Raw genomic sequence first — 57,246 nt, forward strand, 5'->3', positions numbered from 1 at the left:
TTACGTGCTTCGGTATCTTTGAGCGCATCTTTAGAGTCACTTACTGGCTCGATACCTTTAGATCTAAGGAATGCAACAATCCCCTTGTGATTCCACAGGTAGTAGGGCTTGCCTTGCTTAGCTTCAATTCTCTGGAAAAGTCCGTTGGCTACCGGTGTTGGTTCGCCGTCAGAATCGCGCAAGCCATGTTCTTTAAGAAGTTTTCCAAAAGCAACGGCTGATTTACCAAATTCAGTCCCAAGTTCGGTTAGCGTTCTCCACTCTGAGCGAAAGTTTTTCTTTGATTTTTTAGTCATTGTTTTGTCCTATTGTTGTTAGTAAATATTGCTGAAGACTTTATCCAGTTTAAGTTTAGCCTGGCAAGAAAAGAAATTTAGTAGCACGCGCTTCGCGCTAGTCGTCAACCTCTACGGCGTCATCACTAATAGGTTGAAGCTCGCTGTCTGGGTTGAGGCAGTTGCTGTCGAAGAAGAGTTTATATAGCAATTTTATTTCATTGAAAGCGACGCTCAACTCCATCCCGCAAGTGGCGTGGAGAGGGATAGTCGCCCCGTCGCTTGGGCACAGGGCATAGGGCATTGGTAGCTTCTTCCCCATGCCCCATGCCCGATTCCCCATGCCCAAAAACTCCCCAAGCGCAAGTGGCGTGGAGTTTTTCATTTGTGTGAAGTGCCTGCGCTAAGCGCATAAATTGACTTGATTCAGAACCCCGACTTCTTAAAGAAGTCGGGGTTCTTGTTTTTTAACAAATCATTTAAAGGTTCTATATTAATTGTTTGTAATAATGATTATTTTGATTTTTTAATATCCTCGAACAGCATGACAATAAATTTAAACATATGGGATGCCCCTTATGAAGGGTGTAGAGAAATATCGCATAGAAGGTGTGGTATTCTGCCCTAATTAACTGTTGACTTATAAAAAAATAAAGGTATGTCCCGATTGATTGGAAAAATCTGAAATCAAGGCAAAATAACAGTAATTTTTATTAAAATAGATATAGGTAAAAAATGTAAAATTACCAAACACTGGTTGTGACAACATCCGCTCAAACCGTACCACTTGTTAAAGAACCTGAACGCCTAGAGCGCCGACTACAAGAAATTCCGCCGGAACCGGGAGTTTATTTGATGCGAGATGGGAGCGATCGCATCATATATATAGGTAAATCGCGGAAGTTGCGATCGCGTGTTCGTTCTTATTTCCGAGACTCCCAAAGACTCAGCGAACGTATCGCCACAATGGTTAAGCAGGTGACAGAAATCGAATTCATTGTCACCGATACCGAAACCGAAGCTTTGGCGCTGGAAGCTAATCTGATCAAGCAGCACCAGCCATACTTCAACGTCCTACTTAAAGACGATAAAAAATATCCTTACGTCTGTATTACTTGGTCAGAAGATTATCCACGTATTTTTATCACTCGTAAACGTCAACTCGGTAAAGAAAAAGATAAATTCTACGGACCTTATACCGATTCTCGCCTACTGCGGGAGATATTGCGCTTGTGCAAGCGTATCTTTCCTTTGCGACAACGTCCTCAACCGTTATTTAAAGACCGTCCTTGTTTGAATTACGATTTGGGACGCTGTCCAGGTGTCTGTCAAAAGCTGATTTCACCAGAAGAATACCGCAAAATCGTCCAAAAAATAGCGATGGTTTTCCAAGGTCGAAGTCAGGAACTGATAGATATCTTAGCCGAGCAAATGCACAAATCAGCAGAAGCACTGAACTTTGAGTCAGCAGCGCGGATTCGTGACCAAATTGCTGGATTAAAGTCGCTCAATGCTGACCAAAAAGTGTCTTTACCAGATGATACAGTTTCCCGTGATGCGATCGCACTCTTCTCAGACGAACAACTCGCCTGCATTCAATTATTCCAGATTCGCGCTGGACAATTGGTAGGACGCCTTGCTTTTGTCGCAGATGCTCATGCTGAACCTGGTGCTATCTTACAACGAGTGTTGGAAGAGCATTATCAAACTGCTGACTCGGTAGAAATTCCCACAGAAATTTTGGTACAGCACGAATTACCTGATGGGGAGATACTCGCAGATGTCTTGACTGGGCGTAAGGGACGAAAAGTGACCATTTTGGCTCCCCAGCGACAAACTAAGGCAGAATTAATTGAGATGGTGGAACGTAATGCTCAATATGAATTGCAACGAATGCAAAAATTGGGCGATCGCAACCAAGAAGCGATGCAAGATTTAGCCGCCATTGTCGATTTACCCGAGTTACCCCACCGAATCGAAGGTTACGACATTTCCCATATCCAAGGGTCAAATGCAGTCGCTTCCCAAGTCGTGTTTATTGACGGTTTACCCGCCAAGCAGCACTATCGCCACTACAAAATTAAAAATCCCACAGTCACAACAGGACACTCAGACGATTTTGCCAGTCTCGCCGAAGTTATTGGGCGTCGCTTTCGCAAATATGCCGAAGATCCACAACTACCGCGAGTAGGAAATCCCGATTGGCCTGACCTTGTCATGATAGATGGTGGTAAAGGACAGTTGTCATCTGTTGTCGCAGTCTTGCAAGAAATGAATTTATTGGAAGATTTGCGAGTTGTGAGTTTGGCAAAACGGCGAGAAGAAATCTTTTTACCAGGAGAGTCCGAACCGCTAGAAACTGACGCAGAACAACCCGGAGTGCAACTTTTGCGGCGTTTGCGAGATGAGGCGCATCGGTTCGCTGTGAGTTTTCACAGACAGCAGCGCAGTGATAAATTAAAGCGATCGCGTTTAGATGAAATTTCTGGTTTGGGACACCATCGACAAAAGCAGCTTTTAGGGCATTTTCGCTCTGTTGATTATATTCGGCAAGCAACACCCGCACAAATCGCTGAAGTTCCGGGTATTGGTCCACGTTTGGCTCAAGATATCTACGATTATTTCCATCCGTCTTGAGGTACTGACGCACGTCAAGCGCACCCCTGCGACACTTGCGTGCGCGAAGCAATCGCTTTAACCCCAAACGTCTGGTTTGTAGTTTATGCAAACGAAAAGCGCTGTATTTGAGAGTTGCACAGATCAAGTAGGCGGTTGTATCCACTGACGAAAATCCACCAAGTCGTGCGGTTTTCACTTGTCTGATTTAAACGGAAAGCGCTTTTTGCTAAATTTATTTTTATAAATAATTATATAGTTATTAATAGATATTTTATTTTATGTATATTATCAAAAATATAAAATTTAACTGGAAACAGCATCTATCTTGAGATTTATAAAGTATCTACCATAAGTAGGAAATAATATGGGTATAATTAATATCACATAGTGAATGCATCAGTTCTGATGTAGCTCATTGCCTCCAAGCATCCCTACTCCTTATCACTCCTATGCTGACCGAACACCGTAAGCCCGTGTGCCTATCGCTTGTTTCCACAGACGTGCCAGTATTGTCTGTAGTCGATGCTGCCGCAACATTGTCTCAAAAGGACAGTGACCGATTCCATTTACTATTAACCGCACCGCCAAATAAAAGCTCCGAAGAGGCGATTGCCTCTGGCACTGCGCTTGGCGCAATCGCCCCCACCAGCCCCAGAACCTGGTGGTTGGAAATTTCCCCTAACCGCGTCATTATGACGATGCAGGGTAACGCTCAGTTGAATTACCGTCACATCTGGAAACAAGGCATTTCTGGCAGTAGTCGTTATTGGCTGCCAACTGAGTCATCGCCACCTAATAAACCAATAAGCTTACGTAATTTTACTAATATATTGGTGCTTGACAGACATCCGCTACCAAGGAATTTGCGGGTGGAATATGAATTGTGGGCGGAAAAAGTCCAACTGGGACGCTACATCTTAAATCTGGAAATTCAGCATTAACATCAAGGCAATGAGCAGTAGTAGCAAAAGTTACTTTTTGCTGACATCTGAACCACTAAAAACCGACGCAGAACAAGTAGGGGTGCAACTATTCTGGCGGTTACGCGATAAGGCGCATCGGTTCGTGGTGAGTTTTCACTCTTAGCAGCGCAGTGAGAAATTAGACAAGATTGCGGAATGTGAGTTTCATCTGTGTCCATCTACTTCCGCGTCCATCTGCGGTGAATTATTCATTTTTTTTGGAATAAATGCAAGAAGTCTAAGGACACTTGCTGGACGGTTTTCATGGTTTGGCTAAAGCTTATCTGCTGGGAATGATCTGCCATGCAGTTTTCGGTCAATCCAGAGCGAGATTGGCTCAAGCAGACTTTATGAGCTACCAACGGTACTATGTCTTCTTTGAATGTCAAGGTTTTAGAAAAAAGTTTTGCGGGCATTAAACCTTACGCCACACAGTTCGCATCAAGATTCTATTACAATCTGTTTACTGACAATCCTCAGCTTGAGCCGTTGTTTGCCAACACCAATATGGAAGAGCAGGACAAGAAGTTAATGATGACTTTGGTGTTGGTAATTTACAATTTACGGAACTTTGCTTATTTAAAGACTATACTGAGGGATTTAGGAGAAAGACATGTAAGATACGCCACTATCGAGGAACATTATCCGATGGTGGGTACAGCGCTGTTAAAAACCTTTGAATTTTATTTAGGAACCGACTGGACGCCAGAAGTCAAGCAAGCGTGGACAGATGCCTATGCAGAGATTGTCAATATAATGCTAGAAGGGGCGAAGCCTCCTGAAGAAGCGCTGAAATTGGAGAATGAACTTCAGCCGAGTACCAAAATAGCTATAGTAAACTCTGTGCCAACGCACCCTCCTGCTATTGCCTCTAGCCTAAATGATTCTGAGAAAACCGCTAAGTTAGAGGATGTATCGCAGCCGAAAACCAACCCAGCCAGGACAAGCTTTGCTCCAACGCAGCCTCCTGCTACTGTCTCTAGGCTTAAGGTGAAGTTATTACCAATCATTTTTGTAGTAGCTGGTTTGTTGAGTCTTGGGCTTGTGTACTACCATTCCAGCTCGACGGAAGGACAAGAGGGAGTTATGCCAATTCAAAATTCAAAATACCCTGCGGGAAGCCGCCCAGGGGGCGTCTACAAAATTCAAAATTAAGAAAGCCTAAGATAACGAGGGTTTCGGAGTGTGTATCTGTCGCATTCTTTTTTCAAATTGCTATTACGACACCAGAAGGAAAAATTGTTCGCTAAACAGAATTTGATAGGACATCTTCAGGCATTTGCTAGGCGATCGTGCAAGCGTGATCATCACGTGAGCCGCTTCTCATAGCACAGGCTGAGTGGGTCGTCGGTGTAGGGACCGAACGGGGGAATGCGGTAAAAGCCCAGTCGCTCGTAAAGCCCGATTGCTTCTCGCTGGTGAACCCCAGTTTCTAAGCGCAGCAACGTGATGTTGTGAGCATGAGCATAGTCTGCCAAATGATTGAGCATCAACTTCGCGAACCCTAATCCACGGAATTGTGGACGCACATACATCCGCTTGATCTCGCCATACTTATTGCCCACCAATTTGATGCCGCCACAACACGCCGGCGTCTTGTTTGCACACAGCAGGAAAAACGCCACGTCCTCGGCAAGCAACTTGTCAACACTGAACCCATGACGGCTTTCGGAAGGATAAAGGGGTTCAAGAAGGGCTTCCAGCTCTGTAATCAAGCTGATAGCATCGAACGTGTCAGGGCGTTCCGGAGTGATGATGGCTGACATTGGATGCGCGTAATCCTTTCTGTATGTCAAATCTGTATGTCAAATGCTTTGGACGTCTTGAACATGATAAAGCGTGTCGCCAAGCACTAGTGCCTTTAGTATACTACCAGGCAGTTGCTCATTCAACGGCGTGTGTTGGCGTTTGGGAGTTCTTCTTTATGAACTACCCCACCGTAAAAGACGGTGGGGTTTCTAAAACCCCATCCGATTGACGGTTGGATTTTTGTCTCCTCATTTGCCCAAGTTGCTTCATAGATCCAGTATTCTTACGTTTACCGGTCTTTGAAGTAGAGCTTAGACATCCGAGACTAACGAGGCTAATCCCCACCGTATAGACGGATGGGGAATTACGGCGATAAGTTAACATTTTGTTACTAAAACTAAGGATAGAGTTAGCTTTTAACTAATACTTTTTGGATACACCTACACAATAGAGCCATTAACTTATGGGTTCTGCTTGCCCAGGTTTATTCATTAGGAAAGAGTAGACTTCCAAAGGGCGAAGATTTGCCACAGAGGACATGAGTTACTTTCGCTCCATAAAGAGCAGATCACGATTGCTATTATCCAAAACTATTGAATTTTTACCTCTTTGCTACAAATATCACCTTTTAAAAAAGCTGGAATGGCTTATAGCAAAAAAACAAAGTTGATATGACTACAAATAACATAGTCTCAAAGTATTAGCGTTTGGGATCATGCAATTTCTGATAAAAGTTGAACCTCTAGAAATAATTTATATATCCTTAGTTGGATAGCATATACCCTCACAATAAAGATAATTAAGAAAATATAAATGAAAATTAACACCTAATTTTGTGTTAATTTAAGCAATAATAATTTATTGCTTGTTCAATTCTGCCAATCTCATAGATTTACAAGTTGAATTTGCGTTTTTTCAAAAAAAAATCATGAAATTCCAGGGTTTAAAAATGCAGATAGTACAAAAAATTCGCTGCCCAAACTGTGGTAGCGAAGGTGAAAGGCATTATTTATCTGATAGTCAGCTGACTCGAACGCAATGCCCAGTCTGTGACTACTTGATGATCAATTGCACGCGTACTGGCAAAGTTATTGAAGCTTATGCTCCAGGTATTCATGCACGGCGTTAATTGAGGAGGAAACGGGGACGCGGTGAGACAGCGCTGCAGGAGGGTTTCCCGACAGCAGGCGACTGCGAACCCGAAGGGTGACACGGGGAATGAATGGATAAAACTCTCCGCGTCACCGCGTCTCTCCCTGTGACTCATCTGTCTCATCTTCCGCCACTCCTTTCTCCTGCTATTTCTTGCTTGTCCGCAGTTGTCCACAAGCAGCATCCGCTTCTAAACCACGCGAGTAGCGAACACTAACCGCGATTTTTTGCTGCTGCAGGACTTTGACAAAAGCTTGAATTCGATTTTGGTTGGGGCGTTTGTAATCTGCTTCTGTGATGGGATTGTACGGAATTAAATTGACATGACTCTGGAATCCCCGCAGACGTTTTACCAACTCCAATGCGTGTTCTGGCAAATCATTCACCCCAGCAAGGAGAATGTATTCAAAGCTAACACGGCGTCCAGTAATTTCCACATACTCCCGACATTCAGCCAACAAATCTTCAATAGGATAGGGGCGGGCGCTGGGAATCAGTTGTTCTCGTAGTGTTTGGTTGGGAGCATGGAGACTGACAGCAAGAGTGACTTGTAAGTGGTGTTGAGCCAATTGGCGAATGCGATCGCGTATCCCAACAGTAGAGACAGTCAGGTTACGCTGTCCAATACCTACATCTTGATTTAAAGATTTGATAGCTCCGATAAGATGATCTGTATTCAACAACGGTTCACCCATGCCCATAAACACCACATGGCTCACCCGTTGCTGGAAATCTTCCTGAACCGTCAACACCTGATCCACAATTTCATGGCGGGCAAGATTGCGTTTGTAGCCTCCTTTACCAGTAGCGCAGAAATCACAAGCCATCGGGCAACCTACCTGGCTAGAAACGCAAACCGTTAAGCGCTTTTCTGTAGGAATACCCACAGATTCAATAATTTGACTATCTGCTAGTTGTAAAAGATATTTGACAGTACCATCGGGAGCTACAGAGCGATGGTGTATCTTTGAACGCCCGATGGGAATTTCTGCAAGTTCAGCACGCCATTGTTTGGAAAAGACAGAGATATCCGAGAGACTACGCACTCCCTTTTGATAAATCCACTCGTGCAGTTGCTTTCCCCTGTAAGCTGGTTGTCCCTGATCATGCACCCAAGCCGTTAACTCCTCTACACTTGCCCCTAAAAGCGGTGGAATAGAGATGTTTGGTTGTTGTGGAGTATGAGTTTTAGGGGAGGGGAGTACAGAGACAGACTTAGCAGACATGGTAGTTAAGAAATTCGCCTTGGATCTTTATGGTAGGCGATCGCTGTTCCTATTGCTTGGGTTTATAATTGCGGTTTTCACCACTGGAACACTGAAGAGTCTACTTAAAACTTGTTAGACAGCTTTCTACGAGATTCCAATAGCACCTCTGGGTAATCAGATGAACCTCTGTCAAGTAAAGGTTCACGCTGGTTTTTGAGATATTTATTGAAGAATGCTAATGTGTAAGCATTGATGATTTTGGCTGCCCGTTGAGGTTCAATTGAGCCAAGGGCTTGCTTGATTGGAGATTCTGCCTGAGTTGTTGAATTCGCTGAAAATGCGGGTAGTATTACCCCAAAATCTATGAACGTATTGTGCTTACTACCTTTGAGCGTCAGGCTATAGGCATTGGTTCTCAACCGTTGATAAAACGATTGCAGCGCATCATCGCTACCATCATGAGACATCAGCAGGAATGGGCTATCTAATCTGTCCTTATTTCCACTGCCCAAAAGCTTGCCATAGCTGCCACCGTCCATGTTGATTCCCGCTTTTAATCGGCGATCGCGCCACACTGCTTCGATAGCCGTATCTCCACCTAAGGAATGCCCGAAAATACCGACTCGATTTAAATCTAAACGTCCGCTGAAAAGTCCTTGAGGGTCTTTGATGTTGAGGCGATTTAACTCATTGAGCACAAAGCTGACATCCTTTGCCCGAATTTCAACTGCTTGGTTAAAGGTACGCTGAATTTTCGCTCTTTTAGCTTTGGAGAAATTGAAGACCGTTGATTGAGTGATCACTCGTCCGTCGGGAAACAGGACTGGCACCTCAAAAGTGGGATTAATCGCAACGACTACATAACCATGGCTGGCAAGTTGTTCGAGTTGTGTTGTATAAAATTTAGGTGTCGAGCCAAAACCAGGCGAGAAAATGAGAACTGGATAGCGTTTCGAGGCATTCGCAATCGCCACCTTTGGAACAGCGTTAGTTTGAATGGTTTGGGTAACTAATTGGACGAATTGGTCAGACGATACTCCAAAATCACGTCCCATGCCTTCAGCAGCAGCTAGCGCAAAGCCCTCATCCATGTAAGGGGCAGTGGTTGTTCCCGGCTTGGCATTCGTAGGATACCAAACATAAACCATTAACTCACGGCGATCCGTCGGCGGTGGAGTTGTAATCGGTTTTCGTGTCCGTAGATCGTAGACTTCAGTAGTGTAAGTCTCTTTGCGGGAGGTATCAACCAAGTAGTAAGCCGTTGTGCCTACTTGGTAAGAACCAGTCGGAGCAGGCAACCGGAAGCTTGAAGCTCGATTTGTCGATTTTGGTTGCAATTGCGCTGGCTGCGCTAAGAGTGGTTCAATTTGGGTAAACAAAGGCTGAACACTTAGAACAGCGATCGCACCGACGGTGATAGCAGATTCTCGAAACTTTTGCATCTGGTCAGTTTTCAGTCTTGCAGTTCTCATCCAAGCCAAGGCACACGACCGCACAATGCACTGCTGTGTTCCAATCGGTTGTGCGATGACGCGGAGCGTCCGCCGTAGGCGATCGCATACAGGGCGATCTCGCACAAACCAAAAGCGGTGACTCATACGCAAAAGCTGACTGACTTGGTGCGTGCTGATAAGAGCGGAACTAACAGAGATGGAAGGCAAAACAGAGAAAACTTTTGCTCCTAATGTCGATGCTGACAAGATTAAAACTGCCGCTGCTCAAGTTGCCTGGGTTTATAATTGCGGTTTCCAACACTTCGTTCTAAGTCATCTTCATTGCAATTTTTCTTTCTTGCAGATGACTCATGCTGCATAGATTAAGCGCTTGTCTTGCAGCCCTCAGGCTTGTACACACGCTTAGTTGAGACAGGTACCTTAGCAGTAAGTTTGATGGGCGGGTGGGACGCTGAACCAACTCACCACCACAGTTAGGGCATCTTCCCTGTAGAATACTGTCAGCACACGTTCGACAGAAAGTACATTCAAACGAACAGATCATGACTTCTGCCGAGGATGGCGGCAGGTCTTTGTTACAGCATTCACAATTAGGACGCAGTTCAAGCATGAGCGTTTTTGTTCCTTAAAGTAGGCTTTAACCAAAAGTTGTGCCGTTCCAGCCCCACATTGCGCCTTTGGCATCAGCAAATTCTATATATATACGATTTTGAGGCACACCCAGGGCTTTGTTAATCTCTTGGCAAAAGTCTTGGCTCATCGCCTGAGTTTGGTCTGGCTTCATTGTACCGACACTCTTAATCTCGATGTAGCACACTGGGTCTGTCGTGCCGCCAAATGTCATAGGAATTCCGGCTTCAAAAGCCGTCATCATGTAGGATTCCGGTTTTCCGGTATGCTTGGCTAACTTAGCTGATAGGCTTTTGAGCATTGCTTCAACTTCTTCTCCAAGAGGAGCAGATACAGAAGTTTGCACTTTAATTAGAGGCATAATAACAATTCAAAATTCAAAATTACCAATCTTGATGGTACCAATTACCCAGTTAATTTTATCGAACCGCAGAGGCACAGAGGAAGCAGAGGGGATGAGGGGGATGAGGGAGAGTGGGAGACGCGCAGACAGAAAGTTTCCCTGTGTCCCCGTGTCCCCGTGTCCCCGTGTCCTCTTCAGTGGTGAGAAGAGCGAAACAGATGACTGTGTTCGGGATGATATAAACGAGAGCGTGCTGATGCTTGTGAGAGTGCAGGGCTGATTATGTAAAGTGTGGTGCGAATCAGATTTTCTTGGTGAGTACAGTCTGCCATTTGATTGAGGGGAACAACCCTAATTTTTTCATCACTCCACCCTAAGCGATAGCAAATAGCCACCGATGTTTCAGCTGGGTAGTGTTCCAGCAGTTTGGCTTGGGCTGCTTCAACGTGACGCGCACTTAGATATAAACATAGGCTAGCTTGATGAGCCGCGAGCGTTGCTAATTCCTCGCTTGCGGGAACTTCTGTGCGTCCGCTGATGCGCGTGAGTATGATTGTTTGGACTAAACCGGGAACAGTGAGTTCTACTTTGAGTTTAGCGGCTGCGGCTTGAAAGGCACTAATACCTGGTATAACTTCAAAGGGAATTTCTGCCTCTGCCAAAAGGTGCATTTGTTCGTGGATGGCACTGTAAAGACTGGGATCGCCAGAATGGAGACGAACGACTGATTTGTGCGATCGCACTCGTTCTATGATGACTGGCAAAATCTCTTCTAAAGTCTTGTTCGCAGTGTGAATAATCTCCGCATCTTCGCGGCAAATTTCTAAAATTTGTTGGGGTACCAAGGAATCAGCAAATAAAATTACATCGGCACTTTCTAACAGTTTCTGCGCCTTAACAGTTAATAATTCTGGATCTCCAGGTCCTGCACCCACGATATAAACAGTAGGTTCTAAAGCTTTATAAAGTTTTTTGTTACTTATTAGGCTCGTATATTTATCCATCTGGGAACACACAGCAATTCCTCAAAAAAATTTTTTTAGCATTTCCTCAGTATCTTTCCGGATAGAACCCCTCTTTCTAGAAAAGTGTATTGGTAGATGCACCCTGGTTAAGCCCTGGAGAACACTCTGGGGCATTTTTTATTTTTGAGCCAAGAGTCCTCCTTCTCATGTGCTTACCTCCTCTCTCCATTTGCTTCAACGGTGGAAACGACATCTGGTAAAGGGCGTTTAGCTATATAAAGCCAAGCTAACCCAGCTAAACCGAAGACGATTCCCAATAAACTCACGACTTGTGCTATCCGTAGCGGTCCAAGCATCAAACTATCCGTGCGAAAGCCTTCAATCCACAAGCGTCCTAAGCTGTAACCTGCCAAATAAACAAGAGACAGCGTACCTGTTTTCAAAGCTGGTTTGCCCGACAAACTCCTAAAAAATAAAGTTATCAGCAAAGCGAATACCATCAAATCCCACACAGATTCATAGAGAAAAGTGGGATGGAAGTACTCAAAATTAGCCAATTCTGGAGGACGATTTTCTGGTGGAATAGACAGCTTCCAAGGCAAATTGGTGGGGCTGCCAAAAGCCTCAGAGTTGAAGAAATTGCCCCACCGTCCAATTGCTTGCCCTAAAATCAATGAAGGAGCCACCAAGTCAGCCAATTGCCAGAAAGAAATCTGCTTAATTTTGGCAAATATTAATGCTGCGACAACGCCACCGATAATGGCTCCATGAATCGCAATCCCTCCTTGCCAAATCGCAATAATCCGCTCTGGGTGCTGGGCGTATTCTGACCATTGAAACAAAACGTAATATAACCGTGCTGCTGGAATTGCTGCAATAACCAGCCAAATTGACAAATCGCTGATCAAGTCTGGATTAACGTTACGGCGCTTTGCCAAGAACTGGGAAAGCGTTACGCCAATCAATACTGCTGTAGCAATCAAAAGACCATACCAACGGATAGTTAATGGTCCTATTTTCACCAGAATCGGTCCTGGAGAAGTAAATTGAAATGCCAAGGGCAAGGTGGAAAAATCCAGTGCCATGCAAAAGTACCTAGAAGACTATAAAAAGCTAATATACATTTGACTTGTGCTTGTTAAGAGCGAGATGGGGAACTTACTCTTCCCCAGGTATGGATACGCACACTTAGTAGGCGTAAGCACCACGGAGCGTGGGATGCTCCCGGATTAAAGGCAATAGCGAGGTGATTTTAAATTCTATATTCAATCCAAAATCCAAAATTCCTACTCTTGACTTTGTCAAAAATTGTTGTAAAGTCCACAGCATTGATTTTAAGTCGCTGTGGGTAAAGAAGGCAGCATAGGCAGTGTATTTATCAAGAACTTTATTTTTAGGGTAGATAAATAAGAGTATGGCACTAGGTGCAACAGAGTTTACCAAAGACAAACATCCTAGATTTTTCAATGAAAACTTGCACTTTGTTGCTCCTAACCAGTAGTGGTTAGATATAATCACCTAAACAACTTTGAGGCATCTGTAATTGTGATTGCCATTTATCCAGGAAGCTTCGATCCTATCACCTTAGGACATCTTGACATCATCCAACGCGGCAGTCGCTTGTTTGCCCAGGTGATTGTCGCTGTCGTGCGCAATCCTAACAAAAATCCACTGTTTACAGTGCAAAAACGGCTAGAACAGATTCGTCTATCTACAAAACATCTCGCTAATGTGGAGGTAGACGCCTTTGATGGTTTGACCGTAAACTATGCCCAAATGCGGAAAGCGCAAGTGCTACTGCGGGGTTTACGAGCAATTTCAGACTTTGAAGTCGAACTTCAGATGGCTCACACAAATAAAACCCTTTCTCATCAAATAGAAACAGTTTTCTTAGCAACATCAAATGAGTATAGTTTTTTAAGTAGTAGTGTGGTAAAAGAGGTTGCTAAGTTTGGTGGCTCTGTCGATCATCTTGTTCCCCCGCACGTTGCCCTGGATATTTCCCAATGCTACGCCCAAAACAGTCCGGTATCGAACCAAATCAAAACGGAAGTAATCCCCCCCCGCAAGAGTTTGCCGATGGAATCTCCTACGACGGAGACGCTACGCGAATAGCAAGCGTAGACATTCAGCAGGAACTCAACCGCTTGGAGGAGATGATTCTTGCCGGTTTCAACATTCCACTAACGCGACGCACGTTGGTGGATGAAGATAAGCTGCTCGATCAGCTTGATGAAATACGGCTTTGTTTACCTGAAGCTTTTCAAGAAGCAGCAGCAATCATCCAGCAAAAGGAGGAAATTCTCCTACAAGCGGAAGAGTACGGGCAACAAATTGTTGATGCAGCGCAAGCCAAGCGATCGCAAATTTTGGATGAAAGTGACATCATTAGACAAGCAGAACGCGAAGCCTCGGAACTGCGGCGACAGGTTCAACAAGAGTGTGAGGAAATGCTGCAAGAAACCCTCGAAGAAATTGATCGTAAGCGACGGGCTTGTCAGCAAGAAATCGAGGAAATGCGCCGTCAGGCAATTGCAGAAGCAGAAGCCATTGAACAAGGAGCCGATGACTACGCTGATAGCGTCCTAGAAAATATTGAGCAGAATCTTCAGGATATGTTGCGAGTTATTCGCAACGGACGCCAACAATTACTACCAGACTCCTCTTTAGACGATAATTCTCAATTTCCCAAGAAGAAATAGGCGCAGGTAAATTGCAACACTTTCGGTTCCAACAGAAGGATATTATGCTGACTCGGTTGAAAGTTTCTGCTTTTAAGAATTTAGTTGATGTTAATGTGCCAAAAGTAGGAAGTTAAACAATGTAATGCCTGCAACACTTAAAGTTAACGTTTCTTGCATATGAGTTTAACCCCCATACTTTTCATTGGGGGGTCTTACTTTCCCGCTAACATGATATGGAAATTTCTTCACAAAATCTGGTTGCAGTTGAAGACCTCCTCATTGCCGTCCAGATTACAGACACTGATGACGTTGTTGTGGTTCAAGGTGAAGTTTGCGGCTAAGTTGGGAGTCTCATTTCAGAGCGTAAATCGTTGGGAGAAGGGACGGACAAAGCCATTGCCTCTGGCGTTGAAGCAGATCGAAGCATTACTGCACCAAATGGGCGATGGCGCTTTTCTCCCGCCCCTTTGGGGCGATCGCGGCAAAGATTTGTTAGCTAAATACTTTTGCGAATGAGGACGGAGACTGTATGACTGATTTATCGTCCTCCAATGGCTCCCAAGGTCGCTCTGCTGTTGCAGGCAATGTCCCCCAAAAGCGCCAAATTGCCTTCACTGAAGCGGATGTCCTGATTACAGAAGCACTGGCTGCTCGTCGGGTGAGACAACCAGATTTAGCGGCGGAAAACCAAGCCCTCCGCACCCTCTCTCAACAACTCATGGACGAGCCGGTGTCCATGCTCAAAACTCTCGTTCGGATTGCAGTCGCTCTGTGTCAAGCGGATACTGCCGGAATCAGCTTATTGGAAACAGCTCCCAATGGTGAATCCATGTTTCATTGGGTGGCGATCGCAGGCGTATTAGAGTTTTTAGAACAAACCAGTATTCCAAACAACCCTAGTCCCTGTGGCACCGCGCTTCAATCTAGACAGCCGCAACTGTATGCCCACCCTGAACGCTATTTCACCTGCCTGCATTATCCCCAGTTTCCCATTGTGGAGGCATTAGTGCTGCCCTTGTGCGTGAACAATCAACCATTGGGCACGCTTTGGATTATGTCGCATTCAGGAGCGCATCAGTTCGATGCCGAGGATCAGCGATTAATGACCAGTCTGGCAGGCTTCACCGCCTCTGCCCTGCACAGCATCAATCTGCGTCAGACCACTGAGGAAGCGTTGCATCGTGAACAGGCAACCCGTGCCGCACTCGATCACAGTCAAACCCGATTTGAAGCACTGGTGGCGAACGTGCCCGGTATGGTCTATCGCTTCTTGCCCTGCAGCGAAGGTTCCCATCGGTTTACCTTTGTCAATTCTCGCTCTCGTGAACTGTTGGAATTGGAGCCAGAAACAATTCTCCAAGATGCCAATGCCTTTTTGCAATTGATTCACCCGGACGATTTGCCGTCATTTCAAACGTCTGTTGCTCACTCTGTTCAAAACTTTCTGCCTTGGAACTGGTCCGGACGCATCATCACACCATCCGGTCAACTCAAATGGATTCAGGGTACCTCCCGTGCCGTGCGAACAGTAGAAGGAGACGTGTGGGATGGATTACTCATTGACATCACGAATCACAAACTTGCAGAAGCGACGTTGCGCCAAAGTCAGGAGTTCAATCGGCAGATCCTTGACAGTAACGACGACTGCATCAAGGTATTGGATTTGTCACGGCGGCTTTTGTACATGAGTCCAGGAGGTCAGGCGTTGCTGTGCATCAATGACATCACGCCGTTCCTCAACAGTTCCTGGGGCGAGTTCTGGCAAGGAGCGGACAGGCAAGCTGCACTGAACGCAATCGACACCGCAAAAGCAGGCGGAGTTGGCACTTTTCAAGGTTATCGTCCAACTCAGACAGGCGAGCCGAAATGGTGGGACAACAAAGTGACTTCGATTAAGGGAGCGGATGGGCAAGTCGAACGGTTGTTATGCATCTCTCGTGATATTACCGCTCGCAGGCAAGCCGAACTTGCACGAGAACACCTGCTTGCCCGTGAACGACACTATGCCAATCAGTTGCAGGGATTGACCACGGCGGCGCTGGCAATCAATTCTGCTCTTTCGGTTGAAGAAGTCCTGCAAGTGATTACCGAACAGGCAGCATCAATCATTGGTGCTCACCAGTCTGTCACGAGCATGACGATTAACCAAAACTGGGCACAGGCAATCAACGCTGTTTACCTATCTGATAAGTATGCGGCTTGGCGAGACTACGATGAAAAACCAGATGGATCTGGCATCTACGCCTGCCTATGTCACATGAATCGCCCGATGCGGATGACACAAGCCGAACTTGAAGCTTATCCCCGGTGGCGAGGCTTTGGCAAGGAGGCAAAAAACCACCCTCCTATACGGGGTTGGCTGGCAGCTCCCCTTGTGGGACGAGACGGACATAACATCGGGTTGATTCAGCTTTCAGACAAATACGAGGGGGAGTTTACTCAAGCAGACGAATCGATCCTGGTGCAGTTAGCGCAAATGGCATCGGTTGCAGTTGAGAATGCTAGGTTATACGAAGCAGAACAGCAAGCACGGTCGGCAGCAGAAGCGTCACGCGAAGAAGCTGAAGCTGCCAACCGGGTGAAAGATGAGTTTTTGGCAGTGTTATCTCACGAGTTGCGTTAGCGAAGCTCCTCCGAAGGAGGCTCGCCCCTGAATCCTATCTTAGGTTGGTCTACTCTACTTCAAAGCCGCAAGCTCCCTGAAGCGAAGATGGTAGAAGCTTTGGCAACTATTCAACGCAATGCCAAGTTGCAATCGGAACTGATTGACGACCTGCTGGATGTTTCCCGAATTCTGCGGGGCAAACTCAGCCTCAATGTTGGTTCGGTCAATCTTGCAGCTATCATTCAAGCGGCGATGGAAACGGTGCGGCTGGCAGCACAAGCCAAGTCAATAAAGATACAGGCAGTCCTCGAACCCAACGTTGCTCCGGTTTCGGGTGATTCAACTCGTTTGCAACAAGTGATTTGGAATCTCCTCTCGAACGCCGTCAAGTTCACGCCCCAAGGGGGACAGGTACACATCGGTTTAGAGCAGCTTGGTGCTCATGCCCAAATCACCGTTAGCGATACGGGCAAGGGGATTGATCCTGATTTTCTTCCCTACGTATTTGACTACTTCCGCCAAGCGGATGCTGCGACTACAAGAAAGTTCGGTGGACTGGGATTAGGCTTGGCGATTGCGCGGAGCGCACTGCCCCTTGGGCAATCGTGCGTCACTTGGTCGAACTACATGGTGGGACAGTTTCGGCAGAAAGTCCTGGTGAAGGGCAAGGAGCAACCTTTACAATCGGGCTACCGGTGATGTCCACTCAACCAACAACTCTTGCGGACAGCAGAGCGCTTGATCCGTCTTTGGATTTGAGCCGTGTTAAAGTTTTACTAGTGGATCATGATACCGACACGCGGGAATTTACTGCTTTTCTGCTAGAGCAGTATGGCGCAAGTGTGACAGCCGTGTCTTCAGCTTCCGAGGCACTCGTCGCTCTCACCCAGTCCCAACCCGATGTACTGCTGAGTGATATTGGGATGCCCGATGTCGATGGTTATATGTTGATACAGCAGGTGAGAACCTTATTGCCACAAGGCAGACAGATAAAAGCGATCGCCCTAACTGCCTATGCTGGTGAGATGAATCAGCAACAAGCTCTTGCAGCAGGTTTTCAAAAGCACATTTCTAAGCCAATAGATCCAGGGGTGTTGGTGCAAGCAATCTCTAGCCTGGTTCGGTCTAGTTAGCTCTAACTTGAATTTCGCTCGGTTCTGGCTGATTAACCATATTGAGCGTCACTACAAGGTGTATGTAAAATTATTTACCATCATACCGGGATCCATACTGCCTCCAAGTTGGCGACTCTCGTAAGTTCCGACTTCGGGCACGAATTCTTGGAAATTTGTCAAATCTACGAGATTTTCTCCCCAAAAACGATAGAGACTTTCATCAAAACGCAAATTTTCAATAGGGGCAACAATTTCGCCACCTTCCACCCAAAAACAAGCATAACGGGTCATACCTGTAATTCTTCCTGTGGGGCGATCGCTCCAATTCAAGTAATGTAAATTAGAGACATACAAACCCGTATCTAAACTAGGAAGAATTTCCTCAAATCTTAAATTCCCCGGATTGATTTCTGGCGCACGCAACGACTCATAACTATTAGCACCGTTAGCAGTTTTTTGATATTCCTTTGCTGTGCGAGAACTCACCAGCGTATTTACCAAAACTCCCTTTTCAATTAAAGGCAATTCTGGTGCTGCCATTTCTCCTAATTCATTAAATCGCGGCACCAACCCTCGTTGAAAGTTTTCTTTCACAAAAAATGCATTACTCAACTGCTTTTCTTTGCGCCACAGTAAAGCTAAAGCACTGCCCCCTTGTTGTAAATCAGCTTCACTGACACCTCCCCAAGAAAGCATAGCTAATAAATCAGCAACCGCTGCTGGTGCAAAGTAAGTTTTGTACTGACCCCGTGGTAATTCTTTTACAGGACGAGAAAGCAATTTTAGTTGTCTTTTGGCATCACTAATTTTAGCTGCATAAGCTTCATAATTCCAATCACTACCTGCGAAAGTTCCTTTAACGGCTTGTCCTTCGGTCGTGAATATAGAATAGTCTAATGTAAAAGTATCAGTACTAAACCAATGTTTTTGACCGCTGGAATCGGCATAAGCTTTAATAACAACTCCCCCAGCGTATATACCTGTAAAATCTAATTCTGCAACCTGTTCTAGCACCGTTGGCACGACAACTTCATCAGCCAATAAATTCCCAGAATGGACTTCTCGACTGGTATTTGTGCCTGATGGTAATACTAAATATGGATCTACGGGTAACTGGGGAAGTTCTTCGCGTAGTTCTTGCAAAGCTTGATATGCTAAAAGCCAATCTTCTTCCCAATTTCCAGTAAAGGGAAATTGCCGAGAACTACTGCGCTGATTTTGCATTAAAGTCAGTTCAATCCAACCATCAGCGACACAACCTGTTTGTCGCACTTTGGCATGATTGAAACGAGTAAATTGACTGCGTTCACTGCTGAGTCTCACAGTGAATTGTTCATCTTCTTTCTTATCTAGAAGAGTGTCAATCAGTTGGTTAAAACTGACTTCTAAGGCAGATAGTTCTTCGTGTTTCATGGGCATTGTAAATTGAGGGGTAGATCAGAGAGATGGGGGAGTGGAGGGAGATGAGGGAGCAGGGGGAGATGAGGGAGATGAGGGAGATGAGGGAGATGAGGGAGCAGGGGGAGATGAGGGAGCAGGGGGAGAGGGAGGTAGAGAGCAGAGCCAGTATTTAGGAATTAAGGAATTTCCACCTCATATACCCTTTATCCTCCTCATCCTCCTCATCCCCCTCATCCCCCTCATCCTCCTCATCCCCCTCATCCTCTTCAACCGCCGCCGCCAAAAACTTCAACGTTAGCAAATACACAAGTGGGTGAACCATGACCTACCGAAATCGCTTGGTTTGGTTCTCCTTTTCCACAAAATGGAGTACCATACATCTCCCAAGTGGAGGAGTTTCCTACTTTTACTAAATTGTGCCAAAACTCTGGAGTCGTGGCTCTATAGTTGGGATTGCGGAGGGTTTTGGTGAGTTTGCCGTTTTCAATCAATTTAGCGTACTCGCAACCAAACTGAAATTTATAGCGGCGATCGTCAATCGACCAGGAGCGATTGGATTCCATGTAAACACCGTGTTCTATTCCAGCAATGATTTCCTCAAATGAGGCTTCCCCTGGCTCTAAATTCAAGTTTGCCATGCGGTCAATTGCTGGTCGATTCCAAGAGCTAGCACGCGCACAAGCAACACCCGGTACGCCTGCTCTTGCTTGGCTTTCCAGACTGCCCAAACCTCGCAGGAGAACGCCTTCTTTGATTAAATACTCCCGTGTTGCCACAGCACCCGTATCATCGAAGCCATAGCTAGCAAATTCACCCAGTACTGTGGGGTCAAAGGTAATATTCATTGCGGGTGAACCATACGCCAAACTGCCGAAATCACTCTTACTGACGAAGCTTCCTCCGGCGTAATTGCGCTCATCTCCCAAAATTCGGTCGATTTCTACGGGATGCCCCACGCTTTCGTGAATTTGCAGCATCATCTGGTCTGGCGCTAACACCAAATTGGTACGCGTAGTTGGGCATTCTTCTGCTGTCAACAGTTCTACTGCTTGTTCACCAATTTGCTGCACCCGTTGCCATAAGTCTGGTTCTTGGAAAAGTTCCAGCCCCCCTTGGTAACAATTTGCTTGCCAGCCGTTGTTGGTGCGTTGCTGGACAATCGCGCCATCTTGTGCTGTAGCTCCGTAATGAGTGCTAAAAAACATGAAGTTTTGATACACCTCAGAGCCGTTGCTGCTGACAAACCAAGTTTCCCTTTCGCTGGTACTGGCAACAACTGTGGTTTGTACAATTTGGTCAGAGACTTTTAAAGTCTGGCAAATGCGCACAAGTAAATCGCTGATTTCCCTTGGAGTAAGAGCATCCAAGGGTTCAAGAAACGGCGAAGTATACTGACCAACTACTTTAGGACGCTCTCTCACCGCGTTAAATGGATATATCCACCATTCACTTGCAGCTAGTGCTTGTTTATACGCTTTTTCAGCAGCAGCTTGCAAATCTTGCAGTTGCAGCGAATTGGTAGCTCCATAGCCTATACAGCCGTTTACCATGACTTCGAGCATAGCTCCGGTAGTGGAAGATTTACCGTTGCTTTGAGGTATACCGTCACGGAAATGACGGTTATATGAAGTATCTTTGACGGCTCTAATACCGACCCAATCAGCAGGTATATTTATTTGAGCGATCGCTTTTGTAAGTTCAGACCACATAACAATTCAAAATTCAAAATTCAAAGTTCAAAAAATTATTTTTGATGATTTTGTTTGGTTTTAACGACGATAGCAGCAATTATCCTGATGAGTTCATTAACTTCTCCCAAAAGAGATAGTAAGCGATTTTCTGGTATCAATTCAGTCGCAATCAAAAGTCTTATCCAGTATCTGGTTTCCTTAGCCTCTTTCAGCGCAATTTCTAGTTTGTTAATAAAATCGGCTGTACTTTGCGCTGATTCGGATTCTTCGACATTTGCGCCAATTGACGTTCCAGACTTAATCAACTGTTTGGAGAGTGTTTGCACTACTCCCGGACTTTCATCTAGTACCTTGCAAAGTTTAACAATGCGGATAGCAAACTCAAATGTCCTATCTGTAATTGCTTTATTTGTACTCGTCATTTTGCATTTTATTCTTCCTTTTGAATTTTAAATTTTGAATCTTGAATTTTCAATTCCGGTGCCATCTAGTGCCTTCTCGGCTATCAATTAGGGTAATACCTTGTGCTTGTAGTTCGTCACGAATGCGATCGCTTTCGGCAAAATTCTTCGCTTTACGCGCTTCCTGTCTTTTCTGAATCAACGCCTCAATTTCCGCATCGCTTATGCCGCTATTTTGCGGTGTTTGATCTGACATCTTGGCTTCTAAACCCAGAACTTGAGCTAATGTGACAAGAGTCTGCCACTTGCTTTGTAGTTCTGCACTTGATGTCTCGGTTTTTCCCTCATGTACTAAAATATTTCTCTGGCGTTGTAGTTCCTTGGCTAATTCAAACAGCACAGGTAACCCACCAGAAAAATTAAAGTCATCATTGACAGCTTCTTGGAAACGCTCAACGTAGGAATTTTCGATTTTAGATGATTCTTCCCAACCGAGTTGTTTACCGTATTCATAACCGAAGAGTAAACCTTCTTTAAGAGTTTGCCAACTGTTTGTCTTGTCGGCGATCGCCTCATCGGTAAAATCAATCGGTTTAGTATAGTGCGCCCCAAGTACAAACAACCGCACCACCATTGGGTCAACTCCTTGATCCAGCAATTCCCGAATCGTGATAAAGTTGCCCAAAGACTTGGACATTTTTTCACCATCCACTTTTACCATGCCGTTGTGCAGCCAGTAACGCGCCAGTGGTTTTCCTGTGACAGCTTCTGATTGAGCGATTTCATTTTCATGGTGGGGAAACTTTAAGTCTTCACCTCCAGCGTGAATGTCTATGGTTTCCCCAAGGCGATCGCGCACCATCGCCGAACATTCAATATGCCATCCCGGACGACCTTGACCCCAAGGTGATTGCCAAGCGGGTTCTCCTGCTTTTGCTGCTTTCCACAAAGCAAAGTCAAACGGGTCTCTCTTTTTCTGATACTCTGGATCATCTACATTCACCCGTTCGCTGGCACCAGCTTGCATATCTTCTAATTTGCGTCCAGAAAGTTTACCATACTGATCAAACTGGCGCACTGCGTAGTAAACATCGCCCTGGGCAGGGTAAGCGAAGCCTTTATTTTCTAATTCATGAATGAGCCGCACAATGCCATTTATCGTGTGAGTCGCACGAGGATACTCATCAGCATCCTTAATTCCAAGCCGCCTCATATCCTCAAAATATGCTTGGATAAAGCGCTCAGAGACAGCTTCCATTGATGAATGTTCTTTCTGCGCTCGATTCAGTATCTTGTCGTCAATATCGGTAAAATTTTGGACGAAGCGCACTTGATAACCAAGAAATTGCAGGTAGCGACGCACCACATCCCAAACGATGCAAGCTCTAGCATGACCCAAATGGCAGTAGTCGTACACTGTCACGCCGCAGTAATACATCTTAACTTTTCCGGGTTCGACGGTTTCAAAAGGTTCTTGGCGACGGGTGAGTGTATTGTAAACAGTTAGGGTCATAACCAAGTTTTACTAAATATAGAGATACGTAATAATAGGGGAGGGCAGTGACACAGCGCTGCACGAGGGTCTTTCGCTCTCACAGCGACTGGGAACCCGTAAGTCCTACGGACTGGCACTTTCGGCGCTAGCGTCTCTGAAGGAGAAGGGCTGGGATGAAATACCAGCATCCCTATGCTAGTGTTTTCTGTACTCTGTGCGCTACATTCTTCTATTTTGACTTTTTCACAGCATCGCTATGCAAGCAGTTAGTTCCGAATCGAAATCAATAGATGCGCCTAAACAAGGATTGCCAGTAACAATTATTACTGGATTTCTTGGTAGCGGTAAGACGACTTTACTTAATCATATCCTGACTAATCAGCAGGGGCTGAAGACTGCTGTTTTAGTGAATGAATTTGGCGAAATTGGCATCGACAATGAGTTAATTATCTCCACTGACGATGACAATAATATGGTGGAACTGAGTAACGGTTGTATCTGCTGCACCATTAACACTGATTTGGTAGATGCCGTTTACAAAGTTTTGGAACGCCAAGACAAAATAGATTATCTCGTTGTGGAAACAACTGGACTGGCAGATCCGCTACCAGTTGCGCTCACATTTCTCGGGACTGAGTTACGCGACTTAACCCGTCTGGATTCAATCATTACAGTCGTAGACGCGGCAAATTACAGCCTGGATTTATTCAATTCTCAGGCAGCTTACAGTCAAATTGCTTATGGTGATGTGATTCTGCTCAACAAAACAGATTTAGTTTCTCAAGCAGAATTAGAGACGCTGGAAGCAAAAATTCGCGAAGTTAAGGAAGGAGCGAGAATTATTCGCACTAACCACTCACAAGTGCCACTCCCCTTAATTCTCAGCGTCGGTCTGTTTGAGACAGATAAGTACTTTAATGATGCTGCTAATAAGCATGATCATGACCATCACCATGATCACCATGAACATGACCATGAACATGAACATCATCACCACCACGATCATGACCACTCTGAATGCGGTCATGACCATAATCATGAGCATGATCACGAACATCACCATCATTCTGACCATTTAGAAAATGATGGTTTCACGTCGATATCCTTCCAGACTGACAAGCCTTTTGCGATTAGGAAGTTTCAGTATTTTCTAGATAATCAACTCCCTGAAACAGTCTTCCGCGCAAAGGGGATTATGTGGTTTGATGAAAGTCCCAAACGTCATATTTTCCACCTTTGCGGTAAGCGTTTTACTCTGGATGATGATGAGTGGAAAGGTGAGAAGAAAAACCAGTTGGTGCTTATTGGTCAAAATTTGGATCGTGAGGCTTTGCGACAACAACTGGAAAACTGCGTTTGTCTTCCTTCAACCACTCGCGGCAAAGGTTTCGGGAAATAATTATTAGTCATTCGACTCGTTCGACTCGTTCCCAGGTTCCACCTGGGAATGCACTTTTTAAGTGGTGCCACTTATTGTCCTAATGGGACTTTAGAACTTTCAGGCACTTTTTATGCCTGAAAGCCTTTGTAGATAAAGCAAATACGTAAAACAGTGAACAGTGAACAGTGACCAAGTACCAGCCGCACCCATCAATAAATTGAGGGGCTTTGTATAAGTCCGCCGTATTTCTCGTACTATGTATCTCGTTTGGACATTTTTTTGTACTTCCATGTTTAAAAACAGGGGCTTGTACCAAGATTTTTGTCTATTAACTGGTAACTGATACTGCGGGTACTTGGTAACTGATTCGGTCAAGTAAATCAGTCGTAGCGGTAGATAAGTAGAGACTTGAAATTCCAATCCACAATCCAAAATAGGAATGCGCGTCATTATCCAGCGAGTCAAATCATCTCAAGTGACTGTGAACGGTGAAATAGTCGGTAAAATTGGACGAGGGCTAAACTTGCTCGTTGGTATTGCCGATACTGATACTGATGCTGAACTTGATTGGATGGTACGTAAGTGTCTGGAATTGCGGCTGTTTCCTGATGAAGAAGGCGGTGATCGTTGGCAAAAATCTGTACTAGAAATTGGTGGCGAATTGCTGGTAGTAAGTCAGTTCACGCTTTACGGTGACTGTCGCAAAGGTCGCCGTCCCTCTTTTGACCGTTCAGCTGCTCCTGAAATAGCACAAGAGTTATATAACCGCTTTGTTGACAAGTTACGCTCAAGTGGTTTACGAGTGGAAACAGGTCAATTTGGGGCTATGATGCAAGTCTCTATTGAGAATGATGGTCCTGTTACTTTGTTACTAGAGCGAGAAGCGGCATAAGGGTTTATACTGAAAAGAAAAATCTCAGCGGCAGCTAGACTGCCAGGTACTAAATGGTGAGAGAATATTAAACTACCGATAACAAAAGTTTAAATTCACTTATCATGGCTCAAATTCAGTTTTCCAGAGGTATAACCGAAGATGTAGTTCCAGACGTGCGCCTAACGCGCTCACAGTCGGGTGACAGCGGAACAGCGACGTTTATCTTCCAAAATCCCAAAGCTTTAGAGAGCAACAGCACCGATGAAATCACTGGGATGTACTTAATTGACGAAGAAGGAGAAATTGTCACCCGCGAAGTCAAGGGTAAATTCATCAACGGCAAGCCAGAATCATTAGAAGCAGTTTACGTGATGAGATCAACAGAAGAATGGGAGCGCTTTATGCGGTTTATGCAAAGGTATGCTGAAGAAAACGGTCTGGAATTCAGTAAATCTTAAGCAGTTATTAGTTATTAATTAGTGTTAGTGGTTGGTCGTTAGCAAGACAACCAACAACTAACACAAAATAACGAACAAATGACTAATAACAAAAACTCTATAGTTTACTTATGACGCACATTCCTCACCCAGATTCCCCAGGCATAGCGGTAAGTTGTGCTGTCGTAACTGTCAGCGATACACGTTCAAAAGAAACAGACAAAAGTGGTCAGCTAATTCAAGAATTACTCCGCAATGCCAATCATATAGTAGAAGCTTACACGATTGTCAAAGATGAACCTGTGCAGATTCAAAACCAGATGCAAATGGTGGGTGAGAAGCCAAATTTGGATGTTGTGATTTTCAATGGTGGCACAGGTATTGCCCCGAGGGATACCACCTACGATGCTATTGAAAACTTGCTGGAAAAAATTCTGCCAGGCTTTGGTGAGTTGTTCCGCTTTTTAAGTTATCAAGAAATTGGTTCGCGAGCTATGGCATCTCGCGCTGTTGCTGGTGTTTATCAAAAAAAACTTATCTTTTCCCTTCCTGGTTCAAGTAATGCAGTGCGACTGGCTATGGAAAAACTGATTTTGCCAGAACTCGTTCACCTTGTTGGACAAATGCGTAAGTAAGAAGAACGCAGAACACAGAACACAGTAATCAGAATATCCCCACAAGGAGAATCCGGGGGATTTAAGTACGGAAAAAGTTTGTTCGTCTCCAAAGGATTTATCCGGGGGCTATGCCTACAGCACGTTATGACTAACGCCACGCTCCGCGAACGCATAAAGACCAATATTCAGCAACCTTAACTCTACGTGAGTTCGATGTATCCTGATTTGACCCCTCTCCAAACCTCTCCCCTACAAGGGGAGAGGCTTAAAAATCCCATTTTTACGTAACTCCTCCCTCTCCTTGCAGGAGAGGGAGGTTGGGTGGGAGAGGTTCGTCGAACTCACCGAAAGACGACTTCGGTTGCCCATCCCCACGCGCGGGGTGGGAGGAATCGTCGCCTCGTCGTCTTAGTCATTAGTCATTGGTCAATAGTCATTAGTATGATTAAACACACTCATATCATGAAAAACTACGCTCTGACGCTCGGACTAAGGACTAATGACTCGAAATCCTCCGGCTTTAAATCAAAACAAGCTAACGCCTAGTTTTGATAGCCGGGGGATGAGTTAAGGTGAAGTACCCACCACTAATTCGGAGTACCTAATATAGTGGGGGCTTCCTGTCTCACAGGTCGATGCCACGTTGGGAATGTCACTTTGGGACATCCGGGACTAAACCCGGTGATGGTCTTACTCGTCCTCTCTACTCTTGCGAGCTTTATCTAGTACTTGTTCATTCCAACCGCTTCTAGGCAAGACAACTACGAGTTGGCAAGTATTAGAACCCAGGCAGCCGCCCTCCTTCCGAAGGCAGTAAAACTTTTTTGTACATTCCTGTGTGGCTTATCTTTTACCGCAGGGCGTAACCGATGCGTACCAGTGACCGGAATCTTTCCCCCTTTCTCTCGCACAAGCGTCTTGGCAAGCATCCTTTCTGCTACTGTCGCCGTTTGTTGTGAGTCGAGTGGGTGGGTCGCAACCACTTATATAATACAACGTCCTTTCGTTTTATTCCGGGGAGATTGACAACTCCTCATGCATCTTTTCCCGCACTTTCCCGTGAAAAGTATAGGTCAAAGATGCAATCGTCGCTGTCCGCCTTCTTCAATCCCGGCGCGCTCACGGAGTACCGCTATAGCGCGGGACGAGGGGGCGATGAGTTAACTCTTAATTCATGCTCAAAAAGCGCGTTTAATATTCTGACTTCTGAGTTCTGTACCTATCGTTCTTTTTTGGTAAAAAAACAACCCCCTCTATGCGAGGAGGTCATTATTTTTTATTCAAGTAATTCCTGAAAGAATCATAAGCGACCAATTGTTAAACAGATGACAGCCAAAATGGCACTAACTATATAAAAGACGGCAACAACTTGCAGTTCTGACCAACCAGTAAGTTCCAAATGATGATGTAACGGTGCCATCTTCAGCAGGCGCTTGCCTTTGCCATCAGGACCTTTGGTAGCTTTGTAGTAGCCAACCTGCGCCATGACGGAAAGGGTTTCTACGAAGAAGATTCCGCTAAGAATGAACAGTGCTACTAAGGTGTTACTTAACAAACCTACTGCTGCTAAAGCCCCTCCTAAAGCCAAGGAACCCGTGTCTCCCATGAAAACACGGGCTGGGTTACGGTTATGTGCCAGGAATCCTAAGCAACTGCCACTCATACAAGCGCAGAAAACCATCAATCCAGGCGAGGAGGGTGCAGCTAGGGCACCTAATGCGAGCAGTGCGATCGCCACCGTTCCTGCTGCCAAGCCATCAATACCATCAGTCAGATTCGTGGCGTTACTTTCTGCCACCAAGACAAAGCCAGCCAAAGGCCAGAACAGCAACCCTAAGGGTAAAGAAAAACCCAAAGGCAAAGCAATTGTTGTAATGTTAAAAGGTTGAGTAAAAAACAGCCACAGACAGAAAGCTAGTGCAAAACCGACTTGCAAAGCTAGTTTCATCCGAGGAGATATACCTTTATTAGACTTGCGGCGCAGAATTTGCCAGTCATCAATCCAGCCAATCAATCCATAACTTAATGTTAAAGCGGAAACGGCTAGCACTTCTGTTGCAAAGCTAGACCATACACAAGCAGTGATCGCTGCCACGGGAACAAAGAAAATGCCCCCCATTGTCGGTGTACCTGCTTTTTTTAGATGAGCCTGCGGACCATCCTCGCGGATGATTTGCCCTGTTTTCAGTGCTTGTAGTAGTGGTATTGCCCAGAAACCGGCTGCGGCTGAAGCCAGCGCGCAGAATAAAAATGGCAAGGTGAGCGACATACCTTGCCAGGGCAACCTATTCGCCACCCAATCTAACACCAGTGCTGATACACCTAGACTTACACCCAGTAAAGAGACCAGACCTATGCCACTGATAATGCTTAATCCTTGGTCAGGAGATAATTTTGCGTCCACGGAAACTTCCCTTCACTCCACACTTGCAAAACTAAACAATTGGGACTATCTATGCCAATATACCTTCAGCCAGAATTATTTACTCCTCATCAGGAGCAGCATCATCGTCGTCATCGAAGTCATATTCGCCAATGCCGTCATCAGTACTCAAAAACTCTGATATCTCTTCTTCGTCATCTAGAAAATCAGGCTCAAGAACATCACGTGCTATCAGACGACCGTTAGATTGCAACCAGTCGAGTAGGGAGGACTCTTGCTTTAATGGAATTACAGATGCCCGCTGGTTTCGGGGTACTTCACGCAAAGGAGAATTTAGCATATCTACAGAAGACAATAAAAGGGGAAGGTAACTAGACACTTAGAGTTTATCACTTGATAATGCCCGATTTACTTGTTCATTCAACTGTTTGACTGATAGATCCGACAAAAAATTTTTTATTTATTTATTGATCAGGCAAAATTGAAAGCCAATTCATCATTAGTATGGCACTATACATAGTTCATCAATATTTTCTTAATACTGATGTTTTTGAGGTGACACACGATGCTTGGAAAGACAGATCTTTTAGAAGCAATTGCTGGTAAAAATCGCGGTCTGCTTGCTACAGAGCAGGACAAACAAGCTATTTTGGTGGCAATTGCAAATTTGGAAGATGTAAATCCTACACCTTCTCCAGTTGAAGCAACAAATTTGCTAAATGGTAATTGGCGATTAATATATACCACTAGCAAGGCTCTATTAAACATTGATAGCTTACCACTGTACAAACTTGGTCAAATTTATCAGTGTATCCGCGTAGAAACTAACAGTGTTTACAACATAGCTGAAATTTATGGCTTACCTTTTCTTGAAGGTATAGTCAGCGTTGCTGCAAAATTTGAGCCAGTCTCAAGTCGGCGCGTCAACGTAAAATTTGAGCGATCAATTATCGGTTTACAACGTTTACTAGGCTACAATTCTCCAGAGAGTTTTATCCAACAAATCGAAGTTGGTAAAAAACTCACTGCAATTGATTTTCCTTTAAATAGTAAGGAACAACAAGGCTGGTTAGATATAACTTATATAGATGACAATTTGCGTATTGGTAGAGGTAATGAGGGCAGCGTGTTTGTCTTGACAAAAGCATAAGGTTATCTCAGAAAAGTCCTCGCGACCAATGAAGTTAAGCGATCCCAGGCATTTTGTCAAGGAGAATTTTACACTTTTTTTGAAGAATCTAGAATGGGGAATAGGTAACAAGTCGTAGGTGAGAGTTAAATGCCTCGCCTGCGCTGTACTCAAACAACCTATTTTTTGTAACCTATCCCCTGCACCTGATAACCTTTACCCTGTAACCTATCCCGTAGGTTCGTGGTTCGCTGCACCCTGTAACTTATTCCCTCTTTACTCCAGATGACAAAAATTGATCGTATAAGTTCCTCAACAGACAACCTCTGGCAAGATAAATAACTTAACAAAGCCTCTTGATGAGACCTCCTGGTTGTAGAGTGAAATCAATTAGCCTTATATATTGGCGATTGATAACTCAAAGGGAAGAAACTCATGGTTCAACGTGGTTCTAAAGTACGTATTCTCCGCCGGGAATCTTACTGGTATCAGGATGTAGGAACCGTAGCGTCTATTGACCAAAGCGGTATCAAATACCCTGTGATTGTCCGTTTTAACAAGGTAAATTACGCTGGCGTCAACACCAATAACTATGGTCTGGAAGAACTCATAGAGGTTGAAGCTCCACAGGCAAAGGCGAAGAAGTAACAGGCTCGCGCCAGATTATCATGGGGAAGTCGGGAAGATGAGGAGGATGAGGAGGATGAGGAGGATGAGGAAGATGAGGAGGATGAGGGAGCTATGCCCTTCATCTGGCTTATCCGCCTTATCCCCCTTATCCCTCTGATACTTCCATCTCCCCCATCTGCTGATCTCCTAAAAAAGATGCCTGAACTGCCTGAAGTTGAAACAGTCCGGCGGGGTTTGAATCAATTAACCCTTAACCAGGAAATTACGGGTGGAGATGTGCTGCTTAAACGCACCATCGCCTACCCGTTTTCTGTAGAAGAGTTTGTAACTGGAATCAAAGGGAGTGCGTACGCCGAAGGCGTCGGCGTAGCCATCGCAACTTGGCATCGTCGCGGCAAATATCTCCTAGCCGAACTCACCTCATCTCCCTCATCCCCCTCATCTCCCTCATCTCCCTCACTCCCTCACTCCCTCACTCCCTCACTCCCTCACTCCCTCACTCCCTCATCCCCCCCTAATGGCTGGCTGGGGGTTCATCTACGAATGACCGGTCAACTGTTGTGGCTGCATCAAGATGAACCGTTACACAAGCACACGCGAGTCAGGTTATTTTTTAGAGATGAACGCGAATTACGCTTTGTTGACCAACGTACCTTCGGTCAAATGTGGTGGGTACCTCCAGGAGTGCCACCAGAAAGCATTATCACAGGTTTGGGAAAACTAGCAGTAGATCCCTTTTCACCCGAATTTACTGTCGAGTACTTGGCGCTAAAACTGCGGAACCGTCGCCGTCCAATAAAGACGGCACTTTTGGATCAGTCTGTGGTGGCGGGCTTAGGTAATATCTATGCTGATGAAGCGCTGTTTCTCAGTGGAGTCCTGCCAGAAACTTTATGTATAGATTTGCAGCCAGAGCAAATTGAGCGTTTGCGTTCCTGCATCATTCAAGTGTTAGAAGCCAGTATAGAGGCTGGTGGCACAACTTTTAGTAATTTCCTGAATGTCAAGGGCATCAACGGTAACTACGGTGGTGTTGCTTGGGTTTACAACCGCGCTGGAGAACCCTGTCGAGTTTGTGGTACGGCAATTGCACGGACTCGCTTAGCTGGGCGTTCAAGCCACTATTGTGTTCAGTGTCAACGATAAGCAATTCAAATTAAAAATCCAAAAGATTGCAACTTAAAGTGAAAAATTAATGTATAAAAATTATTGTATTATTCTGATACAATTTTGATTTGAGATTCGGAATTTTGAATAAACGTAGATAAAAGCAGATAGTTATCTAGAAATTATCTGCGTATGTCTGCGTGCGTCTGCGGTTGCAATGCGTGGATTTTGAGACAAGCTACTACCAGTAGGAAGTTTGAGAAATCCAAATTTAGCAGCCATAAAACGAACTGATATCTAACGAATGTATGAAGGCATTTCCCGACACACTTAGGGAGGAGGCAACTCCTAGCTCTAGAAGGACTTCGTGCGAGCTAAGATCCTGAATACAACCAATTTACATACTCAAGAGGGAAACTCATGGCTGTAAAAAGAGGAGATATGGTTCGCGCTGTCCGCGAGAAGCTGGAAAACAGTCTAGAAGCACAAGCCAGTGACCCACGTTTTCCTTCCTATCTGTTTGAAACCAAGGGCGAAGTTGTAGATATCAAAGGTGATTATGCCCTTGTGAAGTTCGGGAAAGTGCCAACACCAAATATGTGGCTACGTCAGGATCAACTTGAAGAATTTAAATAACACTCAACCATTAGCACAGGTACTGCAATTATGAGATCTTCCCCTTCCTCCCTAAATATGTGTCATTCACCCCGTGTCACCGTTGTCGGTGCTGGCAAGGTTGGTAGTACCTTAGCGCAACGCATTGCCGAAAAAAATCTAGCAGATGTCGTGTTGCTTGATATTGTCGAGGGTATGCCCCGAGGACTGGCACTCGATTTGATGGAGGCAAGGGGAATTGAACTGCACAATCGTCGCATTATTGGTACAAACGACTATGCTGAGACATCTGGTTCTGATGTCGTAGTCATTACGGCAGGTTTTCCCCGCAAACCTGGCATGACTCGGGATGATTTGCTCGCGGCAAATGCCAAGATTGTGGTGGAAGCCGCAAACAAAGCAATTGTTTATTCTCCGGAAGCTATATATATAATTGTCACAAATCCCTTGGATGTGATGACTTACTTAGCGTGGCAAGCAACCGGGCTTCCAAGCGATCGCATTATGGGTATGGCTGGCGTCTTAGACTCAGCACGCTTAGAAACCTTTATTGCAATGGAATTGGGAGTTTCTCCTCAAGATGTCAATGCGATGGTTCTGGGTAGCCACGGAGATTTAATGGTACCCTTGCCGCGTTATGCTACTGTGAATGGTGTTCCGATTACAGAATTGCTCGATGCAGCGACAATTGAGCGATTAGTGCAGCGTACTCGTAACGGTGGTGCAGAAATTGTGCAACTCATGCAAACAGGCAGTGCTTTTTTTGCCCCTGCTTCTTCGACTTGCGTGATGGTGGAATCGATTTTGCTGAATCAGTCGCGACTGTTGCCAGTGGCGGCGTACCTCCAAGGTGAATATGGTTTAAATGATATTTTTATCGGTGTTCCCTGTCGCTTAGGACGTAGCGGAATTGAGAAAGTGGTGGAATTAAACCTCTCTGATGCAGAAAGGAATGCTTTGCATATTTGCGCCCAAGAAGTACGTAAAAATCTTGATAGAGCACAAGAAATTTTTGCTGCTGTTACTAGGTGATATTATGTCGCTCTAATTACCCATACCCGGAAAACCCCACCCCGCGTTTATCTGCGCTTTTGCTCCCCTCCCCGCTTGCGGGGAGGGGTCAGGGGTGGGGTGCTGTGATTTTGGGTAGTTTCATGTGCTTTTAATTACCCATACCTGGAAAACCCCACCCCGCGTTTATCTGCGCTTTTGCTCCCCTCCCTGCTTGCGGGGAGGGGTTGGGGGTGGGGTACTGTGATTAAGAATAATTTGCCGGATTTCATATAATCTTATGTCTGTTTTAGTACCTATAAAAAAACAAAAAGACCCCTTCCCTAAGCTCCCTAAAAGCGGAGATGCGGGCGGAGTCTATATTGGGCTTGGCTGTAATCAGTCGAGAATTGTTTTTGGGCGTTAATTATCGGTAACCTTGATCAGCAGGATCGCCGTAGGGGTCTTCACTTGCTGGGCGGACGTTACCATACTCTTGGTCTGCAGGGTCGCCGTATGGGTCTTCACTTGCTGGGCGGACGTTGCCATACTGCCCGTAGGAATCCGCAGGGTCGCCGTATGGGTCTTGGCTGGCGGGGATGACGTTACCATAGTGCCCGTAGGAATCCGCAGGGTCGCCGTATGGGTCTTGACTTGCGGGGATGACGTTGCCATACTGCCCGTAGGAATCCGCAGGGTCGCCATATGGGTCTTGGCTGGCGGGGATGACATTGCCATACTGCCCGTAGGAATCCGCAGGGTCGCCGTAGGGGTCTTGACTTGCGGGGATAGCGTTACTGTAGTAATCCTGATCGGCTGGATCTCCATATGGATCTTCACTTGCTGGACGTGGCTGGCGCTCATCGTCGTTCGACCCAACAATAAAATCCTTTGCCTTTCGCAAAAAGTCGTCTACCATAACGTATCTCCTTTTTATTTCGGTAGTTAATTGTGCCGTTGTTTTTTTGTCGTTTTAGGTTGCCTTATTGCGTGCGCCTAAGTGCTATCCCGAACAAACGGCTTTTTATTTAAAATGCGGGGGCTTCTTGTGGAGCTATGTCGGTTAAAGTGCGACCTGTTTGACGCCCGTTATATCCTTGGAAATCCCGGTACTGTTGCGCTTCTGACTCTGAAACTCGAATTCCTTCGGATGGAGGTGATACCCAGTGAGGGCGACCTTCAGCATCGCGGTAGTATACACGCCCGTTCTTAGAAAGGTAGTACTTGCCTTGCGCTCCCTCTGCTTTAGCATTCTTTCGTTGGTTGTAGAGGTAGTAAAGAGCAGCGGCTCCCACCAAGGTTATTCCTATTTTCTGCCCTGTAGACAATCCCTTCTTAGCTTCTTGTGGTTGGTTTGCGGGGGCTGGATTATTTACATTTCTACCAACGGTATCGTTAACAGGTGGCGGTGGCGCAGCAGTTTGGGAACCTCCACCGCAACCACTCAGTATCGGTACTGTTAGTAATGCCGAAAGAAAGATAGCCACTGGAAGCGGAGCTCTTTTACGCTTTGGGGATATCGTCATCATTATGTTTCCTCATCACCCTGCATTTGCTAAATGCGTGCTGTTACAACAAACAACCGTGAAGGAATTTCTGTAATTTCAAGGTACGACAGAAAGAACACTAGCCGTTCTTTGACAACAGCACAAATAAACGGTTTGATTGCAATCATGATGTAATTTCTCAAGTTATCCATCCTGCCTTTGAGAGAATCTGCATTCATCCTCAGGAAATATGCGTTAAATATATAACAATTTTTTTAAGCTTTATTACTGTATTTTGTTTGCATTTGGATGCAGTACGATTTTGACCCCACCCCTTACCCCTCCCCGCAAGCGAGGAGGGGAGAAATACTCCTCCTCTAAATCTTGCTGAGAGGGGCTTTAGGGATGGCGCTCCTGTCATATCTAAGCAAGGTGAGAACCGCTATAAAAAAATTATTTAGAGGGCTATCTATCTCGTTTATTTATAAATAATTTAAACAATTAAAGTTACAACCGAGACATTGATAAATCAGTGTTGAGTTTTTGTGGAGATACATTACAGTAAAATATAGCAAAAATAAATACACGGTTATTTTAAGTAAAAATACATAAATAGCAGTGTTTAACTAAAAACTATACTAGTTGTAGCAAATAGAACTATTAATATGCCGTCAAAAAATTTACAAGGTATCGAAACTCAAGCGAAAACTCGTCTCCTTCTGGCTTTGTGGGATTTGGGAGGAGCAAAGCAGGAAGTGAAGAAAGGTGAACTGACGAAGCGAATTGTTACCAAAAGCAAGAAGGTAGCAGATTATCAGAGCATCTTTAAAGAATTGGAGGAAAAAGGAGCGATCGCCATTTCCAAAAAAGGCTACTCTCTAGTATCTCCTGCGGGTTTAGAGGTGCTGGGTGAGGGTTTGAAAAGTTCGGATTTTAGGTTTGAAGGAACTATTGTTGGAACTTGGACGGCTAATGCATTGCTGAAGTGGATTGGTGAAATCAATGGTCCGGTAGCTGCAAGTGCATCAACTAATGGGGTGAAGAGTGGGATTAAATCTTACGACGAGTTTAAACAAGTCGCGTTGGAAGTTTACGACCAGCTTAACCGCGACTATAACCTGAATGATTTGGTGCCGATTTATCGGATTAGAAGGGAAGTAGGCGATCGCGTTAGCCGTTCTGATTTCAGTGATTGGCTGCTGGAAATGCAGGCTAACGATATTTTGCAACTGCAAGGTGGCAGTTTACCAGACAACGACCCAGCCAAACTTGAAGACTCGATTACCACACAAATCAGTGGACTACGCTGCTATGCCAAGCGTCTAAACTCATAAACCTTATTGTCTCACTGCTGTTTATTCTCTACTGGCTCCTCATCAATATTTCCTTCATACCGCTTCATGACTAGCTCACCATCTTCAATTGCTGACCTCATCAACGCCATTAAAAGTCAAAACCCCTTTGACAGACCTTTAGTAGTTAGGAGCCAAGATATATGGACGAAAGGTTTTCCTGACGTTTCCTCCTTAAATGCCCATGCTTCAGACACTGTTTTTGAGGCAATTGAAAAAGTTCGCACCCGACAGCGACAAGTTGTTGGCATTACTATCACCGCTGAAAAAGGACTAGGAAAAAGCCACCTCATCAGTCGCATTCGCCACCGTTTGCAAACTGATGGTAGTGCTTTGTTTGTCTACATGAGTGAGTGTGGGGACTTAAATCGAATTAAAGTTGAATTTTTACGAAACTTGGCAACTAGCCTCAAAAAAATTGGTAGCGAAGGTATTAGCCAGTGGCGGGAATTGGCAACAGCTCTTCATAATGAAGCATTTAACCAAAGCTATACTTCTGAGCAGATGGTTAGTAAATTTACTGAAGCCTTTACACGAAATCCGAAAGTAGTTGAACATTTGACGGATAGAGTGCTTGCAGTTAAGCCTGACATCGAAAACCCTGACATCATCACAGCTATTATGTGGACACTTTCCTCTGAGCCAGGTTATGAGACTTACGCCATAAACTGGCTTTCTGGAAAAAGCTTACCGCAGTTAAAAGCGGATGCAATGGGTTTATCAAACCCAAGTACCCAAGATAAAGAAGCAGAATCCTTTACTACGGCTCGTCAAATTCTCGACTTAATTAGTGATTACAAACCGATAGTCGTTTGTTTTGATGAATTAGATGTTCCTGAATGTAATAATGCAGGCTTTACTAAAGCACAAGTTGCTGCTGGTTTGGCTAAAGATTTATACAACACTATGAAACGTGGTGTTCTCCTAAGTTCTATGTATGCTGAAACCTGGGAGGATCAGGTGAAAGCCTTACCTTATGCCGAAGCCGTAATAGACCGGATTGGAGAAAAAGTTATTGATTTAAAACATCCCAATTCTGAAGATGTTGTTGCTTTAGTTTCTCAGTGGTTGAAGGATTTCTATGAGCAAAAAGAACTAACACCGCCTCACCAAGTTTATCCTTTTGATGAAGGTAAACTGAGACAAATGGGCAAAGAAAGACCAATCGTCCGAAACGTTTTGAAATGGTGTGCAGAAAACTGGAACGATAAGACGCCACCCAAGCATCAGGTAGAAGATGCTTACAACAAGGAATTCGTAGCTGTTGAAAACACTATAAATGATGATATGGAGAATAAAGCGAAACTTGCTGAAGCACTCCGGTTAAACCTCTCCACCCTCACAGGAGAAACTGTAGAAAAGGTACAAATTGAGGAGATTACAGAAGTTAAAGCTAGAAGTGCAGACAAAGGATTCATTGACTTCAAAATAGTTGGTAAAGAGAACGGCAAAGTTGTCAAAATTGGAGTAGCAGTTCTTCAAGACTCAAGCGGGAGTTTGATTCAGGCGACATTGAGACGCTTAATAGAATACAAAAAATTTGATTTGACTCGTGGTTGCTTAGTTCGTTCTAAGCAAGTTAGCCGCAACGCTGCTAGAGCTCAACAGTATTTGAGTGAACTTTTATCTCCCCAACTGGGTGGAGAATGGGCAATGTTGAAGAAGGAGGACATCAAGCCACTTTTAGCAATTAATTCTGTCATGAATGCTCGTGAAGATTATGAATTAAGCAAAGAGCAAATCATTGATTTCATTGTACAAAAGCGGATAGCGCTTGACAATTATCTAATTCGTGAAATCCTTAGCGATCCATCCGGGCAAGTTCCTGACGAAGCTATTGATGAAGAGATTTGAAAAGATAAGGTACATTTACCACAAGTTGTGAGTCTGGTAGGTGTGGCTGTACAAGATTCCTTGGAGAATAATGAGTAATTATGTTTTAATCAATACCGCTTTGCGCTTGCCTGCGGCAGATATAGAGGCTTTGTTGCAAGGACGAATGATTGCAGCTATGCTCGATATGTTTATATATCCAGGACGGCAGTTTGCATTATGTCCAGCTGATGCCTCAATGAACCTGTTGCCAATTGAGCATTACTATCACTCAGGTTTTTTGCCAGTTGCCCAAACCTCTCTTGCCAAGGTAAATGCTGAAACAGCTTTGATTAAAGCTTGGGCAAGGTGTGAACTGTGCGAAACTTTAAATGATATGAAATCTTTAGCTGCTTTATCCTCACTAACAATTTGGACACAAGAAGCTTTACAAGAAATACTCAAGCAACGGCAAAACATCTTCCTTGCTTACCTGCGCGTTTATTACCTACCCATAGCAATTCAAGTTCCTGTCAAGAAAAACAGCCAATTTGTTGCTTTACCACAGCCTGTGACGGTTTCTCAAGCCAAACCTGTTTTGAGCGATCGCCTCTTTGCCATCCGCAAACACCAACTAGAAACACGTCAACCGCCACTGCATCCAGAGTTGGAAGAATTACAGAGTGCTTTAGCCTCCCTTACCATCACCAACCCAGCGGCTAAACAATTAGATCAGGATATCAAAGGATTTTTAGGTTGGACTACAGAAGAACTTATCCAGCAACCAGATCCAGATTTAGCTTGGATAAACAACATTGCAGCGTTAGGCGATCGCAGCAAAGAACAAGATCAGGGCAAAAGCAACTATCAAGCTGGAACAGAATTTGAAAATATAGTTCGTAAGAGCTTAGAGTTTTTAGGATTTACAGTTGATTATTTCCACAAAGGTGGTGCTGGTGGTGTAGATGTATTCTGTTCACAGCCATACCCACTGATTGGGGAATGCAAAGCAGGTAAAAAGATTCCCAACGACACTGCAGTGCAACTACTAAACTTAGGAACGCTACGTCTGCAAAGCCAAGAACTATTTGAGCAAGCTACTAAATTAATTATTGGTCCTGGAGAACCTACAACCCAACTGAAAGATGCTGCCAAAGTACATAGTATGACTATTATTAACCCGGAAACACTTGAGAAGCTGGTAAAATTGCAAACTAGCTATCCTAATTCAGTAGACTTGTTTCAACTAAAAGAATACCTAAAAGTAGGTCAATCTGACCAGGAAGTTGAAAAATATATTACCAAAGTTAATCAAGATATCAAGTTGCGATCGCAGCTTGTGCAGCTTGTGAAAAAATATCTAGAAAATACGGGCTTTGAAAGAGCAAGCGTTGATTCTCTTCATGGTGCGTTCAGCGCTACTTCATTTTATAAATTACAGCCTCAAGAAATGCACGAAATTCTGATTGAACTTTCCTCACCATTAACAGGCTACTTGGGACGAATCAAAGGAGAAAATTGGAGACGCGATCGCTTTTACTTCCTACGCGACTTACCAACTCCTGAAATTTAGCCCTTTAGCGCTAAAGCGCTTACTACATACCTTTAATTATTTATACTACCTACTTAATTGCTAAAAAAGCTGTCAAATATATATTAAATATATCAATGTATATACTTAAAAAAATTCAAAAATAAAATCCAATTGCTATAGCAGTCCGCCCTTGGATTTGTGAACAAACAAGATCCCCGACTTCTTTAAGAAGTCGGGGATCTGAAGAAGGTCAATTTTCAGAAATAAAACCGGATTGCTATATGAGAGATGACTGTTGAGAATTCCAGACCAACCTTGCAGTATAGTCTGGAATTATGTCAAATCATTTACAATTAACTCTAACAACAACCACAATGAGGGTGCATTCCTAGATAGACGTGGGAATCAAATAAAAATACCTCCTACCTTTAACCAATCTCCTCATATTGAGTTGAACGTGGCAATTTACCCCCGTTTTCCTGTTGCTCATGATCACTGTTATTAAAAGCACTATAGCTACTATTACTAATCATGTGATCCATATGTGGCGTCTTAGCACACACTAGCAGTAGCCCACCCAGAATAAACAGTAACCCACAAATTGATGCGGTTTGAACCCAAGAAATTTCCAGCACTCCGTGAACAACCACTTCTCGCAGTACAGATACTATTGTGACCTCCACAGCCACCCCTACAGCGATGCTATGCTCCTGCAAGTAGACCATTAAGAGTCGGAATAACTCGACCAAAATCAACAAAAATAGTATTTTTGCAGTTACCTGTTGATGATCTAATGGCACCACAATATCGGTAAATATCTGCCACAACTCTATAACCATATAGGCAAATATACCCAAACACAGGACAATCACAATTAAGTCTTGGAAAGCCTCCATGTTGCGAACAATTCGTTGTCTGTCAATCCAGCGATTGCGAAATAAATATTGACTCTTCTGGCGCTTTTTCATTTGCATTTTCATTCTCATCAGCACAACTACAGAGTAAATTAGTCAGTCCACCGAATCCTATTAACAAGAATTTAGGTTCGTTGAGAATTATTTGAATCACAAGCCTCAGACAAAAGTCATTTGCCATTGCTTGCAAAATCTCTTCTAAGGAGCATTTCGTAATTTTATTTAGGCAATAAAATTACGAAATGCTTTCAAAATATAACTGGCACAATCTCTGAGAGAAGTGTCGTAGAATGAACACTTTTTATCTCTTGTGAGAGAGTATTTGATACCAAAACTTGGGTTGAATCCCTTTTAATTTTATAGCCCACTTTGATGAAGCGGTGGCTTTTCATAAAGTAGAGCACACTCGACGCTTAAGCTGCTATGTCTTGCCCAAATTCCCTCACTTAACACCTTCACAACATAGCTTAAGCCTCTCTCAGTTCACAATTCCCCGCAAGGCGTAAAGCATTCTGAACTAAAGGCTTTGCAATGCGAAAATCTACTTGTGCTAATGCAGTTAACAGCGGTTTCACCTCAGCAATGACCGAAAAAGAAAAGGATACAAGCCCCGAAATTTATTTCTGGAGAATAAAAAATGCGGAGCAACTTTATTCAAGCCCCTGGATTCATCCGTGGGGTCTTCACTTTTGACTTTTGACTTTTGACTTTTGACTTCCCCGAAGGGGTGACACCTTTTTGTTTGGCGCGTAGTAGCATTCCCACTGTACCAATAACTTTTAAACCTAATTGTTGAAAGGCTCAGATTCCCGACTTCTTGAAGAAGTCGGGAATCTTGTTGTTCACGAGTAAGTCTATGAATGTTCGTTCGGAATAACCTGCTAACTTTGCAGCTTGTCCTAATGATAGTTTTCCAGTTTCAAACAGCTTAACCGCCAGCAGCAGTTGTGCTTCCTCAATGGAAATATTTGGGGGGAGTTCTATCGTTACTTGATTCATATTTTTGTTTCTTTTAGGAAAAGAATCTAATTCATATTTCTTACTTTAGATAGGTGCGTAACACGGCGTTAACGCACCTAAGCTTACTTAAGCTGCTATATCTTGCCCAAATTCGGTCAAGAACCTGAACGCCTTGACAACATAGGTGGCGCACTCTCTAGGAGAAGTGTTGTAAAACGATCGCCATGCGCTCGCTTTATCCTCATCGTACCGGTCCCTTCTTCCAGGATTACCTTCCAACCATGCCAATCGTACAGCGTGACCAATTAACACATCCAACACGATATATTCTTCGATGTGCAAGTTGGGGTTGTTGGATACAATTGCTGCCAGTTCCATCAACGTTTCGATATTAACTTGTCGGTACTCGGGAGCCTCAATTTTATTCAACAGATGCTCTACCTGCAGAGCAAAATTCTTTTCCCCTGGTGTCATTTCCGCCAGAATTAAATCACTATCCAAACGATTTCGGCGCTCTAATTTATCACCAATCACCAAGCCTTTGCAGTGTTCCATCAACAGCCAAACATTCTGGAAAAACTCTTTTGGCACGCGTCCCGTTGCTCCCTCGGCTTGGCGGAACCGCCGCCAACCACCGGGAGCAACTTCTATTTCCTCAATAAGTCCTGGTTGCACCACCCAATCAATGTCACTTTCTTTTTGTTTTACGTGCAATGATTCTTGCTGGCGTAACAGCTGACTCATGCTAGCGTATTCAAATAATACCTGACGCACCCGTGTTCTTACCTCAAAAGGCGAGAGTTGCATGAGGTGTTCGTATGCTTCATCTTGGGTGACATTAAGCTCCCGTGCTAGTTCGCTGGTAATCAAAAGGATGAAATAGCCGACTCTGAGTGTCAGGAGTCCTTTAAACAGTTCCGGTTCTGACTTGATTAAGTTACTCAGATTAATCAGAATTTCTTGAGTCAGAACGCGATCGCTGATATCCTCCCGACAAAAGTGATTGATTTTCTCAACAATTTCGCTGTGCGACAGTGGCAAAGTTATCAGCGAAGCTTCACTATAAGCTTTACCTACGGCAATTTGCTTGCCGCGCACCACAATACTCGTCACTACGTCCGATAAGCCGATATCGCTCATTTGCCGCAACCCCGCAGCACGACGCACAACTGCCCAAATGCCCGAGGCACCTGCTTTGCTGTAAACTTCATCGAGCAAATCTGCCACCGTCACGGGACGCCCCGGTCCGCCAAAGCCTGTATCAAACTCTAGCCCTTCCAAACGAATCAAAGTCTGCAACAACTCAATTTGCTCGTAAAGATTTTCTGATGAGCGCAAAGAAGAAAGCAAGAATTTTAAGTTGGTTTCACACTCCATCTGGAATTCTTGAGTATGCTTTAAAGTCCAGTTTTTGTCTGGATTGTAAATCAGATAAGAGCAGCGCAGCGCAGCATCTTTGACGGAAGACTGAGAAAATTCAAAATCTTCTTGAAGAAAATCAATCCGTTGAGTTCCAGCTGTCAACATCAACTGATTAAGCCGCCCCAATTTCACCCGGACACCGTTACAAACACCATCTTTAAGTTCTTGCATTAGGGCAAGTAATGCCTCACTACCGGTTTCCAACATCGTGTGAGTTAACATTAAAGTGAGGATAGGACGCCCTAAATCAATCCAATATTTTTGAATGTAAGCAAGTTCACTTTTAATTTCATACACCAAAAAATGGTAATCAAGAGTTAAGTAGAAAACTTGAGCATCCAAAAACGAGGGCAGAAAGACAACTGTCTCGCCACCAATCCGAAAAATTTTAGATGTTGTCAAACTCCGCAGACGCCGCACAGGACGCCCAGTTAAACCAAGTTTATCGTTGCGCCCAATCTGAGTATACATGGCTGAAAGGTCATCTGCTTGTCGCACCTGAATTGGTTCTACTTGCTTGGGCGTTTGCGTTTCAATGCCGTGAACTGCGAGTTTTCCCTGTAAATCCTCATCTTCTGCTAGTAAGGCGATTTGTACCAAAGGTTCCCGGTATTTTCCCATGTACAAATGCCTTCCCAAAGGGTCGATATCTCCAACCGCTATTAACCCTTCACTCAACATTTGACCAAGAAAATACAAACTCTGCGCCCACACTAAGGGAATATTTTCGTTGGGTAAACGCGGCTGACTTTGGGGTGCTAACTTCTCTGCCTCTACAAATTCTTCTGGGACATAATAAAGTTCTGGCAGCAGATGCAAGCCATCATGTTCAACCAATAAAGACTCTAAACGCTCTTGGTAATGTTTCACGTGCTCTTGTTCGCCACGAAACAAACCATCTAGAAATAAATAGGTGAAAAATAAAGGCCATTCACACTCAATATGCTCAAATTGCTTGAGTTCCAACGGTTCGTAGTGCAAACGGTTTGTGTCTTCTAAAACTGTTTGGTGTCCGTCGCGCAGGAAGCGCTTGCAACCGTATTTTCCTTCGAGTTTATTGATGATATCGTTGCGGGTGCGATCGCGCAGTTGCACATCTTCCACCGCAAACGCCGGAAAACTAATCACGCTCAACAGCGCCGCATCAATTTCTTTTGATGGCGATTCTCTCGGCAATAGAGATTCTAGCGTAATCCTGGCACGGGCGATTTCATCTGGCAGCGCGTGAATCACCGATGCTTGACAACCATGTACGCCAAATAAATCCAAGCCATTAATGGCTTCCAAGGCGGCTTTTGCCATCCCTACAGAACTGGCGTTCAATTCTGCGTTGCCATGATTAATTTTATTGCCTCGTTCCCAAATACCGTAATCGGGAGTACGGTAGGCTCGCCCAATATAATAAACCAAATTTTGGACGAAATTCACTTCGTCAAACGTGTAAATGATTTGCAACCCTGAGGCAGTCATCTGCGCCAATATCAGTAAAAATATTGACGTGGCATCAAGTTGCAAATGTCCCCATTCGTCATCGCCAACAACGATATCACCTGTAGCAGTGTTGTACTTGGCGTGTAAAGCATCCAAAGGGGATTGGGTATGCTTAAATTGCTCTACTTTAGAGCTTTGTCGCATCATAGCAAACAACAAACCCCGCATCAGCTTGATGACGCTGTGTTCCAACTCGTAGGCGCGTCCCTTGTCTTCATCAACCTTGCGGTAAGCAAGTGCCAACCCCCAAACCGCCAGAATGCTGTAAACGTTATCACGTACCCAAGCATCGGTATAATCACCGTGTGCCGTTATTGCTGTACTCGCAGGCAGCAAACCTGTAATCGGATTCTGACGGGCAAGGATGATTGTCTTGATTTGCTGATAATAACATTCAAGACGAGCTTGCAGTTGAGTCGCTGTTTTCATAGTTGATTTTGTACGCTGTTTCCGGAATACAACCCTGAGACTGTGAAGTAGATTATGTTAGCACCAAGACTACTTCTGCAATAGGCAATGATATTGCAGGTTTAACTAAGAAATGAATTTGTTGTCTCCTGTTAACATACAAGCTAGTTTTTCAGGTTTTAGAGAAATATACTCTAAATTTTCAATTCTTTCAATTTTTTATCAGTAGGTAGTCGTTTTTGTCTTTAACTTTAAATAAATTTTATGAATTATAACTAAAGATAAAATTATGCTAAAGCTGAGCAAAAAACCTTTAAATCAATCATAGCCAACAGAACAAAATTACACAAAAAATATTTTTACTAAGATAAGAGGTACATTATGTCTGTGCGTTATAACCAAAATAATTCTCCACTCGTAAAAGTTGTTTACTCCCAAGTAAAAGTTAATGGCAAAATTGAACTGGTACCACTAGAGTTGTACGCCGATGGCTCACTTAAGCGAGCTGCATAAACAAGTTAACCATTGGTCTATACTTCAAAGTGCGTCATTTAATAACTAAAATTTAATATTCCTCCTCGCATTATCCTCCCACAACCTTTGGTTATGGGGGGTTATCTATATTGCTGCGAAGCAACGCTCGCTAAGATAGGTTTAACACTCTTTATACCGAGTTGCGTTCATACGTATCACCTCACCCCAATAAAGCTGCGCTTTATTTCCCCTCTCCTTACTAAGGAGAGGGGTTAGGGGTAAGGTTTTGATCTGCAACTTAGTATTAATAGACAAGATTGCATCTGTTTGATTCCATCTGTGTCCATCTGTGTCCATCTGTGGTTAATTATTCTTTTTTTTGGAATGAATGCAAGAAGATCTAATGTATACGTTAGGTGGATAAACTATGCAGATCAAAGAAGTGCCTTTCACTCTTCTGTTTGGGACACTGAAGGAGTACCACAAAATGGCAGGAGCGGAAATTTTTCACCCAGAGGAACGAGTGGAATTCATTGCATCAAAAGTCTATTTTATAGTTGAGTAGCAGACAGTAGCTTTAAATACGATTGCGAGACTAAAGCTAAGGTCTATGCTCAATCAGGAATTCTAGATTATTGGGTACTAGATGTTAATAACCGCGAACTCCATGTGTTTCGAGAACCGATTCAGGAGAGATATCAAAGTGAAGTTATTCTTCCAGAAGATGCAAGTATTTCACCTTTGGATTTTCCTGCCTTAATCATCGCGATCGCTGATATATTTCCACCAGTGATAACCAAACCATGACCAAAATAGTTCTGAATATCTAGTGCTGTCGCTCCCGGTCGGCAGTCTTCCCGGATGGTAGAGTGTAATGATAATATTTTTTATTTTCCGGACGAAGTATTTAGTACTGAGAAAAAGATTTCATACAGACAATTTATTTAGGGAGAAAAAAAGCTTTTTTTCCTTGTTTTATCCTCCGGTTAACCCGTGTGGATGGATTTACAACTCAGGATTCAGCACGCTATGTAGAAAATCTGATGGCTGTTATTGTAGAGCAGGATGAAATTGCTTCAACCGCAGTTGGCAACTGCCCTCTTGGACGTTTGTCTAGCAAATACCTGCACTCTGATAGTAGTTCAATATGATGACACAGCCTCTATCTTTAGTATGTAAAGAAAGGCTATTGATCATGAAGCAAAGATTTTAACTATATGAAGTTTCTTTGGAAATTAATTTGTACGGTTGACACAGATAGCAACAATAGTAGAATCTACTCAAATCAACAGGCATCAGGGCGATAGGAAATTCAGCAGGGTGCAAGCGGATTAAATTCCTGACACTGAATTTTCAGTATCTACCGGATTACACTGTCCTGGGTTAGTATTATGAGTTAGCGATGCCATTGATTGGTAATCGATGTTGAATTTTTGAGATTTTATGGACCAAAGTCCACAAGATGGCAGTACCAACCTCCTCTGAGCTGTGAGTTTGTCTCCCAGCGCGGGGGAGACCATAGGAGGTTTTATGATGCTCATGCAGGATGTTAGCAATTCAGGTATTGATATTGCCGACTTAAACCAGCTCAAGTTGGATTTGAATTGTTTACAACCCGTGGATGCGGGAGAGTACATAACACAATTGCCCAAGCAACAACGGGCGATCGCATTCCGTTTACTCAACAAACATCAGGCAATTGATGTTTTTGAATATCTGCCAAAAGAAGTGCAGGAAGAAATCATAAATTCCCTGCATGATGTTCAGGTAGCGCAAATTGTCGAGGCGATGAGTCCGGATGAACGCGCAGAATTGTTTGACGAGTTGCCGGCTGGAGTTGTCAAACGCCTCTTACAAGAACTGAGTCCAGAACAACGGCAAGCAACAGCAACAATTCTCGGCTATTCTGAAGGCACCGCAGGACGCGTGATGACAACAGAATACGTGCGGTTGCGGCAAGGATTGACTGTGGGAGAGGCTTTGAGTAAAATCCGTCGTCAAGACGAAGATAAAGAGACAATTTACTATGCCTATGTGACAGATGATGATCGCCAATTGGTGAGTGTTGTTTCGCTGCGACAACTGCTGTTTACTTTTCCCGATGTTTTGATCAGAGATATTGCCAGCAATCGCGTGATCAAGGTGAAAACGGAAATGCCACAGGAAGAAGTTGCCCGAATCATGCAACGATATGACTTAATCGCTGTACCTGTGGTTGACCGGGAAGACCGATTGGTTGGTATTATCACGATTGATGATGTGGTCGATATCTTGCAAGAGGAAGCCACAGAAGACATTCAAAAACTAGCAGGTGTGAGTGGAGATGAAGCCGCTTTGTCTCCTCCTCAAGTCACCATTCGCAAGCGCTTGCCTTGGTTATTGGGAAACATTGGGTTGTACATTGGTGCAGCTAGTGCGATCGCCCCTTTCCAAAGTGTTATTTCTCACGTACCTGTTCTGGCAGTCATCATGCCAATTTTATCTAACACCAGTGGTAATGTTGCTATTCAAGCTTTATCAGTAACAGTACGAGGTCTGGGTGTTGGAGAAGTCACACCGCTGGACACCATGAAAATTCTTCGCAAGGAAATTCTAGCTGGGTTAGGTACCGCTATAGCCTTAGGTACTGCCCTCGGAACACTTTCACTGATTTGGTCGCCTGCCCCAGAAAGATGGGTATCTATAGTTGCAGCCACAGTGATGATTGTGAACGTATTTATAGCCGCTTCGTTGGGAACAGTGCTGCCAATGAGTTTGAAGCGGTTAAACCTCGATCCAGCTCTCATTAGTGGTCCGTTGTTGACGACTACCTTGGATGCGATCGGGTTTTTTACTTTCCTATCGATGATTTCAGTGGCGTTGCAGATATTTAATTGACGTACTCACCGGGAAGACAGCCACGGTGTAGTGTGACGGTGATAGGTGTGTACAAATGGGGAATTGTTAGTTGTAGAGACGCGCCATGGCGCGTCTCTACATTTGGAGCGTTGTTTTTTATGTCTAGTAACCACTAATATCATGTCCGGCTAATTAGTTATGATTCCCACGTTGACTGCACCCCACCCCTTTATCCCCTCCCCGCAAGCGGAGAGGGGACGTGAAGCGTAGCTTTACGGGGGGTGGGGTTCTTAGGAAATGATAAGTATTCAACCGGACTTGATATAACCAATAACTACTAACTATTTTGCCCCGATTTTTAATAGTGTTTTCAATACCACTCAACGACATAAGTAGATAGGTAGAAATAAACCGAACTATGTTAAGAAATGTAAAAGCCTCTAAAACCCTTACTAATGACCAATGACTAATGACTAAGGACTGCCTTAACGAGTTAACTTTATTTAGGTATTGGGTCACCCCGAAGTGGCAGTTGTGGTAGAGAAGTTTATCTCTGCTAACAGAACGGTGTGCATTTGATGTGCACTCCAACGCAGTCGACGATATAATGAACTTCAAATCCCCGGTATCGCCGGTAACATCGGCACCGCACCCCCGCCCGGTTCGCCCGGATCAGCAGGTACTGCAGGTATCGCAGGTAACGTTATGTCCACACTAATCTGTGCTTGACCGCCCACCACACTCTGCAGTTCGTTGTCCGAAAGTTCCTGCAGTTCGTTGTCAAGAAGATCGCTCGTTGCTGTTCCACCAAGCACAGCTGTGCTGCTGAGTTTGTTGTCTTTTTTATTGCGAAACCTAAAATTTTGCACCACCTTTAACCTCAACTCAGTTTCTCCCTAATTCTGGCACGCACACGAAAACCAACTACGGGTGTTTTTGATAGTCATCTAAAGCCTCGTGGGAGTGTGGAAACCGCGTACATTTATGTCGCGGAGGAAACACGACTCAGGCAGTTTTAACTGCCGTCAAACCTCTTTGAATACATTACCGCCTTGGGGTTACTTGATACCGGGTACTTTTGCAATGTACTTTCGTTCGGGCAATTACGAACTGATATCTTTCACCCTGTACGCATAATGTTTTGCTCATTTGAGTCTCCCTTTCGGGGTAATGTTAGCCTTGCCAATGTTATCGGTCGGTACTTTCACGCGCGACACTGTCTTACCCCTCGTAAAACTGTTTAATCGCTTGGTTGTAGAGCTACAAACTGGCTTCGTATTTGTAGGTACGAACTTTAACACTTATCGATAACGTAGTCCAGTTAAGGACTTAGGCGGGTCAACTAACCGAAATTTAGGGCTTGACGCCCCGTCACTTCAGTGCGGGGTGTTGACAAGTCTTAGAGATGATTGTTCTCACCTTATCACGTAGTATATATAGGATTCCTATTTGATTTTTGAAGTACACGTAGGGTGGGCAATGCTTACCAAAACCCAGATATAACCCAGATATAGTGCAATACCGTTCAGATAAGACCAGAATCCTTATCAGGAAGACAATGTAGAGACGCGCCATGGCGCGTCTCTACACACGTGAATTTTTACACATCAACCTTAACTGAACCGTATTGAGATATAGTGGGCATTGCCCACCCGAAAAATACTATTTTCTCCAACAGTACTAGACTCAGACGTTTCGCCAATTCTTGCAGTGATAACTTTTGACATCGTCTGCTAACAATCGCACTTCACCTTGAATGGGAGGTTGGATTCCAGCAAGCGATCGCAGTAAAGTTGACTTACCCAGTCAAAGCTGGCAATATGTCAAACATCTAAACCTACAACCGTTAACTCAGGCGGATGCTCAACAGTAAACTGGTAATATATCTCACGTATGGCGTGCGCTGGAAGAGTGAAAGCCCATTCCAATATTCCCATTTCACCAAGTTGAATTTGTGGGTTGCTACGGCTGAGGCGGACTTTAATTTGTTCGTTGCGGCTGACTGGTAATTGTTCAGTGAGTTTTAAATTTGCTTCTTGATTTTGTAAGTTCGTAATAACTATCTGATAACCATAAGTAATTTTCCGATTGTTGCCAATCAGTTTTTTGTCTACTTGACGTTCTACTAAATTACGCTCAATTTTCAAACCTTCGTCAATTCCTAAGTTAAGCGTGAATTCTTGCCCTGGTGCAACATTCTCTAATTGAGTGATGCCAACAAATGTATTATCTCGGAAAATATTTGCTTTCCCTGGTAACAAAGTCACTCCACTAGTACTATTTTTCACATTTGCTTGTAGATAAGCAAAGCTAAGAGAGCGCGGTACTGCTACATACTCAAAGCTACAAGGGAAATCATCATGAAAAATTGTCGTTTTATGAGGTGCGCCATCACTGGGAATGTTTCCGCCGCTACTCAGCTTAAAAGTGGCTGCACTTCCTTCTCTGGAAACTTCTGCAACAAGAGTTTCAGCAAGAACAAGATTTTCCTCTGGTTGTTCGGTGTCTATAGTAGTTTGATTTTCTCCACTAGCAGGAGCAGGCATAGCCACAGAAGCAACTTGTAGAGGCGATAATCTTCGCATACGCGTTAACTCTAGCGGGCGTAGTACGTCAATATACCAAGGTTCCAATTTAGGTGGTAGAATTCCCAGCCCTGGTTTAGCGGTAGAAAGGGTAAGAGATACATCTGTCCAATCTTCACCAGTATTTTGGGTAACTTCAGCAAGATAGGCAAGGTTGATACAATTACTACTCGTACTTGCCTGCAAGTCATACAGCGGAGTCCAACTGGCAGAACTAACCACGTAAGAGACTTCTAGCTCAAAGTTTCCAGCACCTCCAGGCTCAATTGCCACACTCAAGCTAAAACTTTCTTTAGGATGGGGTGTTTGTATCTGTTGTAACTGCTGACGCAGGACTTGTAGCTGCTTGTCTAATTCCTGCTGTTGGACTTTGTACTCTGCTGTGGAAATAGCATACTCGCTGTACTGGCTTCCTAGAAAATTGAGAAAATCCAAAGTCTCGCTCAGGCTAAGATTTTTACGCGACAGACTCTGTGCAAAGGGTTCTTCTGTCTTTTCACGCAAGCCTTCAATAAACTTTGACTGCAAAGCCAAAGCATCGATTTGCGCTTGCAGAAGGTTCCATTCTGCTTCTAATTGCTCGATTTGCCTTGTCAGATGGATCAGCCGTTCGGCGGAGGGTTCGGTGGAGAAAACCCGTTCTGTACTCACTCCCAGCAAGCGCACTGCGACTTCACCTGTACCGCTCACCCTGACTGACTCAGTTTCTATGGTGGCTGGGATTTGGGTAATTTCTAATTCTCGTTCCAGTCCGGTTAGCGCTATAATACCCCGTCGGTTCACAAGGGCTTGGTCAGTATACACCGTAACAGCCACAATTTCGGTTTCTACTGTTTTTCGCACAGGTAGTACTTCCGGGTTAGTCACTGCCAGTCGTCTCCGATTATGAATGCTTTTGCTGGTTATTTAATAGTAAAGTAGAACGTCGCCCCTCGACCGACAGCCGCCTCTACCCAAATGCGTCCTCCATGTTTATGGATAATGCGTTGTACTGATGCCAAGCCTACACCTGTACCGGGAAACTCATTGTCGGAGTGTAAGCGCTGGAAGGGGCGGAACAGTTTATCGGCGCGCTTCATGTCGAAGCCAGCACCATTATCCCGCACGTAGAAAACTGAGGAACTATTTTTTTCTTTTTTGACGCCAAACTCGATGCGTGCTTGTTCAACTTTGGCAGAATACTTCCAGGCGTTGGACAGTAAGTTTTCCAGCATCACGCGCAGCAGAACTCGGTCTCCATTCACCGTTAGTTCTTGTGCAACGTGTGTTTCCACTTGACGATTTGCTTCAACAGCCTTGAGATGAGATAAAATTTCCTGAGCTATGCGGCTAAGGTCAACTGTTTCTCGCTTGAGTTCTACCTGTGTCAGCTTGTGCAAAGACAGCATGGCATCAATTTGCGTGTTCATACCTTTTGCGGAGGTAGACACGCGGTTCAGGTATTGCTTTGCCTGCTCGTCGAGTTGGTTGTTGTATTTCATCTGCAAAAGCTCACTGAAGCCTATAATGCTCCTGAGAGGCGATCGCAAGTCATGAGAAATGGTATAGGAAAAAGCTTCCAATTCCTGGTTTGCGGCTTCTAGCTCAGATGTTCTCTGCCGCACGCGTTGTTCTAGTTCGCTGTACACCTGAACGTTTTCCATTGCTACGGACGTGCTGTCAGCCAAAGCTTGGATCAGGTGTACCTCCTCTGGGGTAGGAGCGTGTTTTTCAGCCCAGTAATTGCCAATAGCGCCAATAGGTGCTTCCTTACGGATTGGCACCATGACCAAGCTTTTGATAAAAGTTGGTTCATATGCTTCAATTGGGATGCGCTCATCACCGTACACATCCTCAATGATGGCTTGCTGTCGGTTCAGCATACACCAACCACCCATACAGATGTCAATTGGAAAGCGGCGACCTTTCCACAAGGGCTGGATAGCGTTTTCCTCAGCGTAGTAGCACATATTGCCTTCACGCAGGACAAAGGTTGCTCCATCAGCGCCCGTTAGTTCTCGTGCTGCACGACGTACTATAGCTGTAATCTCATCTAAATTACGTGCAAGCGAGAGTTCCTGAACAACAGTCACCAAGAGTTCCATCGCCTGGTTGTAGCGCTCTAGCTGCTGACATGAAGAACGTTCAAGAGCATATCGAGCCATGAGTGGCAATCGCCACAATTGCTCTTTAGAAATGTAGTCGAAAGCACCCATACCTAAGTATGCTGTGGCTTCCTTCTCATTGACATTCCCAGAAACAAAGATGAAGGGAACTTTGGGGTACTTTTGATGAGCAATCTCAAAGGCAGAACCCCCAGAAAACCCTCCAACTCCATTTTCTGAAACGATTAAATCAAAACCACCTCGTTCAATAGCACTGATGTACTCACTGCCCGTCTTAACTACCTCTGCTACTACCTCCCAGCCATCCTTAACCAGCACACGCTCAATCCGATGCGCGTCAAAGACATTGTCTTCAAGATGGAGAATGGCTAGAGCGTTCATAATTCAAATCCAAAAGCAGATTGTCTACTGCTGGTGAAAATGATTCTATAAAAGATTTTCTAAATGATAGTTCTACCTGGCTTGAAAATAGAACTCAGAACTCAGGATGCAGAACGCAGAAGAAAAAATAAATTTTCATCTGTCCTGATCTACGCAGTTCATGATGGCTATTTAACTATTGTCCTCTACTTGGAAAAAACTAGAACCTGCGGTTTGATGAGCAAATTGCTTTGCTGCCTCCAGTAAATAGTCAAAATAGGTACGAGCAACAATAGATAGCTGTTTTCCAGATGGGTAAACCATGTACCAATTGCGTGGAATCGGAAAGTGTTCGACATCCAAAATGCTTATATCCTGAACATCGGTAATTAATGTATGTCGAGATAAAACTGAAATTCCTAAACCACCTGCAATTGCTTGCTTAATCGCCTCGTTACTCCCTAATTCTAGCTTAACCTTGACCACGACTTCATGCTCATCGAATAATTTCTGTACCGCTCGCCGCGTTCCTGAACCTGGTTCCCGCATAATGAAAGGTTCATCAGCAAGACGTTGAATGGGGATATTTTTTTCCTTGGCAAGCGGATGATTAAGCGGTGCCAAAACGACCAAGGGATTTTCTAAAAATGGCTGGCAATTGACATCTAGATGTTCAGGAACTTGGCTCATGATATACAAGTCATCCATATTGCCGCTCATGCGTTCCAAAATACCTTCATGATTTGTCACTTGCAGGGCGATATCAATTCCTGGGTAAAGTTGGCAAAACCGACCTAATAAACGTGGAATGAAATATTTAGCAGTCGTAATCACTGCCAAGCGTAATTGCCCTTGCTTTAACCCTTTTAAATCTGCCACTTTCATTTCAAATTGGGCAATTGTGTCGAAAATCTGCCGACAAGTGGCAAAGAGTTCCCGTCCCGCTTCCGTAAGATAGAGACGCTTTCCTACCTGCTCAAATAACGGCAACCCTACTGATTTCGTCAGTTGCTTAATTTGCATCGAAACAGTGGGTTGGGTAAGAAAGAGTTCCTCTGCGGCGCGAGTAAAGCTACCGTGACGTGCCGCCGCCTCGAACACCTTCAACTGGTGCAGCGTCGCTTGATTCAAGGGTTATTCTCCTCTAATAGGCATTCTATAGATATAGTCTAGTATCACGGAACACTTGAAATTGATGTAGTTTTGCTTATGTAAAAGTTACAAGTGACAGATAATAGATAAAAATCTATTAATCCTATTAGAAAAATGGTATTTTACTTATCAATATGAAAAGTTATGATTCAAAAAAGCAACAACAGCGTAAGATACCTTCCAGCCAAGGTGACACACCTTGATGGTGGACGACTCAGGTTAAGAGTTATGAGTTATGAGTTATGAGTTATGAGTATTTACTTTTAACTCCTCAACGCCAGTTTGCTTAAGGTCGGCAGCCTCCGTATGCAACTGGCTCCTCTTAACTCCTAACTTTTTTTGTCTCAATCATTCTTCGCTCATTTTTAGAGGTAACCTGGTTAAATCGGGTAATTGCACGAGTTCTGTTTCTGCGACTTGCTCCTTGATATTCACTGGCAAGTTTAACGGTTGACGTTCTTCTATCCAGCAACTTGCTACTGGCAAGGTTTGCTCCAATTCATCCAGCGGTCTTGGAATTACCATCACTGCGTTTAATTCCCCAATGCGTTCTGCCTCGTACATACCAGCTTCCACTGCCACCGCTACATTTGCCACGGAGCCACGAATAATGGCTGTACACAAACCCGCACCAATTTTTTCGTACGCTGCTAATTGAACATCGGCAGCTTTCAGCATCGCATCAGCAGCTCCCACCAACGCCGGAAATCCCCGCGTTTCTACCAAACCAATTGCCTGATCGCTCAGACGGTTGTAGCTATTTTCAGCAAGTGCGCTGAGGCGACTGTTGATAGGCAGCACGGCTTCCAAGTTGGGATAAGGTCGGGGAATCACCAAACTAGAAACTAACTGACCAAATTGTTCAGCAGTTTGAACGCCAGATTCTACCGCCAGACGCACATCGGCGATCGCACCTCTGATAATAGCAGTACAGTGACCACCGCCAATTTTTTCATATCCAATCAGGTGAACTCCAGCTGTCTTGAGCATCATATCCGCTGTACCAACCATTGCTGGAAAACTACAGGTAGACACTAATCCCAAAGCACTGTCCTTAAAAATATCTCGACGGCGGGATGCCTGTTCACTTAGAAACCGTTGATTGTAAGCCTCCATTCAAATTCTCCAGGATACTCAATTGTTAGTTGCTCTTTAAAGTTAACAACTTAACAATGAAAACTTATTCAGACTGACCGTCAGATGTAGGTTTGCTCAAGGATTGCTTATGGGGAAACAATGTAACCAACAGCTTTTGTATGCTTTGTTGCCCGTAAATGTGAGTACTGATTTGTGAGTCCTGAGGGGGGGATGAGGGAGATGGGGGAGATGAGGGAGATGAGGGAGATGGGGGAGATGAGGGAGATGGGGGAGGTGGGGAAGACTTGGGAATGAATTCTTCCTGCTGTTGTGTTTGTCCCCCACTCCCCAAGTCTTTTTGTCTGCCTGTCCCATTTTCCGACTTTGTATTACTAGAAGCAAGGTCATTTGTGGAGAGTTCAGGCTGTTTTGTTTCATTGGTTGGTTTAGGAGATTCAGTTAGGCGCCGACTCGAATCTCCGAAAACAGAGCCAGCAGGAACGACTTGTCCAGGTTCAACAGAACAATTGAAAATTGTTGTCGCTGCCCCTATACAAGCATTTGCCCCTATTTTGCCTTGACCAACCATCAAAAGACCGGCTCCCAGGTTTGCTCCTGCTTCTACTTCTAAGGTTCCTTCATGGACTTGGAGAATTGACCCCATACCAACACAGACCCCTGAACCGATGATTATTTTGCTATTTGGAGCCGCTTGGAGTATCACACCTGGTGCAAGTACTGCACTGGGATGAATTATCACCTCGCCACTTATGTAAGAATCAAAGTCATAACTTGGGCGCAGTGGCGGCACAGACATGGGATGTAACCTCGGAAGCCGGAATTATGTAAAGAGTGAAGAAACAACACTGAAGAAAGAATCAAGAAAAAATTCTTCTTCTATCTTCTATCTTTCTTCACGGACGTTGAATAATTGTTTCAAGTACGCGACGCTTAGCTTTCGGGTCAATACCAATGAGCCGCACGTATTCGTCTTGGTATTCAGCAAGGTAGCCTTCTAATGCTGCTGCTGCTTGTTGTGCAGAACGAGCTTCAATTTGTCCGCAACTCGCCCACGAACCTGTACGGAACCGTCGCTGGTCTACGTGTTCTGCGCTAATTTTATAGCCACTGTTTATGAGTTGCTGTAGCTGTTCTACTACCTCGGAACTTAAGCGGGTACTGGTCGCTGATGCCTTTGCAGAATAAGTTGCAGCAGGCGCACTAGCTACTACGGACTTAGAACTGCCAGATGAACTGCTAGATGAACTGACAGAACCGTTGGGGCGTTGAATAATGCTTTCTAACACCCGCCGTTTTGCCTTGCGGTCAATACCAATCAAGCGTACGTACTCGCCTTGATGATTTTCCAGGCACTCTTCCAACGCAGCAATAACTTCTCTTGGAGAAGTTGATTCAATTGGCTGGCAACTTTGCCAGGAACCTGTACGGAAGCGACGCTCATCTACGTGTTCTGAACCAATTTTGTAACCACCTGCCAGCAGCTGGTTCACTTGGTCTAGAGTTTCGGCACTAAGTTTGCCACTGCCACTACCATTACTGTAACTATGAGCGTTACCATTCCCGTTGTAGCTTTTATTTGTTTGGTTGGTAGGAGCTTTGAAGTTTGCTGGTGCTTGCACCGCCCCATCTGGACGTTGGATGATGGTTTCTAGGACGCGCCGTCTGCCTTTGTCAATGCCAAATAAACGAACGTACTCGCCCGAGTGTTCCTGAAGACAACCTTCCAAAGATGCGATCGCCTCACCAACCGATCTCGCTTCTATTGGTGTGCAACTCTGCCAAGAGCCAGTGCGGAACCGCCGTTGATCTACGTGTTCTGTACCAATTTTATAGCCTTGATCCAACAGATAGCGTAATTGCTCTACTGTTTCAGCACCCAACCTACTGCTCGCCACGTCATTACTCCTTTCTAACTCTTCAAACTCAAACCCATTACCGTTGCTTGTATAAGATTTCGTTAACTCATCCCGAATAGTTTTTATACATTTACTATCCGCAGCACACAGATAACCCGATCGCAACGCCTGATTAATCCCAATCACATGATGAGCAAATTGCTTATCCTGCGCCTGCACATCTGGCAGACGGTCAGCTTGTTGTTGATTAGTAATTATTGCTCCAGAAGGTACGTATTTTCCCGGTGGAATTTCCACATCTTGAATCAGAGCGTGCATCATCACGATGCAACCTGCTCCCACCCTAGCGTTAAACACTGTGGAGCGAAAGCCTATAAAACAGTTGTCTCCAACATAAGCTGGTCCATGAATCAGAGCCATATGGGTAATGGATGCATTGCTGCCAATCCATACCGAGTATTCATTTTGGTTATCGCCAATAACTCG

55 protein-coding genes and 3 pseudogenes (2 of these 58 running past the window's edge) are annotated in these 57,246 nt (G+C 44.5%); 27 read left to right on the forward strand and 31 right to left on the reverse strand.

Annotation, left to right across the window (positions count from 1 at the left end; translation table 11 throughout):
• Both ACM0OZ_RS14330 and ACM0OZ_RS14335 read right to left on the reverse strand, forming a co-directional pair.
• Positions 1-296, reverse strand: the 5' portion of a protein-coding gene (locus ACM0OZ_RS14330) for a hypothetical protein (RefSeq protein ID WP_414583491.1). The gene continues 175 nt to the left of window position 1, outside the view; the window shows 296 of its 471 coding nt (coding positions 1-296); its start codon is at positions 294-296; its stop codon lies beyond the left edge, outside the window.
• Positions 297-493: 197 nt separating this feature from the next.
• The gene (locus tag ACM0OZ_RS14335; RefSeq protein ID WP_414583492.1) at positions 494-688 is read right to left on the reverse strand and encodes a hypothetical protein; all 195 of its coding nucleotides are present in this window, start codon (positions 686-688) and stop codon (positions 494-496) included.
• Positions 689-1,034: 346 nt separating this feature from the next.
• On the opposite strand from ACM0OZ_RS14335, the gene uvrC reads away from it, so the two are divergent.
• From uvrC to ACM0OZ_RS14350, 3 genes are all read left to right on the forward strand, one after another.
• Complete coding sequence (uvrC, locus tag ACM0OZ_RS14340; RefSeq protein WP_414583493.1) at positions 1,035-2,912, forward strand: excinuclease ABC subunit UvrC; 1,878 nt, start codon at positions 1,035-1,037, stop codon at positions 2,910-2,912.
• Positions 2,913-3,343: 431 nt separating this feature from the next.
• On the forward strand, positions 3,344-3,835 hold the full coding sequence (locus ACM0OZ_RS14345) for a hypothetical protein (protein ID WP_414583494.1): 492 nt from the start codon (positions 3,344-3,346) through the stop codon (positions 3,833-3,835).
• 390 nt (positions 3,836-4,225) lie between these two features.
• Positions 4,226-5,011, forward strand: coding sequence for a globin family protein (locus tag ACM0OZ_RS14350; RefSeq protein ID WP_414583495.1), 786 nt, complete (start codon positions 4,226-4,228; stop codon positions 5,009-5,011).
• A gap of 152 nt (positions 5,012-5,163) precedes the next feature.
• Here ACM0OZ_RS14350 and ACM0OZ_RS14355 read toward each other — a convergent pair whose 3' ends face one another.
• On the reverse strand, positions 5,164-5,622 hold the full coding sequence (locus ACM0OZ_RS14355) for a GNAT family N-acetyltransferase (protein WP_414583496.1): 459 nt from the start codon (positions 5,620-5,622) through the stop codon (positions 5,164-5,166).
• 932 nt (positions 5,623-6,554) lie between these two features.
• Between ACM0OZ_RS14355 and ACM0OZ_RS14360 the strand changes: the two genes are divergently transcribed.
• Entirely contained in the window at positions 6,555-6,734 is a 180-nt protein-coding gene (locus tag ACM0OZ_RS14360; protein WP_414583497.1) for a replication restart DNA helicase PriA, read from the forward strand.
• Positions 6,735-6,903: 169 nt separating this feature from the next.
• On the opposite strand, the gene rlmN is transcribed toward ACM0OZ_RS14360, so the two are convergent.
• Positions 6,904-7,983 carry a 23S rRNA (adenine(2503)-C(2))-methyltransferase RlmN gene (gene rlmN / locus ACM0OZ_RS14365; RefSeq protein ID WP_414583498.1) on the reverse strand — a complete coding sequence of 360 codons (1,080 nt, stop codon included), beginning with the start codon at positions 7,981-7,983 and terminating at the stop codon, positions 6,904-6,906.
• Between the two features lie 104 nt (positions 7,984-8,087).
• The gene (locus ACM0OZ_RS14370; protein ID WP_414583550.1) at positions 8,088-9,563 is read right to left on the reverse strand and encodes an alpha/beta hydrolase family protein; all 1,476 of its coding nucleotides are present in this window, start codon (positions 9,561-9,563) and stop codon (positions 8,088-8,090) included.
• A 52-nt stretch (positions 9,564-9,615) separates the two neighbouring features.
• On the opposite strand from ACM0OZ_RS14370, the gene ACM0OZ_RS14375 reads away from it, so the two are divergent.
• Positions 9,616-9,780 (forward strand): hypothetical protein, encoded by a 165-nt coding sequence (locus ACM0OZ_RS14375; protein WP_414583553.1) that lies wholly within the window; start codon positions 9,616-9,618, stop codon positions 9,778-9,780.
• Here the strand turns inward: ACM0OZ_RS14375 and ACM0OZ_RS14380 are convergent.
• The 5 genes from ACM0OZ_RS14380 to ACM0OZ_RS14400 form a co-directional block, all read right to left on the reverse strand.
• On the reverse strand, positions 9,727-10,029 hold the full coding sequence (locus ACM0OZ_RS14380; protein ID WP_414583499.1) for a DUF1272 domain-containing protein: 303 nt from the start codon (positions 10,027-10,029) through the stop codon (positions 9,727-9,729). The genes ACM0OZ_RS14375 and ACM0OZ_RS14380 overlap by 54 nt on opposite strands.
• 27 nt (positions 10,030-10,056) lie before the next feature.
• Positions 10,057-10,410: a phenylpyruvate tautomerase MIF-related protein gene (locus ACM0OZ_RS14385; RefSeq protein WP_414583500.1), complete on the reverse strand. Its 354-nt coding sequence runs from the start codon at positions 10,408-10,410 to the stop codon at positions 10,057-10,059.
• A gap of 176 nt (positions 10,411-10,586) precedes the next feature.
• Complete coding sequence (cobM, locus tag ACM0OZ_RS14390; protein ID WP_414583501.1) at positions 10,587-11,396, reverse strand: precorrin-4 C(11)-methyltransferase; 810 nt, start codon at positions 11,394-11,396, stop codon at positions 10,587-10,589.
• A 173-nt stretch (positions 11,397-11,569) separates the two neighbouring features.
• Complete coding sequence (lgt, locus tag ACM0OZ_RS14395; RefSeq protein WP_414583502.1) at positions 11,570-12,442, reverse strand: prolipoprotein diacylglyceryl transferase; 873 nt, start codon at positions 12,440-12,442, stop codon at positions 11,570-11,572.
• Between the two features lie 103 nt (positions 12,443-12,545).
• Positions 12,546-12,800 carry a hypothetical protein gene (locus ACM0OZ_RS14400; RefSeq protein ID WP_414583503.1) on the reverse strand — a complete coding sequence of 85 codons (255 nt, stop codon included), beginning with the start codon at positions 12,798-12,800 and terminating at the stop codon, positions 12,546-12,548.
• A 102-nt stretch (positions 12,801-12,902) separates the two neighbouring features.
• On the opposite strand from ACM0OZ_RS14400, the gene coaD reads away from it, so the two are divergent.
• The 4 genes and pseudogenes from coaD to ACM0OZ_RS14420 all read left to right on the forward strand — a co-directional run bounded on the left by coaD (position 12,903) and on the right by ACM0OZ_RS14420 (position 17,779).
• Positions 12,903-13,472 (forward strand): pantetheine-phosphate adenylyltransferase, encoded by a 570-nt coding sequence (gene coaD / locus ACM0OZ_RS14405; RefSeq protein WP_414583551.1) that lies wholly within the window; start codon positions 12,903-12,905, stop codon positions 13,470-13,472.
• Positions 13,364-14,059: a DivIVA domain-containing protein gene (locus tag ACM0OZ_RS14410; protein WP_414583504.1), complete on the forward strand. Its 696-nt coding sequence runs from the start codon at positions 13,364-13,366 to the stop codon at positions 14,057-14,059. Before coaD ends, ACM0OZ_RS14410 begins: the two co-directional genes overlap by 109 nt.
• A 261-nt stretch (positions 14,060-14,320) precedes the next feature.
• On the forward strand, positions 14,321-14,557 hold the full coding sequence (locus ACM0OZ_RS14415) for a helix-turn-helix domain-containing protein (RefSeq protein ID WP_414583505.1): 237 nt from the start codon (positions 14,321-14,323) through the stop codon (positions 14,555-14,557).
• An 88-nt stretch (positions 14,558-14,645) separates the two neighbouring features.
• A pseudogene (locus ACM0OZ_RS14420) lies at positions 14,646-17,779 on the forward strand (ATP-binding protein).
• A 51-nt stretch (positions 17,780-17,830) separates the two neighbouring features.
• Here the strand turns inward: ACM0OZ_RS14420 and ACM0OZ_RS14425 are convergent.
• Complete coding sequence (locus ACM0OZ_RS14425) at positions 17,831-19,174, reverse strand: TldD/PmbA family protein (RefSeq protein ID WP_414583506.1); 1,344 nt, start codon at positions 19,172-19,174, stop codon at positions 17,831-17,833.
• 40 nt (positions 19,175-19,214) lie between these two features.
• Between ACM0OZ_RS14425 and ACM0OZ_RS14430 the strand changes: the two genes are divergently transcribed.
• Positions 19,215-19,460 (forward strand): hypothetical protein, encoded by a 246-nt coding sequence (locus ACM0OZ_RS14430; protein WP_414583507.1) that lies wholly within the window; start codon positions 19,215-19,217, stop codon positions 19,458-19,460.
• Here ACM0OZ_RS14430 and ACM0OZ_RS14435 read toward each other — a convergent pair.
• From ACM0OZ_RS14435 to cysS, 3 genes are read right to left on the reverse strand one after another with little or no spacing between them, the layout of a single operon-like run.
• Entirely contained in the window at positions 19,429-20,871 is a 1,443-nt protein-coding gene (locus tag ACM0OZ_RS14435; RefSeq protein WP_414583508.1) for a TldD/PmbA family protein, read from the reverse strand. The two genes, ACM0OZ_RS14430 and ACM0OZ_RS14435, sit on opposite strands and share 32 nt — an antisense overlap.
• A 35-nt stretch (positions 20,872-20,906) precedes the next feature.
• The gene (locus tag ACM0OZ_RS14440; protein ID WP_414583509.1) at positions 20,907-21,275 is read right to left on the reverse strand and encodes a four helix bundle protein; all 369 of its coding nucleotides are present in this window, start codon (positions 21,273-21,275) and stop codon (positions 20,907-20,909) included.
• Between the two features lie 49 nt (positions 21,276-21,324).
• Positions 21,325-22,767 carry a cysteine--tRNA ligase gene (cysS, locus tag ACM0OZ_RS14445; RefSeq protein ID WP_414583510.1) on the reverse strand — a complete coding sequence of 481 codons (1,443 nt, stop codon included), beginning with the start codon at positions 22,765-22,767 and terminating at the stop codon, positions 21,325-21,327.
• Between the two features lie 238 nt (positions 22,768-23,005).
• Between cysS and ACM0OZ_RS14450 the strand changes: the two genes are divergently transcribed.
• The 5 genes from ACM0OZ_RS14450 (at position 23,006) to ACM0OZ_RS14470 (ending at position 26,604) form a co-directional block, all read left to right on the forward strand.
• Positions 23,006-24,148 (forward strand): CobW family GTP-binding protein, encoded by a 1,143-nt coding sequence (locus tag ACM0OZ_RS14450; protein ID WP_414583511.1) that lies wholly within the window; start codon positions 23,006-23,008, stop codon positions 24,146-24,148.
• Positions 24,149-24,569: 421 nt separating this feature from the next.
• Positions 24,570-25,022 carry a D-aminoacyl-tRNA deacylase gene (gene dtd / locus ACM0OZ_RS14455; RefSeq protein ID WP_414583512.1) on the forward strand — a complete coding sequence of 151 codons (453 nt, stop codon included), beginning with the start codon at positions 24,570-24,572 and terminating at the stop codon, positions 25,020-25,022.
• 104 nt (positions 25,023-25,126) lie between these two features.
• A complete protein-coding gene (psb28, locus tag ACM0OZ_RS14460) occupies positions 25,127-25,462 on the forward strand; it encodes a photosystem II reaction center protein Psb28 (protein ID WP_414583513.1) in 336 nt (111 codons plus the stop codon).
• Between the two features lie 110 nt (positions 25,463-25,572).
• The gene (locus ACM0OZ_RS14465) at positions 25,573-26,076 is read left to right on the forward strand and encodes a MogA/MoaB family molybdenum cofactor biosynthesis protein (RefSeq protein WP_414583514.1); all 504 of its coding nucleotides are present in this window, start codon (positions 25,573-25,575) and stop codon (positions 26,074-26,076) included.
• Positions 26,077-26,379: 303 nt separating this feature from the next.
• Positions 26,380-26,604, forward strand: coding sequence for a hypothetical protein (locus tag ACM0OZ_RS14470; protein WP_414583515.1), 225 nt, complete (start codon positions 26,380-26,382; stop codon positions 26,602-26,604).
• 754 nt (positions 26,605-27,358) lie between these two features.
• On the opposite strand, the gene mraY is transcribed toward ACM0OZ_RS14470, so the two are convergent.
• Together mraY and ACM0OZ_RS14480 are read right to left on the reverse strand one after the other, a co-directional pair.
• The gene (gene mraY, locus ACM0OZ_RS14475; RefSeq protein WP_414583517.1) at positions 27,359-28,462 is read right to left on the reverse strand and encodes a phospho-N-acetylmuramoyl-pentapeptide-transferase; all 1,104 of its coding nucleotides are present in this window, start codon (positions 28,460-28,462) and stop codon (positions 27,359-27,361) included.
• 79 nt (positions 28,463-28,541) lie between these two features.
• Positions 28,542-28,781 (reverse strand): DUF3134 domain-containing protein, encoded by a 240-nt coding sequence (locus ACM0OZ_RS14480; RefSeq protein WP_041037964.1) that lies wholly within the window; start codon positions 28,779-28,781, stop codon positions 28,542-28,544.
• A gap of 225 nt (positions 28,782-29,006) precedes the next feature.
• On the opposite strand from ACM0OZ_RS14480, the gene ACM0OZ_RS14485 reads away from it, so the two are divergent.
• Positions 29,007-29,591, forward strand: a complete 585-nt coding sequence (locus ACM0OZ_RS14485; RefSeq protein WP_414583518.1) for a PAP/fibrillin family protein — start codon at positions 29,007-29,009, stop codon at positions 29,589-29,591.
• 414 nt (positions 29,592-30,005) lie between these two features.
• On the forward strand, positions 30,006-30,218 hold the full coding sequence (locus ACM0OZ_RS14490) for a photosystem I reaction center subunit IV (protein WP_414583519.1): 213 nt from the start codon (positions 30,006-30,008) through the stop codon (positions 30,216-30,218).
• Here ACM0OZ_RS14490 and ACM0OZ_RS14495 read toward each other — a convergent pair.
• A complete protein-coding gene (locus tag ACM0OZ_RS14495) occupies positions 30,161-30,322 on the reverse strand; it encodes a hypothetical protein (protein WP_414583554.1) in 162 nt (53 codons plus the stop codon). The two genes, ACM0OZ_RS14490 and ACM0OZ_RS14495, sit on opposite strands and share 58 nt — an antisense overlap.
• A gap of 73 nt (positions 30,323-30,395) precedes the next feature.
• Here ACM0OZ_RS14495 and ACM0OZ_RS14500 point away from each other — a divergent pair, with 73 nt between their 5' ends.
• From ACM0OZ_RS14500 to mdh, 3 genes are all read left to right on the forward strand, one after another.
• Positions 30,396-31,346, forward strand: a complete 951-nt coding sequence (locus ACM0OZ_RS14500) for a DNA-formamidopyrimidine glycosylase (protein ID WP_414583520.1) — start codon at positions 30,396-30,398, stop codon at positions 31,344-31,346.
• A gap of 381 nt (positions 31,347-31,727) precedes the next feature.
• Positions 31,728-31,943: an NAD(P)H-quinone oxidoreductase subunit O gene (locus ACM0OZ_RS14505; protein ID WP_073636319.1), complete on the forward strand. Its 216-nt coding sequence runs from the start codon at positions 31,728-31,730 to the stop codon at positions 31,941-31,943.
• Positions 31,944-31,973: 30 nt separating this feature from the next.
• Positions 31,974-32,954 (forward strand): malate dehydrogenase, encoded by a 981-nt coding sequence (gene mdh, locus ACM0OZ_RS14510; RefSeq protein ID WP_414583521.1) that lies wholly within the window; start codon positions 31,974-31,976, stop codon positions 32,952-32,954.
• Between the two features lie 385 nt (positions 32,955-33,339).
• Here mdh and ACM0OZ_RS14515 read toward each other — a convergent pair whose 3' ends face one another.
• From ACM0OZ_RS14515 to ACM0OZ_RS14525, 3 genes are all read right to left on the reverse strand, one after another.
• Entirely contained in the window at positions 33,340-33,831 is a 492-nt protein-coding gene (locus tag ACM0OZ_RS14515) for a hypothetical protein (RefSeq protein WP_414583522.1), read from the reverse strand.
• Positions 33,832-33,940: 109 nt separating this feature from the next.
• A complete protein-coding gene (locus ACM0OZ_RS14520) occupies positions 33,941-34,441 on the reverse strand; it encodes a hypothetical protein (RefSeq protein WP_414583523.1) in 501 nt (166 codons plus the stop codon).
• Between the two features lie 26 nt (positions 34,442-34,467).
• Positions 34,468-34,638: a hypothetical protein gene (locus ACM0OZ_RS14525; RefSeq protein ID WP_414583524.1), complete on the reverse strand. Its 171-nt coding sequence runs from the start codon at positions 34,636-34,638 to the stop codon at positions 34,468-34,470.
• A 426-nt stretch (positions 34,639-35,064) separates the two neighbouring features.
• Between ACM0OZ_RS14525 and ACM0OZ_RS14530 the strand changes: the two genes are divergently transcribed.
• The 3 genes from ACM0OZ_RS14530 to ACM0OZ_RS14540 all read left to right on the forward strand — a co-directional run bounded on the left by ACM0OZ_RS14530 (position 35,065) and on the right by ACM0OZ_RS14540 (position 39,136).
• Entirely contained in the window at positions 35,065-35,733 is a 669-nt protein-coding gene (locus ACM0OZ_RS14530; protein WP_414583525.1) for a hypothetical protein, read from the forward strand.
• A gap of 66 nt (positions 35,734-35,799) precedes the next feature.
• Positions 35,800-37,605, forward strand: coding sequence for a hypothetical protein (locus ACM0OZ_RS14535; protein ID WP_414583526.1), 1,806 nt, complete (start codon positions 35,800-35,802; stop codon positions 37,603-37,605).
• A 70-nt stretch (positions 37,606-37,675) separates the two neighbouring features.
• Positions 37,676-39,136, forward strand: a complete 1,461-nt coding sequence (locus tag ACM0OZ_RS14540; RefSeq protein ID WP_414583527.1) for a DUF1802 family protein — start codon at positions 37,676-37,678, stop codon at positions 39,134-39,136.
• Positions 39,137-39,525: 389 nt separating this feature from the next.
• On the opposite strand, the gene ACM0OZ_RS14545 is transcribed toward ACM0OZ_RS14540, so the two are convergent.
• The 3 genes from ACM0OZ_RS14545 to ACM0OZ_RS14555 form a co-directional block, all read right to left on the reverse strand.
• The gene (locus tag ACM0OZ_RS14545; protein WP_414583528.1) at positions 39,526-40,071 is read right to left on the reverse strand and encodes a phosphate-starvation-inducible PsiE family protein; all 546 of its coding nucleotides are present in this window, start codon (positions 40,069-40,071) and stop codon (positions 39,526-39,528) included.
• A 741-nt stretch (positions 40,072-40,812) separates the two neighbouring features.
• Entirely contained in the window at positions 40,813-41,010 is a 198-nt protein-coding gene (locus tag ACM0OZ_RS14550; protein WP_414583529.1) for a UPF0175 family protein, read from the reverse strand.
• Positions 41,011-41,097: 87 nt separating this feature from the next.
• Positions 41,098-44,313, reverse strand: coding sequence for a glycoside hydrolase family 15 protein (locus ACM0OZ_RS14555; protein WP_414583530.1), 3,216 nt, complete (start codon positions 44,311-44,313; stop codon positions 41,098-41,100).
• Between the two features lie 360 nt (positions 44,314-44,673).
• Here ACM0OZ_RS14555 and ACM0OZ_RS14560 point away from each other — a divergent pair, with 360 nt between their 5' ends.
• The 4 genes and pseudogenes from ACM0OZ_RS14560 to mgtE all read left to right on the forward strand — a co-directional run bounded on the left by ACM0OZ_RS14560 (position 44,674) and on the right by mgtE (position 47,643).
• Complete coding sequence (locus ACM0OZ_RS14560) at positions 44,674-44,805, forward strand: hypothetical protein (RefSeq protein ID WP_414583531.1); 132 nt, start codon at positions 44,674-44,676, stop codon at positions 44,803-44,805.
• Between the two features lie 388 nt (positions 44,806-45,193).
• Positions 45,194-45,331 (forward strand): hypothetical protein, encoded by a 138-nt coding sequence (locus ACM0OZ_RS14565; protein WP_414583532.1) that lies wholly within the window; start codon positions 45,194-45,196, stop codon positions 45,329-45,331.
• 56 nt (positions 45,332-45,387) lie between these two features.
• A pseudogene (locus tag ACM0OZ_RS14570) lies at positions 45,388-45,573 on the forward strand (Uma2 family endonuclease); the annotation flags it as partial.
• 726 nt (positions 45,574-46,299) lie between these two features.
• Complete coding sequence (mgtE, locus tag ACM0OZ_RS14575; RefSeq protein ID WP_414583552.1) at positions 46,300-47,643, forward strand: magnesium transporter; 1,344 nt, start codon at positions 46,300-46,302, stop codon at positions 47,641-47,643.
• 575 nt (positions 47,644-48,218) lie between these two features.
• Here mgtE and ACM0OZ_RS14580 read toward each other — a convergent pair.
• From ACM0OZ_RS14580 to ACM0OZ_RS14615, 8 genes and pseudogenes are all read right to left on the reverse strand, one after another.
• A complete protein-coding gene (locus ACM0OZ_RS14580; RefSeq protein WP_414583533.1) occupies positions 48,219-48,488 on the reverse strand; it encodes a bacteriocin in 270 nt (89 codons plus the stop codon).
• A gap of 779 nt (positions 48,489-49,267) precedes the next feature.
• Positions 49,268-49,407, reverse strand: a pseudogene (locus tag ACM0OZ_RS14585) (ABC transporter ATP-binding protein); the annotation flags it as partial.
• Positions 49,408-49,427: 20 nt separating this feature from the next.
• A complete protein-coding gene (locus tag ACM0OZ_RS14590) occupies positions 49,428-51,056 on the reverse strand; it encodes a mucoidy inhibitor MuiA family protein (RefSeq protein WP_414583534.1) in 1,629 nt (542 codons plus the stop codon).
• A gap of 35 nt (positions 51,057-51,091) precedes the next feature.
• Positions 51,092-52,675: an ATP-binding protein gene (locus ACM0OZ_RS14595; RefSeq protein ID WP_414583535.1), complete on the reverse strand. Its 1,584-nt coding sequence runs from the start codon at positions 52,673-52,675 to the stop codon at positions 51,092-51,094.
• 171 nt (positions 52,676-52,846) lie between these two features.
• Positions 52,847-53,785 (reverse strand): LysR substrate-binding domain-containing protein, encoded by a 939-nt coding sequence (locus tag ACM0OZ_RS14600; RefSeq protein WP_414583536.1) that lies wholly within the window; start codon positions 53,783-53,785, stop codon positions 52,847-52,849.
• Positions 53,786-54,154: 369 nt separating this feature from the next.
• On the reverse strand, positions 54,155-54,922 hold the full coding sequence (locus ACM0OZ_RS14605) for a carbon dioxide-concentrating mechanism protein (RefSeq protein ID WP_414583537.1): 768 nt from the start codon (positions 54,920-54,922) through the stop codon (positions 54,155-54,157).
• 64 nt (positions 54,923-54,986) lie between these two features.
• Positions 54,987-55,700 carry a transferase gene (locus tag ACM0OZ_RS14610; RefSeq protein WP_414583538.1) on the reverse strand — a complete coding sequence of 238 codons (714 nt, stop codon included), beginning with the start codon at positions 55,698-55,700 and terminating at the stop codon, positions 54,987-54,989.
• Between the two features lie 97 nt (positions 55,701-55,797).
• Positions 55,798-57,246, reverse strand: the 3' portion of a protein-coding gene (locus ACM0OZ_RS14615) for a ribulose bisphosphate carboxylase small subunit (protein WP_414583539.1). It continues 240 nt past the right edge of the window; 1,449 of the gene's 1,689 nt are visible here — the last part of the coding sequence; its start codon lies beyond the right edge, outside the window — the gene reads right to left on this strand; it ends in the stop codon at positions 55,798-55,800.

It is taken from the genome of Scytonema sp. PCC 10023 (genome assembly GCF_963920835.1).
In the GTDB taxonomy this organism is placed as follows: Bacteria; Cyanobacteriota; Cyanobacteriia; order Cyanobacteriales; family Nostocaceae; genus Kalymmatonema.

Excerpts from the sequence above, each read along its gene's own strand:
- ACM0OZ_RS14335 (WP_414583492.1), bottom strand. The coding sequence starts at position 688 with ATGCGCTTAGCGCAGGCACTTCACACAAATGAAAAACTCCACGCCACT.
- ACM0OZ_RS14345 (WP_414583494.1), top strand. The coding sequence starts at position 3,344 with ATGCTGACCGAACACCGTAAGCCCGTGTGCCTATCGCTTGTTTCCACA.
- ACM0OZ_RS14350 (WP_414583495.1), top strand. The coding sequence starts at position 4,226 with ATGTCTTCTTTGAATGTCAAGGTTTTAGAAAAAAGTTTTGCGGGCATT.
- ACM0OZ_RS14355 (WP_414583496.1), bottom strand. The coding sequence starts at position 5,622 with ATGTCAGCCATCATCACTCCGGAACGCCCTGACACGTTCGATGCTATC.
- ACM0OZ_RS14360 (WP_414583497.1), top strand. The coding sequence starts at position 6,555 with ATGCAGATAGTACAAAAAATTCGCTGCCCAAACTGTGGTAGCGAAGGT.
- rlmN (WP_414583498.1), bottom strand. The coding sequence starts at position 7,983 with ATGTCTGCTAAGTCTGTCTCTGTACTCCCCTCCCCTAAAACTCATACT.
- ACM0OZ_RS14370 (WP_414583550.1), bottom strand. The coding sequence starts at position 9,563 with ATGAGTCACCGCTTTTGGTTTGTGCGAGATCGCCCTGTATGCGATCGC.
- ACM0OZ_RS14375 (WP_414583553.1), top strand. The coding sequence starts at position 9,616 with ATGGAAGGCAAAACAGAGAAAACTTTTGCTCCTAATGTCGATGCTGAC.
- ACM0OZ_RS14380 (WP_414583499.1), bottom strand. The coding sequence starts at position 10,029 with ATGCTTGAACTGCGTCCTAATTGTGAATGCTGTAACAAAGACCTGCCG.
- ACM0OZ_RS14385 (WP_414583500.1), bottom strand. The coding sequence starts at position 10,410 with ATGCCTCTAATTAAAGTGCAAACTTCTGTATCTGCTCCTCTTGGAGAA.
- cobM (WP_414583501.1), bottom strand. The coding sequence starts at position 11,396 with ATGGATAAATATACGAGCCTAATAAGTAACAAAAAACTTTATAAAGCT.
- lgt (WP_414583502.1), bottom strand. The coding sequence starts at position 12,442 with ATGGCACTGGATTTTTCCACCTTGCCCTTGGCATTTCAATTTACTTCT.
- ACM0OZ_RS14410 (WP_414583504.1), top strand. The coding sequence starts at position 13,364 with ATGCTACGCCCAAAACAGTCCGGTATCGAACCAAATCAAAACGGAAGT.
- ACM0OZ_RS14425 (WP_414583506.1), bottom strand. The coding sequence starts at position 19,174 with ATGAAACACGAAGAACTATCTGCCTTAGAAGTCAGTTTTAACCAACTG.
- ACM0OZ_RS14435 (WP_414583508.1), bottom strand. The coding sequence starts at position 20,871 with ATGTGGTCTGAACTTACAAAAGCGATCGCTCAAATAAATATACCTGCT.
- ACM0OZ_RS14440 (WP_414583509.1), bottom strand. The coding sequence starts at position 21,275 with ATGACGAGTACAAATAAAGCAATTACAGATAGGACATTTGAGTTTGCT.
- cysS (WP_414583510.1), bottom strand. The coding sequence starts at position 22,767 with ATGACCCTAACTGTTTACAATACACTCACCCGTCGCCAAGAACCTTTT.
- ACM0OZ_RS14450 (WP_414583511.1), top strand. The coding sequence starts at position 23,006 with ATGCAAGCAGTTAGTTCCGAATCGAAATCAATAGATGCGCCTAAACAA.
- dtd (WP_414583512.1), top strand. The coding sequence starts at position 24,570 with ATGCGCGTCATTATCCAGCGAGTCAAATCATCTCAAGTGACTGTGAAC.
- psb28 (WP_414583513.1), top strand. The coding sequence starts at position 25,127 with ATGGCTCAAATTCAGTTTTCCAGAGGTATAACCGAAGATGTAGTTCCA.
- ACM0OZ_RS14465 (WP_414583514.1), top strand. The coding sequence starts at position 25,573 with ATGACGCACATTCCTCACCCAGATTCCCCAGGCATAGCGGTAAGTTGT.
- ACM0OZ_RS14480 (WP_041037964.1), bottom strand. The coding sequence starts at position 28,781 with ATGCTAAATTCTCCTTTGCGTGAAGTACCCCGAAACCAGCGGGCATCT.
- ACM0OZ_RS14485 (WP_414583518.1), top strand. The coding sequence starts at position 29,007 with ATGCTTGGAAAGACAGATCTTTTAGAAGCAATTGCTGGTAAAAATCGC.
- ACM0OZ_RS14490 (WP_414583519.1), top strand. The coding sequence starts at position 30,006 with ATGGTTCAACGTGGTTCTAAAGTACGTATTCTCCGCCGGGAATCTTAC.
- ACM0OZ_RS14495 (WP_414583554.1), bottom strand. The coding sequence starts at position 30,322 with ATGAAGGGCATAGCTCCCTCATCCTCCTCATCTTCCTCATCCTCCTCA.
- ACM0OZ_RS14500 (WP_414583520.1), top strand. The coding sequence starts at position 30,396 with ATGCCTGAACTGCCTGAAGTTGAAACAGTCCGGCGGGGTTTGAATCAA.
- ACM0OZ_RS14505 (WP_073636319.1), top strand. The coding sequence starts at position 31,728 with ATGGCTGTAAAAAGAGGAGATATGGTTCGCGCTGTCCGCGAGAAGCTG.
- mdh (WP_414583521.1), top strand. The coding sequence starts at position 31,974 with ATGAGATCTTCCCCTTCCTCCCTAAATATGTGTCATTCACCCCGTGTC.
- ACM0OZ_RS14515 (WP_414583522.1), bottom strand. The coding sequence starts at position 33,831 with ATGGTAGACGACTTTTTGCGAAAGGCAAAGGATTTTATTGTTGGGTCG.
- ACM0OZ_RS14520 (WP_414583523.1), bottom strand. The coding sequence starts at position 34,441 with ATGATGACGATATCCCCAAAGCGTAAAAGAGCTCCGCTTCCAGTGGCT.
- ACM0OZ_RS14525 (WP_414583524.1), bottom strand. The coding sequence starts at position 34,638 with ATGAATGCAGATTCTCTCAAAGGCAGGATGGATAACTTGAGAAATTAC.
- ACM0OZ_RS14530 (WP_414583525.1), top strand. The coding sequence starts at position 35,065 with ATGCCGTCAAAAAATTTACAAGGTATCGAAACTCAAGCGAAAACTCGT.
- ACM0OZ_RS14535 (WP_414583526.1), top strand. The coding sequence starts at position 35,800 with ATGACTAGCTCACCATCTTCAATTGCTGACCTCATCAACGCCATTAAA.
- ACM0OZ_RS14540 (WP_414583527.1), top strand. The coding sequence starts at position 37,676 with ATGAGTAATTATGTTTTAATCAATACCGCTTTGCGCTTGCCTGCGGCA.
- ACM0OZ_RS14545 (WP_414583528.1), bottom strand. The coding sequence starts at position 40,071 with ATGCAAATGAAAAAGCGCCAGAAGAGTCAATATTTATTTCGCAATCGC.
- ACM0OZ_RS14550 (WP_414583529.1), bottom strand. The coding sequence starts at position 41,010 with ATGAATCAAGTAACGATAGAACTCCCCCCAAATATTTCCATTGAGGAA.
- ACM0OZ_RS14555 (WP_414583530.1), bottom strand. The coding sequence starts at position 44,313 with ATGAAAACAGCGACTCAACTGCAAGCTCGTCTTGAATGTTATTATCAG.
- ACM0OZ_RS14560 (WP_414583531.1), top strand. The coding sequence starts at position 44,674 with ATGTCTGTGCGTTATAACCAAAATAATTCTCCACTCGTAAAAGTTGTT.
- ACM0OZ_RS14565 (WP_414583532.1), top strand. The coding sequence starts at position 45,194 with ATGCAGATCAAAGAAGTGCCTTTCACTCTTCTGTTTGGGACACTGAAG.
- mgtE (WP_414583552.1), top strand. The coding sequence starts at position 46,300 with ATGCTCATGCAGGATGTTAGCAATTCAGGTATTGATATTGCCGACTTA.
- ACM0OZ_RS14595 (WP_414583535.1), bottom strand. The coding sequence starts at position 52,675 with ATGAACGCTCTAGCCATTCTCCATCTTGAAGACAATGTCTTTGACGCG.
- ACM0OZ_RS14605 (WP_414583537.1), bottom strand. The coding sequence starts at position 54,922 with ATGGAGGCTTACAATCAACGGTTTCTAAGTGAACAGGCATCCCGCCGT.
- ACM0OZ_RS14610 (WP_414583538.1), bottom strand. The coding sequence starts at position 55,700 with ATGTCTGTGCCGCCACTGCGCCCAAGTTATGACTTTGATTCTTACATA.